General features: G+C 73.1%; 55 protein-coding genes, 6 tRNA genes and 1 pseudogene (2 of these 62 running past the window's edge). 24 read left to right on the top strand and 38 right to left on the bottom strand.

The features are described from left to right. Positions 1-569, top strand: partial view of an SLC13 family permease gene (locus tag ACNHYB_RS02395; protein ID WP_418276775.1) — the final stretch only. It extends 1207 nt beyond the left edge of the window; 569 of the gene's 1776 nt are visible here — the last part of the coding sequence; its start codon lies off the left edge, out of view; the stop codon is at positions 567-569. A 79-nt stretch (positions 570-648) separates the two neighbouring features. Here the strand turns inward: ACNHYB_RS02395 and aspS are convergent, their stop codons facing one another. Beyond that, the gene (gene aspS / locus ACNHYB_RS02390) at positions 649-2457 is read right to left on the bottom strand and encodes an aspartate--tRNA ligase (protein WP_418276774.1); all 1809 of its coding nucleotides are present in this window, start codon (positions 2455-2457) and stop codon (positions 649-651) included. A 130-nt stretch (positions 2458-2587) separates the two neighbouring features. Here aspS and ACNHYB_RS02385 point away from each other — a divergent pair, with 130 nt between their 5' ends. Together ACNHYB_RS02385 and ACNHYB_RS02380 are read left to right on the top strand one after the other, a co-directional pair. Next, entirely contained in the window at positions 2588-3058 is a 471-nt protein-coding gene (locus tag ACNHYB_RS02385; RefSeq protein ID WP_418276772.1) for a PPOX class F420-dependent oxidoreductase, read from the top strand. Between the two features lie 65 nt (positions 3059-3123). Next, positions 3124-3435: a DUF1330 domain-containing protein gene (locus tag ACNHYB_RS02380; RefSeq protein ID WP_418276770.1), complete on the top strand. Its 312-nt coding sequence runs from the start codon at positions 3124-3126 to the stop codon at positions 3433-3435. 47 nt (positions 3436-3482) lie between these two features. Here ACNHYB_RS02380 and ACNHYB_RS02375 read toward each other — a convergent pair whose 3' ends face one another. Then, positions 3483-5132 (bottom strand): Rv2578c family radical SAM protein, encoded by a 1650-nt coding sequence (locus tag ACNHYB_RS02375; protein ID WP_418276768.1) that lies wholly within the window; start codon positions 5130-5132, stop codon positions 3483-3485. 159 nt (positions 5133-5291) lie between these two features. Here ACNHYB_RS02375 and ACNHYB_RS02370 point away from each other — a divergent pair, with 159 nt between their 5' ends. After that, entirely contained in the window at positions 5292-5675 is a 384-nt protein-coding gene (locus tag ACNHYB_RS02370) for a VOC family protein (RefSeq protein ID WP_418276767.1), read from the top strand. Between the two features lie 59 nt (positions 5676-5734). Here the strand turns inward: ACNHYB_RS02370 and hisS are convergent, their stop codons facing one another. Together hisS and ACNHYB_RS02360 are read right to left on the bottom strand one after the other, a co-directional pair. Next, a complete protein-coding gene (gene hisS / locus ACNHYB_RS02365) occupies positions 5735-7114 on the bottom strand; it encodes a histidine--tRNA ligase (RefSeq protein ID WP_418276766.1) in 1380 nt (459 codons plus the stop codon). Between the two features lie 100 nt (positions 7115-7214). Then, complete coding sequence (locus tag ACNHYB_RS02360; protein ID WP_418276765.1) at positions 7215-8045, bottom strand: MBL fold metallo-hydrolase; 831 nt, start codon at positions 8043-8045, stop codon at positions 7215-7217. Positions 8046-8197: 152 nt separating this feature from the next. Here ACNHYB_RS02360 and ACNHYB_RS02355 point away from each other — a divergent pair, with 152 nt between their 5' ends. From ACNHYB_RS02355 to ligD, 4 genes are all read left to right on the top strand, one after another. Then, positions 8198-8989 carry a peptidylprolyl isomerase gene (locus tag ACNHYB_RS02355; RefSeq protein ID WP_418276764.1) on the top strand — a complete coding sequence of 264 codons (792 nt, stop codon included), beginning with the start codon at positions 8198-8200 and terminating at the stop codon, positions 8987-8989. Next, positions 8986-10773, top strand: a complete 1788-nt coding sequence (locus ACNHYB_RS02350; RefSeq protein ID WP_418276763.1) for a DUF349 domain-containing protein — start codon at positions 8986-8988, stop codon at positions 10771-10773. Before ACNHYB_RS02355 ends, ACNHYB_RS02350 begins: the two co-directional genes overlap by 4 nt. A gap of 160 nt (positions 10774-10933) precedes the next feature. Further along, entirely contained in the window at positions 10934-11560 is a 627-nt protein-coding gene (locus ACNHYB_RS02345; protein WP_418276762.1) for a hypothetical protein, read from the top strand. Between the two features lie 21 nt (positions 11561-11581). After that, on the top strand, positions 11582-12655 hold the full coding sequence (gene ligD / locus ACNHYB_RS02340) for a non-homologous end-joining DNA ligase (protein ID WP_418276761.1): 1074 nt from the start codon (positions 11582-11584) through the stop codon (positions 12653-12655). A gap of 59 nt (positions 12656-12714) precedes the next feature. On the opposite strand, the gene ACNHYB_RS02335 is transcribed toward ligD, so the two are convergent. The 11 genes from ACNHYB_RS02335 to pdxT form a co-directional block, all read right to left on the bottom strand. Then, on the bottom strand, positions 12715-13872 hold the full coding sequence (locus ACNHYB_RS02335) for an ATP-dependent DNA ligase (RefSeq protein ID WP_418276760.1): 1158 nt from the start codon (positions 13870-13872) through the stop codon (positions 12715-12717). A 37-nt stretch (positions 13873-13909) separates the two neighbouring features. Continuing rightward, a complete protein-coding gene (locus ACNHYB_RS02330) occupies positions 13910-16261 on the bottom strand; it encodes a RelA/SpoT family protein (RefSeq protein WP_418276759.1) in 2352 nt (783 codons plus the stop codon). A 50-nt stretch (positions 16262-16311) separates the two neighbouring features. Then, positions 16312-16887 (bottom strand): adenine phosphoribosyltransferase, encoded by a 576-nt coding sequence (locus tag ACNHYB_RS02325; protein ID WP_418276757.1) that lies wholly within the window; start codon positions 16885-16887, stop codon positions 16312-16314. Between the two features lie 11 nt (positions 16888-16898). Next, entirely contained in the window at positions 16899-17993 is a 1095-nt protein-coding gene (gene secF, locus ACNHYB_RS02320; RefSeq protein WP_418276756.1) for a protein translocase subunit SecF, read from the bottom strand. Further along, on the bottom strand, positions 17993-19984 hold the full coding sequence (gene secD, locus ACNHYB_RS02315) for a protein translocase subunit SecD (RefSeq protein ID WP_418277973.1): 1992 nt from the start codon (positions 19982-19984) through the stop codon (positions 17993-17995). Before secD ends, secF begins: the two co-directional genes overlap by 1 nt. A 147-nt stretch (positions 19985-20131) precedes the next feature. After that, complete coding sequence (yajC, locus tag ACNHYB_RS02310) at positions 20132-20560, bottom strand: preprotein translocase subunit YajC (RefSeq protein WP_418276754.1); 429 nt, start codon at positions 20558-20560, stop codon at positions 20132-20134. 66 nt (positions 20561-20626) lie between these two features. After that, positions 20627-21730 carry a Holliday junction branch migration DNA helicase RuvB gene (gene ruvB / locus ACNHYB_RS02305; protein WP_418276753.1) on the bottom strand — a complete coding sequence of 368 codons (1104 nt, stop codon included), beginning with the start codon at positions 21728-21730 and terminating at the stop codon, positions 20627-20629. Then, positions 21723-22337 carry a Holliday junction branch migration protein RuvA gene (ruvA, locus tag ACNHYB_RS02300; protein WP_418276752.1) on the bottom strand — a complete coding sequence of 205 codons (615 nt, stop codon included), beginning with the start codon at positions 22335-22337 and terminating at the stop codon, positions 21723-21725. Before ruvA ends, ruvB begins: the two co-directional genes overlap by 8 nt. Continuing rightward, the gene (gene ruvC, locus ACNHYB_RS02295) at positions 22334-22927 is read right to left on the bottom strand and encodes a crossover junction endodeoxyribonuclease RuvC (RefSeq protein ID WP_418276751.1); all 594 of its coding nucleotides are present in this window, start codon (positions 22925-22927) and stop codon (positions 22334-22336) included. The genes ruvA and ruvC overlap by 4 nt, the downstream gene beginning before the upstream one ends. 142 nt (positions 22928-23069) lie before the next feature. Continuing rightward, a complete protein-coding gene (locus tag ACNHYB_RS02290; RefSeq protein ID WP_418276750.1) occupies positions 23070-23831 on the bottom strand; it encodes a YebC/PmpR family DNA-binding transcriptional regulator in 762 nt (253 codons plus the stop codon). Next, positions 23815-24471, bottom strand: a complete 657-nt coding sequence (gene pdxT / locus ACNHYB_RS02285; protein WP_418276749.1) for a pyridoxal 5'-phosphate synthase glutaminase subunit PdxT — start codon at positions 24469-24471, stop codon at positions 23815-23817. The genes ACNHYB_RS02290 and pdxT overlap by 17 nt, the downstream gene beginning before the upstream one ends. 93 nt (positions 24472-24564) lie before the next feature. Between pdxT and ACNHYB_RS02280 the strand changes: the two genes are divergently transcribed. Next, the gene (locus ACNHYB_RS02280) at positions 24565-26361 is read left to right on the top strand and encodes a chloride channel protein (RefSeq protein WP_418276748.1); all 1797 of its coding nucleotides are present in this window, start codon (positions 24565-24567) and stop codon (positions 26359-26361) included. A gap of 5 nt (positions 26362-26366) precedes the next feature. Here the strand turns inward: ACNHYB_RS02280 and ACNHYB_RS02275 are convergent, their stop codons facing one another. From ACNHYB_RS02275 to thrS, 8 genes are all read right to left on the bottom strand, one after another. Beyond that, positions 26367-26924 carry an NUDIX hydrolase gene (locus tag ACNHYB_RS02275; protein ID WP_418276747.1) on the bottom strand — a complete coding sequence of 186 codons (558 nt, stop codon included), beginning with the start codon at positions 26922-26924 and terminating at the stop codon, positions 26367-26369. Next, entirely contained in the window at positions 26921-27835 is a 915-nt protein-coding gene (pdxS, locus tag ACNHYB_RS02270) for a pyridoxal 5'-phosphate synthase lyase subunit PdxS (protein ID WP_418276746.1), read from the bottom strand. Before pdxS ends, ACNHYB_RS02275 begins: the two co-directional genes overlap by 4 nt. A 96-nt stretch (positions 27836-27931) precedes the next feature. Next, a complete protein-coding gene (locus ACNHYB_RS02265; RefSeq protein WP_418276745.1) occupies positions 27932-28525 on the bottom strand; it encodes a hypothetical protein in 594 nt (197 codons plus the stop codon). Continuing rightward, positions 28522-29739, bottom strand: a complete 1218-nt coding sequence (locus ACNHYB_RS02260) for a glycosyltransferase family 4 protein (protein WP_418277972.1) — start codon at positions 29737-29739, stop codon at positions 28522-28524. The genes ACNHYB_RS02265 and ACNHYB_RS02260 overlap by 4 nt, the downstream gene beginning before the upstream one ends. 8 nt (positions 29740-29747) lie before the next feature. Further along, on the bottom strand, positions 29748-30695 hold the full coding sequence (locus ACNHYB_RS02255; RefSeq protein WP_418276744.1) for a phosphatidylinositol mannoside acyltransferase: 948 nt from the start codon (positions 30693-30695) through the stop codon (positions 29748-29750). Continuing rightward, positions 30695-31330: a phosphatidylinositol phosphate synthase gene (gene pgsA, locus ACNHYB_RS02250; protein ID WP_418276743.1), complete on the bottom strand. Its 636-nt coding sequence runs from the start codon at positions 31328-31330 to the stop codon at positions 30695-30697. The genes ACNHYB_RS02255 and pgsA overlap by 1 nt, the downstream gene beginning before the upstream one ends. 67 nt (positions 31331-31397) lie before the next feature. After that, positions 31398-31958, bottom strand: a complete 561-nt coding sequence (locus ACNHYB_RS02245; protein WP_418276742.1) for an HIT family protein — start codon at positions 31956-31958, stop codon at positions 31398-31400. A gap of 4 nt (positions 31959-31962) precedes the next feature. Further along, positions 31963-33921 carry a threonine--tRNA ligase gene (thrS, locus tag ACNHYB_RS02240; protein WP_418276741.1) on the bottom strand — a complete coding sequence of 653 codons (1959 nt, stop codon included), beginning with the start codon at positions 33919-33921 and terminating at the stop codon, positions 31963-31965. A 343-nt stretch (positions 33922-34264) separates the two neighbouring features. Between thrS and ACNHYB_RS02235 the strand changes: the two genes are divergently transcribed. From ACNHYB_RS02235 to ACNHYB_RS02225, 3 genes are all read left to right on the top strand, one after another. Further along, on the top strand, positions 34265-34747 hold the full coding sequence (locus ACNHYB_RS02235; protein ID WP_418276740.1) for an aromatic ring-opening dioxygenase LigA: 483 nt from the start codon (positions 34265-34267) through the stop codon (positions 34745-34747). A gap of 132 nt (positions 34748-34879) precedes the next feature. Next, positions 34880-35635 (top strand): uracil-DNA glycosylase, encoded by a 756-nt coding sequence (locus ACNHYB_RS02230; protein WP_418276739.1) that lies wholly within the window; start codon positions 34880-34882, stop codon positions 35633-35635. A gap of 60 nt (positions 35636-35695) precedes the next feature. Then, the gene (locus tag ACNHYB_RS02225) at positions 35696-36796 is read left to right on the top strand and encodes a DUF664 domain-containing protein (protein WP_418276738.1); all 1101 of its coding nucleotides are present in this window, start codon (positions 35696-35698) and stop codon (positions 36794-36796) included. Between the two features lie 24 nt (positions 36797-36820). On the opposite strand, the gene ACNHYB_RS02220 is transcribed toward ACNHYB_RS02225, so the two are convergent. The 4 genes from ACNHYB_RS02220 to ACNHYB_RS02205 all read right to left on the bottom strand — a co-directional run bounded on the left by ACNHYB_RS02220 (position 36821) and on the right by ACNHYB_RS02205 (position 40457). After that, complete coding sequence (locus ACNHYB_RS02220; RefSeq protein WP_418276737.1) at positions 36821-38188, bottom strand: chloride channel protein; 1368 nt, start codon at positions 38186-38188, stop codon at positions 36821-36823. 16 nt (positions 38189-38204) lie between these two features. Then, entirely contained in the window at positions 38205-39440 is a 1236-nt protein-coding gene (locus tag ACNHYB_RS02215) for a cation:proton antiporter (protein ID WP_418276736.1), read from the bottom strand. A 143-nt stretch (positions 39441-39583) separates the two neighbouring features. Further along, a complete protein-coding gene (locus tag ACNHYB_RS02210) occupies positions 39584-39925 on the bottom strand; it encodes an SHOCT domain-containing protein (protein WP_418276735.1) in 342 nt (113 codons plus the stop codon). 13 nt (positions 39926-39938) lie between these two features. Beyond that, positions 39939-40457 carry a hypothetical protein gene (locus ACNHYB_RS02205; protein WP_418276734.1) on the bottom strand — a complete coding sequence of 173 codons (519 nt, stop codon included), beginning with the start codon at positions 40455-40457 and terminating at the stop codon, positions 39939-39941. A gap of 36 nt (positions 40458-40493) precedes the next feature. On the opposite strand from ACNHYB_RS02205, the gene ACNHYB_RS02200 reads away from it, so the two are divergent. Then, positions 40494-41201, top strand: coding sequence for a hypothetical protein (locus ACNHYB_RS02200; RefSeq protein WP_418276733.1), 708 nt, complete (start codon positions 40494-40496; stop codon positions 41199-41201). Between the two features lie 126 nt (positions 41202-41327). Beyond that, positions 41328-41531, top strand: coding sequence for a hypothetical protein (locus tag ACNHYB_RS02195; protein ID WP_418276732.1), 204 nt, complete (start codon positions 41328-41330; stop codon positions 41529-41531). 16 nt (positions 41532-41547) lie between these two features. Here the strand turns inward: ACNHYB_RS02195 and ACNHYB_RS02190 are convergent, their stop codons facing one another. The 5 genes from ACNHYB_RS02190 to ACNHYB_RS02170 form a co-directional block, all read right to left on the bottom strand. Beyond that, on the bottom strand, positions 41548-43131 hold the full coding sequence (locus ACNHYB_RS02190; RefSeq protein WP_418276731.1) for an FAD-dependent oxidoreductase: 1584 nt from the start codon (positions 43129-43131) through the stop codon (positions 41548-41550). 75 nt (positions 43132-43206) lie between these two features. Then, a complete protein-coding gene (locus ACNHYB_RS02185) occupies positions 43207-43764 on the bottom strand; it encodes a CG0192-related protein (RefSeq protein ID WP_418276730.1) in 558 nt (185 codons plus the stop codon). Between the two features lie 330 nt (positions 43765-44094). Next, positions 44095-44166: transfer RNA gene (locus ACNHYB_RS02180), tRNA-Val, on the bottom strand. A 101-nt stretch (positions 44167-44267) separates the two neighbouring features. Further along, on the bottom strand, positions 44268-45134 hold the full coding sequence (locus tag ACNHYB_RS02175) for an aminotransferase class IV (RefSeq protein ID WP_418276729.1): 867 nt from the start codon (positions 45132-45134) through the stop codon (positions 44268-44270). 45 nt (positions 45135-45179) lie between these two features. After that, positions 45180-46298: a chorismate-binding protein gene (locus tag ACNHYB_RS02170; RefSeq protein WP_418276728.1), complete on the bottom strand. Its 1119-nt coding sequence runs from the start codon at positions 46296-46298 to the stop codon at positions 45180-45182. A gap of 115 nt (positions 46299-46413) precedes the next feature. Between ACNHYB_RS02170 and ACNHYB_RS02165 the strand changes: the two genes are divergently transcribed. The 7 genes from ACNHYB_RS02165 to ACNHYB_RS02135 all read left to right on the top strand — a co-directional run bounded on the left by ACNHYB_RS02165 (position 46414) and on the right by ACNHYB_RS02135 (position 47780). Next, positions 46414-46486 (top strand) — tRNA-Gly (locus ACNHYB_RS02165). Positions 46487-46545: 59 nt separating this feature from the next. After that, a tRNA-Cys gene (locus ACNHYB_RS02160) sits at positions 46546-46616 on the top strand. A 1-nt stretch (position 46617) separates the two neighbouring features. Continuing rightward, positions 46618-46692: transfer RNA gene (locus ACNHYB_RS02155), tRNA-Val, on the top strand. A gap of 69 nt (positions 46693-46761) precedes the next feature. Then, positions 46762-47088 carry a DUF2277 domain-containing protein gene (locus ACNHYB_RS02150; protein WP_418276727.1) on the top strand — a complete coding sequence of 109 codons (327 nt, stop codon included), beginning with the start codon at positions 46762-46764 and terminating at the stop codon, positions 47086-47088. A 123-nt stretch (positions 47089-47211) separates the two neighbouring features. Beyond that, positions 47212-47287 (top strand) — tRNA-Gly (locus ACNHYB_RS02145). 1 nt (position 47288) lies between these two features. Next, positions 47289-47363 (top strand) — tRNA-Val (locus ACNHYB_RS02140). Between the two features lie 129 nt (positions 47364-47492). Further along, the gene (locus tag ACNHYB_RS02135) at positions 47493-47780 is read left to right on the top strand and encodes a hypothetical protein (protein ID WP_418276726.1); all 288 of its coding nucleotides are present in this window, start codon (positions 47493-47495) and stop codon (positions 47778-47780) included. 15 nt (positions 47781-47795) lie between these two features. Here the strand turns inward: ACNHYB_RS02135 and ACNHYB_RS02130 are convergent, their stop codons facing one another. Further along, the gene (locus ACNHYB_RS02130; RefSeq protein WP_418276725.1) at positions 47796-48029 is read right to left on the bottom strand and encodes a hypothetical protein; all 234 of its coding nucleotides are present in this window, start codon (positions 48027-48029) and stop codon (positions 47796-47798) included. A gap of 351 nt (positions 48030-48380) precedes the next feature. Between ACNHYB_RS02130 and ACNHYB_RS02125 the strand changes: the two genes are divergently transcribed. Then, the gene (locus ACNHYB_RS02125) at positions 48381-49952 is read left to right on the top strand and encodes a hypothetical protein (RefSeq protein ID WP_418276724.1); all 1572 of its coding nucleotides are present in this window, start codon (positions 48381-48383) and stop codon (positions 49950-49952) included. 32 nt (positions 49953-49984) lie between these two features. Here ACNHYB_RS02125 and zapE read toward each other — a convergent pair whose 3' ends face one another. Next, complete coding sequence (zapE, locus tag ACNHYB_RS02120) at positions 49985-51061, bottom strand: cell division protein ZapE (RefSeq protein WP_418277971.1); 1077 nt, start codon at positions 51059-51061, stop codon at positions 49985-49987. 158 nt (positions 51062-51219) lie between these two features. Here zapE and ACNHYB_RS02115 point away from each other — a divergent pair. Both ACNHYB_RS02115 and ACNHYB_RS02110 read left to right on the top strand, forming a co-directional pair. Further along, positions 51220-51860: pseudogene (locus ACNHYB_RS02115) on the top strand (dihydrofolate reductase family protein). A 63-nt stretch (positions 51861-51923) separates the two neighbouring features. Beyond that, positions 51924-52415, top strand: coding sequence for a hypothetical protein (locus ACNHYB_RS02110; RefSeq protein WP_418276723.1), 492 nt, complete (start codon positions 51924-51926; stop codon positions 52413-52415). Between the two features lie 16 nt (positions 52416-52431). Here the strand turns inward: ACNHYB_RS02110 and ACNHYB_RS02105 are convergent, their stop codons facing one another. The 4 genes in view from ACNHYB_RS02105 to gndA are tightly spaced (at most 7 nt apart) and all read right to left on the bottom strand, a layout consistent with a single transcriptional unit that may run on beyond the window. Continuing rightward, positions 52432-53166: an aspartate/glutamate racemase family protein gene (locus tag ACNHYB_RS02105; protein WP_418276722.1), complete on the bottom strand. Its 735-nt coding sequence runs from the start codon at positions 53164-53166 to the stop codon at positions 52432-52434. Further along, entirely contained in the window at positions 53163-54446 is a 1284-nt protein-coding gene (locus ACNHYB_RS02100) for a carboxylate--amine ligase (RefSeq protein WP_418276721.1), read from the bottom strand. The genes ACNHYB_RS02105 and ACNHYB_RS02100 overlap by 4 nt, the downstream gene beginning before the upstream one ends. Then, entirely contained in the window at positions 54443-55783 is a 1341-nt protein-coding gene (locus ACNHYB_RS02095) for a hypothetical protein (protein ID WP_418276720.1), read from the bottom strand. The genes ACNHYB_RS02100 and ACNHYB_RS02095 overlap by 4 nt, the downstream gene beginning before the upstream one ends. 7 nt (positions 55784-55790) lie before the next feature. Further along, positions 55791-56022 carry the final stretch of an NADP-dependent phosphogluconate dehydrogenase gene (gndA, locus tag ACNHYB_RS02090; RefSeq protein WP_418276719.1) on the bottom strand. It continues 1205 nt past the right edge of the window, so 232 of the gene's 1437 nt are visible here — the last part of the coding sequence; its start codon lies beyond the right edge, outside the window — the gene reads right to left on this strand; it ends in the stop codon at positions 55791-55793.

The raw sequence follows: 56022 nt of genomic DNA, 5'->3' as shown, positions 1-56022 counted from the left end.
TGCTGCTCGCCGTGGTGGTGCTCGCGGCCACCGGTCTCGTACCGATCCTCAGCGGGTCCCTCGTCGCCGCCATCGTCCTGGTGGCCGCCAAGGTCCTCACCCCCCTGGAGGCGCGCCGCGCCATCGACGTCGAGGTGATCATCGTGATCGCCTCGGCGTTCGGGCTGGCGGCGGCGATGCAGGCGTCCGGGCTCGCGGAGCTGGTCGCGGGCGGACTCGTGGACGCCTTCGGGAGCTTCGGCCACTACGGCGTCCTGCTGGGGCTCGTGCTGGCCACCGTGCTGCTCACCGAGCTCATCACGAACAACGCCGCCGCCCTGCTCATGCTGCCGGTCGCGGTGACGACGGCCGGAGCAGCAGGGCTGGACCCGCGCGGTGCGGCCATCGCCGTGGCCGTGGCAGCGTCCGCGTCGTTCCTGTCCCCCATCGGCTACCAGACCAACATGATGGTCTACGGCCCGGGCGGCTACCGGTTCACCGACTACGCCCGCTTCGGCTGGGTGTTCACCCTCATCGCCGTCGTCGCCGTCGTCACCCTCGTGCCCGTGCTCTGGCCCGCGACCACCTGACCGGCGCGCGTTCCCTCCCCGTACGACAGCTCCCCGGTGACCGAGGTCACCGGGGCGAGCTGTCGGACGTCGAAGACCGTCAGGCCTGCGCGGACGCGTCGGCGGCGCCGGCAGCGTCCTTCTCCGGCGCGGTGTCCACGCCGGCCTCCTTGCGCTGCTCCGGGGTGATCGGTGCGGGCGCGTCGGTGAGCGGGTCGTAGCCGCCGCCCGACTTCGGGAACGCGATGACGTCGCGGATCGACGCGGACCGCGTCAGCAGGGCGACGATGCGGTCCCAGCCGAACGCGATGCCGCCGTGCGGCGGCGCACCGAACTTGAACGCGTCGAGGAGGAAGCCGAACTTCTCCTGCGCCTCGTCCGGACCGATGCCCATCACGTCGAAGACCCGCTCCTGCACGTCGCGGCGGTGGATACGGATCGAGCCGCCACCGATCTCGTTGCCGTTGCACACGATGTCGTAGGCGTAGGCGAGCGCGCTGCCCGGGTCCGACTCGAACGAGTCCAGCCACTCGGGCTTCGGGGAGGTGAAGGCGTGGTGCACGGCAGTCCACGCGGAGCTGCCGAGCGCCACGTCACCCTCGTCGACGGCCTCGCCGGTCGGCTTGAACAACGGCGCGTCCACGACCCACACGAACGCCCAGGCGTCGTCGTCGACCTGCCCGGTGCGGTGCGCGATCTCGACGCGGGCCGCACCCAGCAGGGCACGGGAGTCCGCCGTCTTCCCTGCCGCGAAGAACACGGCGTCACCGGGCTGCGCGCCGGTCGCGGCGGCCAGACCGTCGCGCTCGGCGTCGGACAGGTTCTTGGCGACCGGGCCGCCGAGCGTGCCGTCCGCGGCGAACGTCACGTAGGCGAGACCCTTGGCGCCGCGCTGCTTGGCCCACTCCTGCCAGGCGTCGAACTGACGGCGCGGCTGGTCGGCGCCCCCGGCCATGACCACGGCGCCCACGTACTCCGCCTGGAACACGCGGAACGGCGTGGCGGCGAAGTAGTCGGTGAGCTCCACCAGCGGGTTGCCGAAGCGCAGGTCCGGCTTGTCCGACCCGTACAGGCGCATCGCGTCCGCGAACGTCATGCGGGCGATCGGCGTCGGGATCTCCACGTCGACGAGCTTCCACAGCGCCACGAGGATCTGCTCGGCCAGCGCGATGACGTCGTCCTGGTCGACGAAGCTCATCTCGACGTCGAGCTGGGTGAACTCCGGCTGCCGGTCCGCGCGGAAGTCCTCGTCGCGGTAGCAGCGGGCGATCTGGTAGTAGCGCTCCAGACCGCCGACCATGAGGAGCTGCTTGAACAGCTGCGGGCTCTGCGGCAGGGCGTACCAGGACCCTGGCGCGAGACGGGCCGGGACCAGGAAGTCGCGGGCGCCCTCCGGGGTGGAACGGGTCAGCGTCGGGGTCTCGACCTCCACGAAGTCGTGCTCGGCGAGGACGCCGCGCGCCGCCGCGTTGACCCTCGACCGCAGGCGCAGCGCGTTCGACGTCACCGGGCGACGGATGTCGAGGTAGCGGTGCGCCAGGCGCGCCTCCTCCCCCACGGTCTCGGTGTCCGCGAGCGCCGTGGACACCTGGAACGGCAGGGGTGCGGACTCGTTGAGCACGACGACGTCGGTGGCGATGAGCTCGACGTCACCGGTGGCGAGGTTGGCGTTCGCGTTGCCCTCGGGGCGTGCGGACACCTCGCCGATGACCTGCAGGACGAACTCCGAGCGCAGCGGGTGCGCCACGGCCTCGTCGCGGATGACGACCTGGGCGATGCCCGAGGCGTCCCGCAGGTCGATGAAGGCCACTCCTCCGTGGTCCCGGCGGCGATCGACCCACCCGGTGAGGGTGACGGTCTGGCCGATGTGCTCGGCCCGCAGTGAGCCGGCCGTGTGGGTGCGGAGCACGGAGGGGTCCTTTCGTGGCGGGAGGTGGGTCGCGCGGGGCGCGATGCCGGCGCGACCGTGAGGACGCGCCCGCACGATTCTAGGGGGTGACGCCGGACCGGTGGACCCGGGCGGCGGTTAGCCTGGCGGTATGCCACGACAGATCGCGACGAACACCACGGTCGAGCGGGACGAGCTGCTCGAGTTCCTGAGGTCCCGGCGCCAGGGGGTGCTGGTCACCACGCGCGGTGACGGCTCGCCGCAGCTCAGCCCGGTCACCTACGGGGTCGACGGGCAGGGTCGTGTCGTGGTCTCGACGTATCCGGACCGTGCCAAGGCGGTGAACCTGCGCAGGCGTCCGACGGCGTCGTTCCTCGCGCTGGGTGACGACTTCGGCGACGCGTGGGTGCAGGTCGACGGGACCGCGGAGGTCCTCGACGTGCCCGACTCCGTGGAGCCGCTGGTGGAGTACTTCCGGGTGGCGGCCGGCAAGGAGCACCCGGACTGGGACGAGTACCGCCGGGCCATGGTCGACCAGGGCAAGTCGTTGGTGCGGATCACGGTGGAGCGGTGGGGTCCCGTCGCGACCGGGGGCTTCCCGGCGCGGCTCGCCGGGGACTGACCGCCCGGGGTCCAGGATCGTGGTGGGTTCCGCACGGTGCGGCGCCCACGACGTGGAGGTGGACGATGGCGATCACTCTGTGCGTGCTCCTGTGGGCGGCGGACGGCGATGGCGGCACGCTGGCGGACTACGAGTCGCAGGTTCTCGCGCTGGTGCCACGGCACGGCGGACGGGTGCTGCACCGGGTGACGAACGTCGCGCACACGGACGACTCGGCGCACGGCGGTGTGCAGCCGACGGAGGTCCAGCTGATCGAGATGCCCGACGAGGAGTCGCTGGCGGCCTTCATGGCGGACCCGGACCGGGCGGCCCGCCACGACGTGCGCGAGCGGGCGGTGGTCCGCACCGAGATCCTGCGGGTCCGGCCGGTGGGGTGACGCGTCGGTCCGCCGCCGCTGTCCGTGGCGGCGTCCTGCTGGGAGTCTCAGAACAGCGTCCCGGTCGTGCCGCCCCCGCCGGCGCCCCCGTCTGCGTGCGCGGTGGGGCCACCGGGGCCCGGGACGGCCGCGACGATCGATCCTGACGGGTAGTCGCCCTCGTCGTGCGCGCGGAGGCCGTCGGCGGGCCGTCCCGTCGCCCCCGATCCTGCCCGGTGGCCCGAGCGGCCGAAGCCCCGCTCGTCCAGCAGCGGCTGCACCCGTTCCCACAGCCAGTCGCGGTAGCCGGCCAGCGGGTAGGTCCCGCGGGCGAACACCCGCCCGTAGCCGTCCGCCAGGTGCGGGTGGTCGCGCCGGAGCCACTGCAGGTACCACTCACGTGTGCCGGGCTTGAGGTGGAGGGGCAGGACGGTGACCCCGGTGGCCCCGGCGTCGGCGATCTCGTCCAGCAGTCGACGCAGGTGGTCGCGGGAGTCGGTGAGCCACGGCAGGACGGGGGCGACCATGACGCCGCACGGTAGTCCGGCGTCGCGCACGGCCCGCACGAGCGCGAGCCGGGCCCGCGGTGTGGGGGTGCCCGGTTCGACCGCCTGCTGCAGGTCCTCGTCGGCGAACGCCAGGGAGACCCCGAGGCCGACCTCCACGCGCCCTGCCGCCTCCACCAGGAGCGGCAGGTCCCGTCGCAGCAGGGTGCCCTTGGTGAGGATCGAGAAGGGGGTGCCCGAGCCCGCGAGCGCCGCGATGATGCCCGGCATGAGGCGGTAGCGGCCCTCGGCCCGCTGGTAGGGGTCGGTGTTGGTGCCGAGCGCGACGGGTTCACGCCGCCAGCCGGGCCGGGCCAGCTCGGCGCGCAGCACCTGGTCGACGTTCGTCTTCACCACGACCTGGGAGTCGAAGTCCGCCCCCGCGTCCAGGTCGAGGTACTGGTGGGTGGGGCGGGCGAAGCAGTTGTGCGCGATCACCCCGTTGGCGACGAAGTCGCCGGTTCCGGTGGTGATGTCCACCATCTCCTCCGTCCGGTGCAGGTCCTCGACTGACGCCACACCGAGACCCGTCGAGGATTCCACCGGCGTTCCCACGATGGCGAGCTGCCGCGGGTCGGCGGGCCGTGCCGGAGGGAACGGACCCTGCCGGAGGCCGCTCGACCCGAGGCCCGTCAACGAGTCGCTCCCCGTCAGGTACGGACGTCGGGCTGCGCCGGCGGGCGCGGGCCGCAGGTGCTTCCAGCCGTGGCCGCGGGCGAGGAACCGATGGTCGTCGCTCGCGACGATCACGGTGCCGTCGCGGAGCGTCAGTCGGTGCGCCGGCTTGCGGGATCTCCAGGTCGCCTCCACGGTCGTCGTGACGTAGCGACGGTCTCGGCCTTCGAGGCGGGTGCCGATGATCTCCTCGCCGACGACGATCTCGCCGATGGGCTTCTGGCGACCGTCGGCCATCAGCACCGGCGTGGAGGTCGACACGCAGTAGGAGCACGCGTGACTGCATCCGCGATATGGGTTGACCGTCCACCGGAACGGCATGCGGGACGCCGCGGGCACCTGGGTCAGGGCGCTCTTGGCGTGCACCTCGTGGAAGGTGACCCCGGCGAACTCGGGCGTGGTGACGCTGCGCACGAGCCCGAGGCGGGCGAGGCCGGCCCGCCCGAGGCCGGGCAGGGCGCCGTCGTCGGCGCCGAGCGCCTGACCGTCCCATCTCATGGCACGAGTCGAACACCTGTTCGAACCGGTTGTCAATGCCGCGGATCGACGTCCGCTCCCTCGGGGCGTTCGCGCGTCCCGCACCGATGAGTCCCGAGGGGCGCACCGGTCCACCCTGGTGCTCCGGCGGCGCACGCCGGGCGGACAAGGAGGACGATCGTGATCAGCGTGCAGCAGGCCTTCAGCAGCTTCAGCGTCGACGACCTGGACGCGGCGGAGGCGTTCTACCGGCAGGTGCTCGGCCTCGAGGTGCGCCGCACGTCGATGGGCCTGGAGCTCGACGTCACGGGCGGCACGCCCGTGTTCGTCTATCCCAAGGGGCCGTCGCACGCGCCGGCGAGCCACACCGTCCTCAACCTCGTCGTCGCCGACGTCGGCGCGGCGGCGCGCGACCTCGCCGGGCGCGGCGTCGCGCTGGAGCGCTACGACGGGACCCCCCACGACGCCGACGGCGTGGTGCGCAGCGACGACCCGTCGCAGGGACCCACCATCGGGTGGCTGCTCGACCCGGCCGGCAACACGGTCGCGCTCATCGAGGGCTGAGGACGGCGCCCTGCCGGGTAGTCGGAGGTCCGGGCAGGGCGCCGGCGTCGGCTGCGGGCTCAGTCCGCGGCGGGCACGACCCGCGGCCACAGGTCGCCCGGGGACGGCTCCCACGCGGCGGCGTCGGCGTCGACCTGCTCGCCCGAACGGATGTCCTTGACCTGGTCGGGCCCGACGACCCCGTCCTCGTCCTCCGAGCCGAGGAACCACACGAACGGGATGCCGCGACGGTCCGCGTAGCGGATCTGCTTGCCGAACCGCGCCGCCGTCGGGGCGACGTCGGTGGGCACGCCGCGTGCGCGCAGCGCGGCGGCGACCGCGTCGGACCGGTCGCGGGAGGCTTCGTCGTCGACCGCGACCAGCACCGCCGCGGGGACCCCGCGGGTCGCACCGACGAGCCCGGCGGAGAGCACCCGGGACACCAGGCGCGAGACCCCGATGGACAGACCCACCCCGGGGTAGGTGACCTTGCCGTCGGAAGCGAGGGTGTCGTACCGGCCGCCCGAGCAGATCGAGCCGAGCTGTTCGTGACCGACCAGGACCGTCTCGTAGACGGACCCCGTGTAGTAGTCGAGCCCGCGGGCGATCTTCAGGTCCGCGACGACGACGCCGGGCGCCCGTCGCGCTGCGGCCTCGACCAGCGCACCGAGCTCGGTCAGGCCGGTCTCCAGCAGCTCGGTGACGGCCCCGTGGCGCCCGGCGAGCTCGCGCACCCGGTCGATCACGCTGAGGTCCTCACCGTGGATGGAGGCGAGCTCCAGGCAGGCCGCGGCCTGCTCCACGTCGGCGCCCTGCTCGGCCACCAGCAGCTCGGCGACCTTCGCCGCGCCGATCTTGTCGAGCTTGTCGATCTGGCGCAGCACGCCCTCGACGTCGTTCAGGCCGAGGCCGCGGTAGAACCCCTCGGCGACCTTGCGGTTGTTCACCAGGATGCGGACCTCGGGCACGCCGATCTCGCGCAGAGCGCCGAGCGCCTCGGCCATCACCAGCGGCAGCTCGACCTCGAAGTGGTACGGCAGCTCGCCGGCGCCGACGACGTCGATGTCCGCCTGGGCGAACTCGCGGAACCGGCCGTCCTGCGGGCGCTCGCCGCGCCAGACCTTCTGGATCTGGTAGCGCTTGAACGGGAACGTCAGGCGTCCGGCGTTCTCGAGGACGTAGCGCGCGAACGGCACCGTGAGGTCGAAGTGCAGGCCGAGCTGCTTGTCGCGGCGGTCGTCCTCGCCCGGCTCCTCCTGGAGGCGGCGCAGCACGTAGACCTCCTTGGAGGTCTCCCCCTTGCGCAGGAGCTGGTCGAGGGGTTCCACGGCGCGGGTCTCGATGCCGGCGAACCCGTGCAGCTCGAAGGTGCGGCGCAGCACGTCCAGGACGTGCTGCTCGACGATCCGTCCGTCGGGGAGCCATTCAGGGAAACCGGAGAGCGGGGTCACACGAGCCATGGGCACGATCCTCCCAGATGCCGGGGGCGCACGACGCCACCGCGGGCGCGACCACGCCGCAGCGGTGCCGCGTCGGCCCGGACCCCCCGGGGCGTGGTGGTCACCCCAGGAACGGGTTCGTGTCCAGCTCGCGGCGCACCGTGGTGGTCGGTCCGTGCCCGGGCACGACGACGAGCCCCGGGTCGAGCCGGCCGACGACGTCGCGCAGCGTGCCGAGCATCGCGTCCACGTCGGCTCCGGGCAGGTCGGTACGTCCCACGCCTCCGGCGAAGAGCACGTCACCGCTGAGCACGACCCCGGCCGTGTCGTCGGTCCGGTCCACCGGCTCCAGGACGTACAGGGTCGAGCCCTCGGTGTGTCCGGGCGCGTGCAACGCCCGCAGGGTGACGTCGCCGGCCTCGATCGCCGCGACGGCACCGTCGAACGGCACGACGTCCGGTGGCGGCCGGAAGTCGCGGGGCGTCGCCCCGTAGTCGGCGAGCGACTGCACGAGGGCCGCGGACACGCTGGCCGCCGGCCCGGCGTCGTCCCTCTGCCCGTCCGTACCACCAGCGCCGTCCGTACCACCAGCGCCGTCCGTACCGGCAGCGCCGTCCGTACCGGCAGCGCCGTCCGTACCGCCGGTGCCCAGCCCGATCGTGCCGAAGGGGTCCCCGACACGGTAGGCGTCGAGCCGGTGGATCCGCAGGGGCACCCCGTACCGGGCACAGAGCTCGGCGGCGTCCCACGTGTGGTCGACGTGCCCGTGGGTGGCCAGCACGGCGCGGGGCACCAGGTCCTGGTCGCTGACCACACGGTCCACCTGGGCGGCGGTCCCGGCACCGGCGTCCACCACGACGCAGTCGCGACGCCCGTCGGCCCCGACGGTGTCCGCCACGACCACGCAGCAGTTGGTGCCGAAGACGGGCGCGACGACCACGTGTACGTCCATGGACCTCACCGTAGCGGCTCGCGCGCCGGGCCCCTGAACCCGCCCGCCGGGTGATGCTGCACGCCTCGTGCGGTTGACCTGGGCCGCGAGCCCTAGACTGTCGCACGCGCACGATGTGTGCGCGTGCCCACGATCGAGGAGGACGACGGACGGTGGCGCCCAGCAAGCGCGAACGCGAGCTCGCCCGCAAGCAGCAGGCCCGGTGGGAGGAGCGTCAGCGCCACAGGCAGGAACGTCGACGCCGCATCGGCGTGATCGTGGCGATCTGCGCGATCTTCGCCCTGGTCGCCGGTGGTGCCGTCGTGCTCGGACTGTCCTCCGACGACGACCCGGGACCGTCCGGGTCGGCCACGACCGACGCCGCGGGCGCGTGCCCTGCCGGCTCCACCGAGGCGCGCACCGGCGGCGAGCTCCCCGACCCGTCCACGGCCGAGGACCGCACCTGGACGGTGGGACTCGATCTCTGCGTGGACGGCGTGACCGAGACGATCGAGCTGGACCTCGACGGCGCCGCTGCGCCGCAGGCCGTCGCGAGCTTCGTCTCCCTCGCCGCGCAGGGCTACTTCGACGACACCCAGTGCCACCGGCTCACCACCCAGGGCATCTACGTCCTGCAGTGCGGCGACCCGACCGCGACGGGCACCGGCGACCCCGGGTACTCCTTCGGACCCGTGGAGAACGCGCCGGCCGACGACGTCTACCCGGCGGGGACCCTCGCGATGGCCCGGCAGGGTGGCGACGCCGAGTCCATGGGATCCCAGTTCTTCCTCGTCTACGAGGATTCGACCATCCCGTCCGACGCGGCGGGTGGTTACACGGTGTTCGGCACCGTGACGTCCGGTCTGGACACGATCCAGGCAGTCGCTGACGCGGGCACCACGGACGGAGCCGGCGACGGCTCCCCCGCCAGCCCCGTCATCATCGAAGGAGTGGAGACCCAGTGAGCGAGAGCACCCCCGGCGCGACCGGCCCCGAGGACGACGTCGCCGCCGACCAGAGGCAGGCCGAAGCTCCTGGCCAGGACGCCGTCGCAGAGCCTCAGCCCGAGCAGGCCCCGGCGGCCCCTGCCGCACCGGACGACGCGGACGACGCTCCGGACGACGCGGCCCCCGAGGCTCCCGAGGCTCCCGGCGACGAGACCGCCGCCCCGGTCAAGGCGGCCACCGGTTCCTCCTCCGCGACCGGCCCGGACGCCCAGGACGCCGACGCCCCGGTCGAGGCCGCGAGCGAGGCCCCCGCGGCCCCCGCGGCCCCCGAGGCCCCCGCGGCCCCCGAGGCCCCCGAGGCCCCCGAGGCCCCCGAGGACGCTGCAACCCCTGCGGCACAGGCTGCACCCCGGCCGCCCGCCCCACGGCCCGGTCCGCGTCCCGGCGCACCCAAGCCGTCGGCGATCCGCCGGCCGAAGCCCGCTGCGGCTGACGCCGCGCCGGTCACGACGCCGGTCGCGCCGGTGGTCCACGACGCCGCCGAGACGGCCGCCGCCTCGGCGTTCGGGCGCGTCGACGAGGAGGGCAACGTCCACGTCCGCGAGGCCGCCGGCGAGCGGGTCGTCGGGCAGTACCCCGGCGTGCCTGCCGAGGAGGCGCTCAGCCTGTACGTGCGCCGCTACCTCGACCTGATCGCCAAGGTCGCCCTGTTCGAGGCGCGTCTGGACAGCGCCGACCTCTCGGTGCGCGAGATCGACCAGACCCTCGCCAAGCTGGCCGACGAGTCGGCCGAGCCGGCCGCCGTCGGCGACCTCGACGGCCTGCGGGAGCGGGTCGGAGCCCTGGGAGGGCGCGCGGCCGAGCGTCGCGCCGCCCTGGAGTCTGAGCGGGCAGCCGCCAAGGGGCAGGCCGTCGCCGCGCGGACGGAGATCGTGGAGGCGGCGGAGAAGATCGCCGGGACGGACCCCGCCAAGATGCAGTGGCGGCCCGCCGGCGAGGAGCTGCGCGGCCTCCTGGACCGCTGGAAGGAGGCTCAGCGCAGCGGACCGCGCATCGACCGCCCCACCGAGGAGTCGCTCTGGAAGCGGTTCAGCCACGCGCGCACCGCGTTCGACCGTGAGCGCCGGCACTTCTTCGCCGACCTGGAGCAGCGCAACACGGCCGCCAAGGGCGTCAAGGAGCGCATCGTCGCCGAGGCCGAGGCGATCCAGGGTTCGACGGACTGGGGCGCCACCTCCGGGCAGTACCGAGACCTCATGGCGCAGTGGAAGGCCGCAGGGCGCGCCAACCGCCGCGACGACGACGCGCTGTGGGCCCGGTTCCGTGCCGCCCAGGACGCGTTCTTCAGCGCCCGCGACGAGGCCAACGCCGCGATCGACGCCGAGTACGGCGAGAACCTCCAGGTCAAGGAGGCTCTGCTCGTCGAGGCCGAGGCGCTGCTGCCCGTGCAGGACCTCGCGGCCGCCAAGGAGGCGCTCCGCGGGATCCAGGACCGCTGGGAGGAGGCCGGCAAGGTGCCGCGCGGCGACCTGCAGCGGGTCGAGGGCCGCCTCCGTGCCGTCGAGAGCGCCGTGCGCGACGCCGACGACGCGCGCTGGAAGCGCACCAACCCGGAGACCCGGGCCCGCGCCGAGGGTGCCGCCGCTCAGCTCGAGGACGCGATCACCGCGCTGGAGCAGGACCTGGAGGCGGCGCGCGCCAAGGGCGACGACCGTGCGGTGTCCGAGCTCGAGTCGGCCATCGCGGCCCGACGTGCTTGGCTCGAGCAGGTCGTCAAGGCTGCCGAGGACTCGCGCGGCTGATCGCCCGGGTCTGTGGACGGACGCGCCCGTCCACAGACCCGACCCCTGGCGCCCGCACGGTGGCACCGTGCCCGCTAGGTTCTCCGCAGAGGTCCGACGCCGTCCGGGCGAAGGCCTCTGCGTCGGCGTGGCGTCGACGTCCCGTCGACCGGAGGTCCCCGTGGCCCGTCACCCCGCAGCCCCGACCCCGCCGGACCGCGCGCTGCCCGGCGTCGACGCCTGCGACCGCAGGCTGTCCGACGTCGTCTCCGACACCTCGCCCGCCCGGAGCGTCGTGCGCCCGCACCACGTCGGGGGCGGCGCGGCCTGGCAGGTCCTCGTCCGTGACGGAGCCCTGCGCGAGGTCGTCCCCGGTGCGGCCTGCCCGCCGGGCGTCCTGGTCGACGCGGGGCTGCGGGCGTTGCTGATCGCACCCCGGATCCCACCCCGCACCGTCGTCACCGGACGCACGGCCGCCTGGGTCCACACGGGAGCCGGATCGGCCGACGCCCTGGACCTCGCGTGCGTGGCAGGGCGCCACCGCCCCGAGCGACCCGCCGGTGCACGGCTCTGGCAGGCTCCCCTGCTTCACCCCGACACCGTACGGATCGGTCCGGTGCTCGTCACCGACCCGACACGCACCGTGGTGGAGCTCGTCCTGCACACCGGCGAACCGGACCTCGTGGTCGCCCTGGCTCGGCACGGCGCCGACCTGGTCCGCGCGCGTCGCGCCGTGGAGGTCCGCCCGCGGGCATCCGGCCGGGCCGCGGCCCTGATCACCCTGGACGTCGCCGTCGCGCGCCTGTGACCTGCGGCGTAGCGTAGGCCCATGGCGTCCTCTCAGGCGGTCGAGGTCCAGGTCGGCGACCGTGCCGTGCGCGTCTCCAGCCCGGACCGCGTGATCTTCCCCCAGCTCGGCGTCACCAAGCTGCAGGTCGTCGAGTTCTTCCTCGCCGTCGGCGACGGCGTCCTCGGCGCGCTGCTGGACCGGCCGACCACGCTGGAACGCTGGCCGAAGGGCTACTTCGACGGCGCGGTGATGTCGACCCGGGCCGACTCCCACGGCGACGCGTTCTACCAGAAGCGCGTCCCCCGCGGCGCTCCCGACTACCTGCGCACCGCGCAGATCGCCTTCCCGTCAGGACGCACCGCCGACGAGGTCGCCCCCTCGGAGCTCGCCGTCGTCGCCTGGGCGGCCCAGATGGGCACCCTGACGTTCCACCCGTGGCCGGTGCGCCGCGACGACGTGGAGTCCGTCGACCAGCTCCGCATCGACCTCGACCCCCAGCCCGGGACCGACTTCGACGACGCCACCGCTGCCGCGATGCACCTGCGAGACCTCCTGGACGAGCTGGACCTGACGGGCTACCCGAAGACCTCCGGCGGACGCGGCCTGCACGTCTTCGTGCCGCTGGCGCCGCGCTGGAGCTTCGCCCAGGCGCGGCGCTCCACGATCGCGATCGGTCGTGAGCTCGAGCGTCGGCTGCCCGACGCCGTCACCACCCGGTGGTGGAAGGAGGAACGCGGTGAGCGCATCTTCGTGGACTACAACCAGATGGCCCGCGACCGCACCATCGCCTCCGCCTACTCCCTGCGGCCGAACCATCGGGCGACGGTGTCGACACCGCTCGACTGGGACGAGGTCACCTCCGTGCACCCCGACGACTTCACGATCCGGACCGTGCCCGAGCGGTTCGCGGAGCGTGGCGACATCTTCGCCCCGCTGCGGGCCGACCGTGACCCCGCGCTCGACTGCTCGCTGGACGCAGCCCTCGAGCTCGCCCGGCGCGACGAGGAGGAGCACGGCCTCGGCGACCTGCCCTACCCGCCGGAGTACCCCAAGATGCCGGGCGAGCCCAAGCGCGTGCAGCCCAGCCGCGCCAAGGACCGCGACCGGCCCTGACCGGCCCTGACCGGCCCTGGGCCGAGCCGACCCGGCGCGGCGCGGCGCGGCCGGTTCGGTCAGGTGGTACCAGGTGCTCCCGGCAGCAGGTCTGCCAGGTCGTAGCTCACCGGTTCCTCGAGCTGGTCGTGGGTGCACGACGACGGGTCGCGGTCCGGGCGCCACCTCACGAACTGGCTGGTGTGGCGGAACCGGTCGCCCTCCATGTGGTCGTAGCCGACCTCCAGGACGCGCTCGATCCGCAGCGGCGTGAACGACAGGTCCTTGCCGGCGCTCCAGCGGGACTGCGCGCCGGGCCGCCGCTCCCCCGAGGTGGCTGCGGCGGCCGGGTCGAACGCGTCCGCCCACGGGTGGTCCTCGGCCTCGGGCGTCCCCGGCACGACGACGAGCTCGGCGAGCTCGGCGTGGAGCTCGCCACGACGGGCCTGGGTGAACGACGACGCGACCCCCACGAACTGCAGCCGGTCGGGCGTCCCGGGAAAGTCCGACTGGCGGTACAGCCCGAGCAGGAGCGAGCCCACGAGCGGCGCCTGCGGGGTCGAGGTCTTGTGCTCCCGGTAACCGGCCAGGACGACGTCAGCGGTGCGGGCGTGCTTGATCTTCAGCATCGCGCGCTTGTTCGGCTCGTAGGCGCCGTCGGTCCGCTTGGCGACGACACCGTCGAGACCGGCTCCCTCGAACGACGCGAACCACGTGCGTGCCAGCGCCGCCTCGGTGGTGCGCGGTGTGGCGAACACCTGCGGACCGGTCAGGCGCAGACCGTCCAGCGCGGCCAGACGGTCCGCGAGGGGCTTGCCTGTGAGGTCCTCGTCGTCGAGCGCCAGCAGGTCGAAGACGACCAGGCTGGCGGGGACGTCGGCCGCGAGCATCCGCACGCGGGACGCGGCGGGGTGGATGCGCTGGCTCAGCGTGTCGAAGTCGAGGTGCGCCGCCCTGCCGTGGCCGGGCGGTCGGCAGACCACGATCTCGGCGTCGACCACGCAGCGCTGCGGGAGCGCGGAACGCACCGCGTCGACCAGCTCGGGGAAGTAGCGCTGCATGGGCCGGGTGTTGCGCGAGTCGATGCGGACGTCGTCGCCGTCGCGGAACACCAGCGCACGGAACCCGTCCCACTTGGGCTCGTACACCCAACCGGGCCCTTCGTCGGGCTGGTCCGGCACGTGCGGGACCGACTTGGCGAGCATGGGCCGCACGGGCGGGACCACGGGCAGGTTCATGGCAGCGAACCTACGCGGCCGTCAGTCGGTGCGCGCGTCAGGCGTCGCGCAACGCCGCCGGGGCGGCCGCACCGATCTCCGCCGCCTTCGTCCCCGTGATCCGGTAGACGTCGAAGACGCCGTCGATCTTGCGCACCGCGGCCAGCACCTGCTGCAGGTGCGCCGGCTCGGCCATCTCGAACACGAACCGGGACAGCGCGATCCGGTCGGTCGACGTCGACACCGTCGCCGACAGGATGTTGACGTGGGAGTCGGACAGGACCCGCGTCACGTCGGACAGCAACCGGGAACGGTCGAGCGCCTCCACCTGGATCTGGACGAGGAACATCGTGTTGGCGCCCGTCGTCCACGACACGTCGACCATGCGCTCCGGCTGGGAGCGGAGCTGGACGACGTTGGCACAGTCCGCCCGGTGCACGCTCACGCCCGCACCGCGGGTCACGAACCCGACGATCTCGTCACCGGGCACCGGGGTGCAGCACTTGGCGAGCTTGACCCAGATGTCCTCGACACCCTTGACCACCACGCCCGGGTCCCCCATGGTCCGGGACCGACGTGACGTGCTGCCCGGTCGGGCGACCTCCGCGGCGTCCTCCGCCGTGCCGTCCTCGCCACCGAGAGACTTCACCACGGTCTCGACCACGTGCTGGGCCGAGACGTTGTTCTCCCCGACCGCCGCGTACAGCGAGGAGACGTCGTCGTACCGCAGCTCGTTCGCGATCCCCACGAGCGCCTCGTGGCTCAGCAGACGCTGGATCGGCAGGTTCTGCTTGCGCATCGCCCGCGTGATCGCTTCCTTGCCGCGGTCGATCGCCTCGTCGCGGCGCTCCTTGGTGAACCACTGGCGGATCTTGTTGCGGGCGCGGCCCGACTTCACGAAGGCCAGCCAGTCCTGCGACGGGCCGGCGGACTCCGCCTTGGAGGTCAGCACCTCGACGACGTCGCCGTTCTGCAGCGGGGAGTCGAGCGGCACCAGACGGCCGTTGACGCGCGCGCCCATCGTGCGGTGCCCGACCTCGGTGTGCACCGAGTAGGCGAAGTCGACCGGCGTCGCGCCGGAGGGCAGCGCCATCACCTCACCCTTGGGGGTGAAGACGTACACCTCCGCGGCGCCGATCTCGTAGCGCAGGGAGTCGAGGAACTCCCCCGGGTCGGCGGTCTCGCGCTGCCAGTCGACGAGCTGGCGCAACCAGGCCATGTCGTTGGCGCGCGGGTCCTGCGACTCCGGCTTCGCGGTGCGGGCCGTCTCCTTGTACTTCCAGTGCGCCGCGACGCCGTACTCGGCCCGACGGTGCATGTCGTGGGTGCGGATCTGGATCTCGACCGGCTTGCCGCCCGGCCCCACGACCGTGGTGTGCAGCGACTGGTACATGTTGAACTTCGGCATCGCGATGTAGTCCTTGAACCGGCCGGGGACCGGGTTCCATCGCGCGTGCAGCGCACCGAGCGCCGCGTAGCAGTCCCGCACCGAGTCCACCAGGACCCGGGTGCCGACGAGGTCGTAGATCTCCGCGAAGTCGTGACCGCGCACGATCATCTTCTGGTAGATCGAGTAGTAGTGCTTGGGCCGGCCGGTGACGGTCGCCTTGATCTTCGCCCCGCGCAGGTCCGCCGCGATCTGCTCGCGCACGACGCCGAGGTACTCCTCGCGCGCCGGCGCCCGCTCCGCGACCAGGTGGACGATCTCGTCGTAGACCTTCGGGTACAGGGTCTGGAAGGACAGGTCCTCCAGCTCCCACTTGATCGTGTTCATCCCGAGCCGGTGCGCCAGGGGCGAGTAGATCTCCAGGGTCTCGCGAGCCTTGCGCGACGCCGAGGACCCGGAGACGTACTTCCAGGTGCGGGCGTTGTGGAGCCGGTCGGCGAGCTTGATGACCAGGACCCTGATGTCGCGCGCCATCGCCACGACCATCTTGCGGACCGTCTCGGCCTGGGCGGCGTCCCCGTACGTCACCTTGTCGAGCTTGGTGACACCGTCGACGAGCATCGCGATCTCGCTGCCGAAGTCCTTGGTGAGGTCGTCCAGGGAGTAGGACGTGTCCTCGACGGTGTCGTGCAGGAGTGCCGCGGCGAGCGTGTCCCCCTCGAACCCGAGCTCCGCCAGGATGGTCGCCACCGCGACCGGGTGCGTGATGTACGGGTCGCCGGACTTGCGCTGCTGGCCACGGTGCGCCTTCTCCGCCGTGGCGTAGGCACGCTCGAGCACGGTCAGGTCGCTCTTGGGGTGGTTGGTACGGACGGCCTGCAGCAGCGGCTCGAGGGCCGGCGTGCTCGCGGGCGCCCCCCGCACACCGAGCCGGACGAGCCGGTTGCGCATGCCGCGCCCCGCACCGCCGGAGGAGGCCCGGGCCGCCTCGGCTGCACGCCTGACCTGCGTCTCGTCGCTCACGGGCACCTCCTTCGACCACCGTCGCACGGGCGACGTCCGGGAGGGCAAGTCTACGACTCCACGCGCAGCAGGGTCTCCACCGTGTGCCCGGCGAGCCGCCGGCGCCCTCCCAGCGCGCCCAGCTCCAGCAGGAACGCCAGGGCGACGACCTGCCCGCCGCACCGCTCGACCAGCCGTGCGGCGGCCTGCGCCGTGCCTCCGGTGGCCAGCACGTCGTCGACCACCAGGACCCGCGCGCCGGGCGCCAACGTGCCGGTGCGCACCTCGATCGACGCCGAGCCGTACTCCAGCTCGTAGTCCTCGCGCTCGACCGGAGGGGGGAGCTTGCCGGCCTTGCGCAGCGGCAGGAACCCGACCCCGAGCCGGGTGGCGAGCGGGGCACCGAGGAGGAACCCTCGCGCCTCCATCCCGGCGACGACGTCCACACCGCCGTCCGCCTCGGCGAGCCGGGCGAACGCGTCGACCACGTCCGCGAACGCGGCGCCGTCGGCCAGCAACGGCATGATGTCGCGGAACACGACCGGCGGGTGCGGGTAGTCCGGGACGTCCCGGATGAGCGCCCGCACCTCCGCCGCGCGGGCCGGGCCGAGCCCGGCCAGCGCGACCACGGAGATGTCGTCCGTCATGGTGGTACCCGTCAGCGCCGGCGGCGCGGTTGGGCGGCGTTGCCCTGGTGCGAGCCCGGGATGAGCTGGGCCCGTCCGGCCGCCGCCGCGGCGACCTCCGCCTCGTGGCCACCGCCCTCCGCCAGACGCTTGCGCTCCGCCAGGACGGCGGCGGTGTGCGCGGCGTACTTGCCCTCGCGCTCGCGCAGCGCCACGTCCAGCGGCGTCGCGAGGAAGATGGACGACGCCGCACCCACCGCGATACCGACGAACAGTGACAGCGACAGGTCCCGCAGGGTGCCGGCGCCGAGCCACAGCGCGCCGACGAACAGGATGCCCGCCACGGGCAGGAGCGCCACGACCGAGGTGTTGATGGATCGCACCAGCGTCTGGTTGACCGCCAGGTTGGCGCGCTCGGCGTAGGTGCTGCGCGACTGGTCGAGCACACCGGTGGTGTTCTCCCGGACCTTGTCGAACACGACCATCTTGTCGTAGAGGGAGAAGCCCAGGATCGTCAGGAAGCCGATGATCGTCGACGGGGTGACCTCCCAGCCGATGAGCGCGTACACCCCGGCGGAGATCAGCAGGTCGCAGAGCATCGCGATGATCCCTGCGAGCGACATCCGCCAGGCGCGGAAGTAGATCGCCATGAACGCCGCGGCGAGCACGACGAAGACGACCACGCCCCACAGCGCCCGCTCGGACACCGCTGCGCCCCAGACCGGGCCGACGAAGGACACGTCCACCTCGGCCACGTCGACGCCGTAGGCGTCGGCCAGCGACTCGGCGACGGCCGACTGCTCGTCCGCCTCGAGCTCGACCGTCTGGACGCGCACCGACGAACCACCCAGGACGGCCACGCGCGGCTCCTCCTCCGGGAGCACGCTCTGCACGGCGTCGACGCCCACCGACTGCTCGGTCGACGAGGTGTTGTTGACGGTGAACTGCGTACCACCCCGGAAGTCGATGCCGAGGGTGAGGCCCTTGACCACGAGGATCAGCACGGACACCAGCGCCAGCGCCCCGACGATCGAGAACCAGACCGCGCGCTTCTGCACGATCGGGTAGGACCGGCGACCCGTGTAGAGGTCGTTGCCCCACTGGGCGAACTTCATCTTGCCGGCCATCAGCGGGTCTCCTCGTTCTCGTCCGTGTCACCCTCGACCGTGCCGGCGTCCGGCCCCGGGTCGGGCGGTCCGTCGTCGGGCGCCTCGGCGCGACGCTCGGCCGCGCGACGCTCGGCGATGGTCATCCGTCGACCGGACGCGTCGGTCGCCGGCGCGGGGCGCGGCGAACGGGCGCCGGCGAGCACGGGCTCGGGCTCGCTCGGCGCGGATCCGGGCTCGACGTCCGCCGTGCCGGTGCCGGGCACGACACGCCCTGCTCCCGCGTAGCGGGGACCGCTGGTGACCCGCAGGCGTTCCGGCGACAGCCCGGACCAGGCGTGCCCGTCCCGGAAGAACGGCACCTTCGTCAGCAGCTGCAGCATCGGGTGGGTGAACCAGAACACGACGGCGATGTCGATGACCGTCGTCAGGCCGAGCGTGAAGGCGAAGCCCTGCACGCCACCGACCGCGAGGAAGTACAGCACGAGAGCCGAGATGAGGGTGACGGACTTCGCCGCGAGCACCGTGCGCTTGGCGCGGCGCCAGCCGCGCTCGACCGCCGCAGCCATCGAGCGCCCGTCACGCATCTCGTCACGGATGCGCTCGAAGTACACGATGAACGAGTCCGCCGTGAAACCGATCGCCACGATCAGACCTGCGACACCGGCCAGCGAGAGCCGGTACCCGATGCCCCAGGAGAGCAGCACGATCGACAGGTACGTGATGATCCCGGCGATGACCAGCGACCCGACGGTGACCAGGCCCAGCGTGCGGTACTGCAGGAGCGAGTACACGACGACCAGGGCCATGCCGATGAGGCCGGCGATGAGGCCGTTGCGGAGCTGCTCGGAACCGAGCGTGGCCGAGATCGTCTCCTGGCTCTGGACCTCGTAGGCGATCGGCAGGGAGCCGAAGCTCAGCTGGTTGGCCAGCGTGGCCGACGAGTCGCGCGTGAAGCTGCCCGAGATCGTGGCGTTGCCGTCGGTGATGACGGTGCCCGGGGAGAGCGACGGGGCCGAGATGACCAGACCGTCGAGCACCATGGCGAACTGGTTGCGCGGGGACTCGAGGCCCTGCAGCCGCTGGGTGACCTCGCGGAACTGCTCGGTACCCTCGGAGTCGAAGCCGATGAACACGCCCCACTCGTTGGTCACCGAGCCGTTCGGGCCCGGCACCAGGCCGGAGCTGGCGCTGTCGAGGCGGATGCCGTCGACCTCCATCGGGCCGAGGACGTACTTGAGCAGCGAGCCGTCGTTGGAGCAGGCCACCAGAACCAGGTCGGGGTTGTCGCCCCCGCCACCGGTGAGGTTCTCCGGGTCGGTGCAGTCCAGGGCGTCGAACTTCTCCTGGACGGCCGGGGTGATCTGCGCGAGGTCGGACGGGTCGGTCGGGTCGACGTCGGCGGCCTCCTCGGCGATGCGTGCGTCGATCTCCGAGGTGTCCGCCTCGGTGGCGTCACCCTCGGCAGCGTCACCCTCGGCAGCGTCACCCTCGGCAGCATCGCCCTCGGTGGCGTCACCCTCGGCAGCGTCACCCTCGGCGGCAGCCGATGCCTCGTCGCTCGGCTCCTCGCTCGGCTCGGCGGAGGCGTCCTCGGTGGGTTCGGCGGAGGTCTCCGCGCTCGGGTCCGCGGACGGCTCCTCGGAGGGGAGCCCCGTGTCGTAGGTCAGGACCGGACGGAAACGCATCTGCGCCGGCTGGGAGATCAGGTCGATCGTGGCCTGGTCGACCTCACCGGGGATCGAGACGACGATGTTCTCGCCACCCTGGTTGACGATCTCGGCCTCGGCGACGCCGGAGGAGTCGATGCGCTGGCGGATGACGTTGATCGACTCGTCGATCGCCGCCTCCGTGATCTCCGACCCGTCGGTCGACTGCGGCGTCAGGATCACCTGGGTGCCGCCCTGGAGGTCGAGCGCGAGCCCGGGCGCGAAGCTCGCGCCGTCAGGGTTGTCGTCGCTCTTCGGGTCCAGGTAGACCCCGAGGGCGATTGCCACGAAGGGCAGCACCATCGTCAGGATCGTGAAGACCACGAGGGTGCGGACCGGACGCGCTCGCCGCGTGCTGGAGTTGGCCACTTGGTTCTCTTCCCGTGTGCGCGCCGCCGCCGTGGCGGACGCGTGATGGCGTCGGCCGGGCGGACCCGGCCGACGCGGAGGTCACTTGTCCTCGGTCTCGCCGTCGTCCCGACGCTTGGTCTCCCGGTACTCCCGCTGCGCGGTGTCCAGCCCGGAGAGGTCGTCAGGGACCTCGACGCTACCGTCTGCCGGGGCGATGCTACCGGTATCGGCGTCGTCGCCGGTCGCCGCTTCCTCGTCGGCCTCCACGGGGGCCTCCATCTGCTTGACGACGGCGGCGCGCAGCCAGCGGGTCTGGGTGCCCGGGGTGGACTCGATCGTCACGATGTCCCGGGCGTCGTCGATGTCGACGACGATGCCGACCATGCCGGATCCCGTCATGACCTCCTGCCCGGGAGCGAGGGAGGCGCGGAAGTCCGCCTGCTTCTTCTGCTGCTTGCGCGTGCGAGAGCTCATGAAGAACATGAGGGCAATCAGCACGACGAAGAGGATGATGATCGAGGGATCCACGGAGGTTCAGTCCTTCAGCCGATGGGTCGGTGCACGTCTGTCCAGTCTAGGTGTCGCACCATGACCCTAGACCTCGTCGAACAACGTCCGTGACGTGCTGCCGGTTCCCTCGCTGCCCGGCAGGCCGGGAAGCGCCCACGCTCCGGCCGGGGGCTCGATGCCGAGATGCTCCCAGGCGGCGGCCGTCGCCACGCGTCCTCGCGGGGTGCGGGCCAGCAGCCCTTCACGCACCAGGTAGGGCTCCGCGACGGTCTCGACGGTGTCGGGCTCCTCCCCGACCGTCATCGCCAACGTGGTCAGACCCACCGGACCGCCGGCGAACCGGCGGCACACGGCACCGAGGACGGCACGGTCGAGCCGGTCCAGACCGATGGGGTCGACCTCGTACACCTCGAGCGCGGCCCGGGCGGCACGCAGGTCGAGGATGCCGTCGCCGCGCACCTGGGCCCAGTCCCGGACCCGTCGCAGCAGTCGGTTCGCGATGCGCGGGGTGCCGCGGGAACGCCCCGCGATCTCGTGGGCGGCCTCGTGCTGGAGCTCGACGCCCAGCAGTCCGGCGGACCGCAGGATGACCCGTTCGAGCTCCGGGGGCGAGTAGAAGTCGAGGTGCCCGGTGAAGCCGAAGCGGTCCCGCAGCGGCGCGGGCAGCAGCCCGGACCGGGTCGTGGCCCCCACCACGGTGAACGGCGGCAGCGCGAGAGGGATCGCACTGGCGCCCGCGCCCTTGCCGACCACCACGTCGACGCGGAAGTCCTCCATGGCCACGTAGAGCAGCTCCTCGGCGGGGCGGGCGAGGCGGTGGATCTCGTCGATGAAGAGCACCTCGCCCTCCTCCAACGAGGACAGCACGGCGGCGAGGTCTCCGGCGTGCTGGATCGCGGGGCCGCTCGTCACCCGCAGCGACGTGCCGAGCTCGGCGGCGATGATCATCGCCAGCGTCGTCTTGCCGAGGCCCGGGGGGCCGGACAGCAGGACGTGGTCCGGGGCGGCGTCACGGGCGATGGACGCCTGCAGCACCAGCGAGAGCTGGTCGCGCACCACGCGCTGGCCCACGAACTCGTCGAGCCGCTTGGGCCGCAGCGCGGCCTCCGCCGCCCGCTCGACGTCGTCGGCCCCCGTGCCCACGAGCCGCTCGCCCAGCGACCCGGGCTCCAGCGCGCCCTCAGCCACGCTTGGGTCCCAGCACACGCAGGGCGGCCCGCAGCGTGGCGGGCACGTCGGCCGCGCCGACGGTGTCGTGCCCGGCCTCGGCGAGCACCTTGGCCACGGCGTCGTCGGCGACCTTCGTGCTCCAGCCGAGCCCCACGAGCGCCTCGACGACCTGGCCGCGCTCGTCCGAGGTGGCCGGGCCGACCACGGCGACGCCTTCGCCCGTGGGTGCACCGAGCTTGCCGGACAGCTCCAGGACGATCCGTTGGGCGCTCTTGGCGCCGATGCCCGGCACCCGTTGCAGCGTCGCGGTGTCCTCGCCGTCGACGGCTCGGCGCAGCGCGTCCGGGGTGAGGACGGCGAGCATGGCGAGCGCGATGCGCGGGCCGACGCCGGAGACCGACTGCGCCGTCTCGAACACCTCGCGCTCGGCCGGTTCGGCGAAGGCGTACAGGGTCATCGAGTCCTCGCGCACCACGAGGGTGGTGTGCAGGCGGGCGGGCTCCCCCACCCGCAGCCCGGCCAGGGTGGCGGGCGCGGCGTGGACCAGGTAGCCCACGCCCTGGACGTCGAGCACGGCACGGTCCAGCGTCACGTGCGCCACCGTGCCGGCCAGGTAGGCGATCACCGCGTGGTCTCCTTTCGTCGGGCACCCGGTCGCGGTCGCGTCCGGGCCTGCTGCTCCGCGGCCGCCCACGCGCGCTGCGCCGGGGTGAGCTCGTGGCGCTCACCGCCCTGCAGCGCGCCCCCGGGCCGCCACAGGTGCGTGACCGCGAGCGCGAGCGCGTCGGCCGCGTCGGCGGGCTCGGGGACGACGTCGAGGCGCAGGATGGCCGCGATCATCCGCTGCACCTGGGCCTTGTCCGCGCGACCCGAACCGGTCACCGCCGCCTTGACCTCGCTCGGCGTGTGCAGGGCGACCGGGATCCCGCGGCGGGCGGCCGCCACCATGGCGAGCCCGGCGACCTGGGCCGTCCCCATCACGGTGCCGCGGTTGTTCTGGGCGAACACGCGCTCGACGGCGACGACGTCGGGCACGTGCTCGTCGAGCCAGGTGTCCAGACCGCGGGAGATCTCCAGCAGGCGCAGGTCCGTGCTCGTCGCCGGCTCGGTCCGCAGGACGCCGACGGCCACGAGGGCGGCCCGGTGCCCGCGCAGGGAGTCGACGACCCCCACACCGCACCGGGTCAGGCCCGGGTCCACTCCCAGCACTCGCACGGCGTCACTGTCTCACGCAGCACCGACACGGCCGCCCAGGCACGCCTGGGCGGCCGTGGATGTCCAGCCGTGGATGTCCAGCCGTGGATGTCCAGCCGTGGACGGCCGGCCGTGGACCCGCAGGTGCGGCGCTCGCGCGGTGTCAGTCCTCGGCGTCGAGCGCGGCCATGACCTCGTCGGGGGCGTCGAAGTTCGCGTAGACGTTCTGCACGTCGTCGCTGTCCTCCAGCGCGTCGATGAGGCGCAGGATCTTGCGGGCGCCGTCGACGTCGACCTCGACCTGCATCGACGGGTGCCAGATCGAGTCGGCCGAGTCGTACTCGATGCCGGCGTCCACGATCGCGGACCGCACGGCCACGAGGTCGGTGGCCTCGGACAGGACCTCGATGACCTCGCCCTCGTCGGACACCTCCTCGGCGCCGGCGTCCAGGGCGGCGAGCATGACGTCGTCCTCGGTGACGCCGTCGGCCTTCGGCACGACGACCAGGCCCTTGCGCGAGAACAGGTAGGAGACGCTGCCCGGGTCGGCGAGGTTGCCGCCGTTGCGCGAGAAGGCCAGGCGCACCTCGGAGGCGGCACGGTTCTTGTTGTCGGTGAGGCACTCGACCAGGACGGCGATGCCGTTGGTGCCGTAGCCCTCGTACATGATCGTCTGGTAGTCGACGGCGTCGGCGCCCTCGCCGGAGCCGCGCTTGACCGCACGGTCGATGTTGTCGTTCGGGACCGAGGACTTCTTCGCCTTCTGGATCGCGTCGAACAGCGTCGGGTTGCCGGCCACGTCGCCGCCGCCCGTGCGGGCCGCGACCTCGATGTTCTTGATCAGCTTCGCGAAGAGCTTGCCGCGCTTGGCGTCGATCGCGGCCTTCTTGTGCTTGGTCGTGGCCCACTTAGAGTGACCGGACATGACCTGACTGACTCCTTCGCGCTTCGGTGACAAGACGGACGAACAGTGCGTGCACGCGCCAGTCCCCCGTGACCTCCGGGTGGAACGCGGTGGCGAGCAGACGTCCGGAACGTACTGCCACGATCTTACCGGCGGCCCCGCCCACCGCCGATCCGGCGGTCGTGCGGTCCGGGATGCGCGCCAGGACCTCGACGTCCGGACCGGCGTCGTCGACCCAGGGAGCGCGGATGAAGACCGAGCGCACCGGACCGTCGTCGATCCCGTAGACGTCCAGGTCGGCCTCGAAGGAGTCGACCTGGCGCCCGAAGGCGTTGCGCCGCACGGTGACGTCCAGCCCGCCGAGCGTCCGCTGGCCGTCGATGCCGCCGACGATCCGGTCCGCGAGCAGGATCATCCCGGCGCACGAGCCGTACACCGGCAGGCCCGCACCGATCGCGTCGCGCAGCGGGTCGCGCAGCTCGAAGATCCGCAGGAGCTTGTCGATCGTGGTGGACTCCCCGCCGGGCAGCACCAGCCCGTCGACCGCCTCCAGCTCGCCGAGGCGTCGCACCGGGACGGCGCGCGCACCGGCCGCCTCGAGCGCCGCGACGTGCTCGCGCACGTCTCCCTGCAGGGCGAGGACTCCGATGGTCGTGGTCACCGGCGCAGTCTAGGCGGGCCGAGCGGGACGGCGGAGCGTCTCACGGAGCGACCCGAACTCTGTCGCCCGGAGCAACTCCGCTATCCTCGCCCGATGCCCTTTCCCGCCCTGGCCCACCGACCGGTCGAGGCAGCCTGGCGCAGCATCCGCACCGGCACCCTGGGGATCGTGCCGGTCGCGCTCGCCGTCGGGGCGCTGACCGGGCTCGGCGCCGTGGGGTTCCGCTGGCTCGTCACCCACGCCACGCTCCTCTTCAGCGGCAGCACCGACGTCGCCGCCGCGCCGCAGGGCACCCACCCGACCCACCCGGGCCTCGAGTGGCTCGGCCCCTGGTTCATCGTGCTCGCCCCCGCCGTCGGCGGACTGGTCTACGGCCCCCTCCTGCACCGGTACGCCCCCGAGGCCCGCGGCCACGGCGTGCCCGAGGTGATGCTCGCCGTCGCCCACCACGGCGGACGCATCCGCCCCCGGGTGGCCGGGGTGAAGGCCCTCGCCTCGGCCGTCTGCATCGGCTCCGGGGGCAGCGTGGGACGCGAGGGCCCCATCGTCCAGATCGGCTCGGCGCTGGGCAGCACGATCGCCCAGGTCCTGCACATGCCGTTGGAACGGGTGCGCGTCCTCGTCGGCGCCGGCGCGGCAGCCGGCATCGCGGCCACCTTCAACGCACCGATCGCCGGCGTGCTGTTCGCGCTGGAGCTCATCCTGCGCGAGTTCTCCGCCCGTACCTTCGGGCTCGTCGTGCTGTCCTCGGTCACCGCGTCCGTCGTCGCCCGCGCCGTGTCCGGCGACGAGGTGCTCGTCGACCTGCCCTCCCTCGCGATCACCGACGCACGGACCTACCTGCTCTTCGCCCTCCTCGGGGTGCTGGCCGGCGCCGCCGGTGTCCTGTTCGTCAGGGTGCTCTACGCGGTGGAGGACCTCTGCGAGAAGGTCTGGCGCGGACCGCAGTGGGCACGACCCGCCGTCGGCGGGCTGCTCGTCGGTCTCGTCCTGCTCGCCCTGCCCCAGATGTACGGCGTGGGCTACCCCGCCCTGTCCGCCGGCGTGCACGGCGAGTTCCTCATCGGGTTCCTGCTCCTGCTCGCGGTCGCCAAGGTGGTCGCCGCCAGCCTCACCCTCGGCGTCGGCGGCTCCGGCGGGGTGTTCGCGCCGTCGCTCTTCGTCGGCGGGATGCTCGGCGCCGCGTTCGGGCAGGCCGCACAGGCGATCGTCCCCGCCCTGGTGCCGTCCACCGCGGCCTTCGCCGTCGTCGGCATGGGCGCGGTGTTCGCCGGGACCGCCCGCGCACCGCTGACCGCCGTCATCATGCTCTTCGAGCTGACCGGCGAGTACGGCGTCGTCCTGCCGCTGATGCTCGCCGTGGCGCTCGCCGCAGGGATCAGCCACCTGCTGATGCGACGCGACACCGTCTACACGCTCAAGCTCCGCCGGCGCGGCATCGAGCTCGACGTCCACCCCGCCGACCGCAGCCTCCAGGGCGCGACCGTCGCCCAGGCGATGGAACCCGCGCCCCCTGCCGTCTCCTCGACGACGCCCCTGGTCGAGGCCGCACGCCGGATCCTGTCGTCGGGGCGCGCCACGCTGCCGGTCGTCGACGACGGCGTCCTGCGGGGCCGCCTGCGCGCCGACCTGGCCGCGGGCGCGCTGGAGAGCGACGACGACGCCGACCGCGCGACCGTCGAGCTCGTCCTGGACGACGTCGTGCGGGTACCCGTGGAGGCCGACCTGCGCCGCGCCCTCGAGCTCCTGCGCTCCGAGCACGGCGAGTCGGGGGGCGCCGTCGTGGACGACGACGGCCAGGTCGTGGGGTGGCTCACCCACCGCTGCGTGCTGGCCGCCCTGACCTCGGCGCCGCACGAGGCGGCCGCGCCGGTGCACCCCACGACCTGAGCGGGTCAGACCTCGATGTCGTCGTCGTGCTCGACACCCAGGTGGACCACGGTGCCGTCCCACCCGGCCGCGAGGCGTTCGACGACGTCGGGCAGCGACGCCGGGAAGACCTCCAGGGGCTGGGAACGCAGCTCGGCCGCGCTCAGCCAGCGCATCTCGTCGAGCAGGTCCCGCTCGCCGTCCGTCCACCCGTCGCGCGTGGGCTCGTAACCTGCGGCGAGGCGCGCGACGAAGAACACCTCGTCCTGCCGGCACGTCTCGGCCCAGAACCGGAAGATGCCCGCGCGGGTCATGACCGGGCCCTGCAGGTCCGACGGCGACAGGAGCAGACCGGCCTCCTCACGCACCTCGCGCAGCGCGGCCTCGACGTCGGACTCCCCCGCGTCGATCCCGCCACCGACGGTGAACCACCAGGAACGCTCGGGCTGGTCCGCGTCGTGACCGCGCACCAGCAGCACCCGCCCCGCACCGTCCAGCACGATGACCCGCGCCGCGCGCCGGCGGCGCAGGCCGTCGTCCCCCCGCACCCAGTCGGGGCCGAGGGACGACGACCCCGGGCTCACCAGCCGCGCTCCGCCAGACGTACCGGCTCCGGCTGCTCGTCGACGTTGATGCCGACCATGGCCTCGCCGAGCCCGCGCGAGACCTTCGCGATCACGTCGGGGTCGTCGAAGAAGGTCGTGGCCTGCACGATCGCCTTGGCCCGCGCGACGGGGTCGCCCGACTTGAAGATGCCCGACCCGACGAACACGCCCTCGGCACCGAGCTGCATCATCATGGCCGCGTCCGCCGGCGTGGCGATGCCGCCCGCCGTGAAGAGCACGACGGGCAGCTTGCCCGTGCGCGCGACCTCGGCCACGAGCTCGTAGGGGGCCTGGAGCTCCTTGGCCGCCACGAACAGCTCGTCGGTGGGCAGCGTCGTCAGGCGGCGGATCTGCTGACGGATCTGGCGCATGTGGGTGGTCGCGTTGGAGACGTCGCCGGTGCCGGCCTCGCCCTTGGAGCGGATCATGGCCGCGCCCTCGGTGATGCGGCGCAACGCCTCACCCAGGTTGGTGGCCCCGCACACGAACGGCACCGTGAACTGCCACTTGTCGATGTGGTTCGCGTAGTCCGCGGGGGTGAGCACCTCCGACTCGTCGACGTAGTCCACGCCGAGCGACTGCAGGAGCTGGGCCTCGACGAAGTGGCCGATCCGGGCCTTGGCCATGACCGGGATCGAGACCGCCTCGACGATGCCGTCGATCATGTCGGGGTCGCTCATCCTCGCCACGCCGCCCTGGGCGCGGATGTCGGCGGGCACGCGCTCGAGCGCCATGACGGCGACCGCGCCCGCGTCCTCGGCGATCCGCGCCTGCTCCGGGGTGACGACGTCCATGATGACGCCGCCCTTGAGCATCTCCGCCATCCCGCGCTTGACGCGGGCCGTCCCGACCTCGCCGACGCCCGTGGCAGGAGTTCCGGTCTCGCTCAACGCAACCTCACAGAGTTCGTCCTCGACACGTCCCGGCGACGTGCCGGGGACGTGGCGGCGCGGTCCCCGCGCCGCCACCCAGCATCCTACGGGCGCTCAGTGCCCGTCGAGGTCGTCCGGCAGCTGGTCGTCCAGCTCGACGGTGCGCGGCAGCGGCGCCCGCCCGGCCAGGCGCAGCAGCCGCACGACCCGGGGGCGGCGGGCACGCTGCGCCTGCGCCACCGCCTCGTTGTGGAACCGTCGGGCGAGCTGGGCCCGGTACCAGGCGGACGCCAGGTCGTCGACGAGCACCTGCCCCGGTGCGGAACCGCGCAGGCCCCGGACGTCGTCGGGGTCGGCCAGCACCGAGCGCAGCGTCACCGACAGCGCCGACTCGGCACGCTCCCGATCGGCGGTCAGACCGGTCAGGGAGAACGCCTCGGTCGTGGACGGTTCCGCCGGGCGCACGTTCTGGTCGGCGACGGCGAACGCCGCGTCGGCGACCAGCACCGCGCTGGCCGGGTCCAGCAGGCCGGACGAGGCGAGGTCGACGGCCGTGGTCGCCCGCCGGTCGAGCTGGGCCTGCAGCGCGAGCCGGGAGGCGACCACCTTGCGGTGCAGACGGTCCAGGCGCGAGGCCGAGAGCCACACCAGCCACAGCGCGAGCCCCGCCACGACCACCGCCAGGAGCGCGATCTCCGACCAGCTCACCGTTCCGCACCGCCCACCCGCGCCCGGGGACGACGACCCAGCAACCAGGGCGTGCGCTGCGCCAGCAGGTCCTGGCGCACCGTGCCCTCGCCGAGCGCGTCGGACGCCGCGACGGCCATCTCGTAGACGGCCGCCACCTGGTCGGTCACCGTGGACCAGTCGAAGTGGCGCACGAACCGCAGCGCCCGCCGGCGACGCTCCTCGGTCCCGGACCGGTCCGCGAGCGCCGCGAGCACCGCCGCGGCCAGGTCGTCCGGCTCGCCGGTGCGGAAGAGTCGGCCCGCGGCGCCGTCGTCGAGCACCCGTCGGAACGCGCCCAGGTCGCTCGCCACGACCCCGGTGCCGGCGCTCATGGCCTCGACGAGCACGATGCCGAAGCTCTCCCCGCCGGTCTGCGGGGCGACGTACAGGTCGGCCGAGCGCAGCAGCGAGGCCTTGTCCGCGTCGCTGATCCCCCCGAGCCACTCGAAGGCGGCGGCGTGGGGGCCGAGAGCGGCCTCGGCGTCCGCGCGTCCGGCGTCGCCGCGGCCCGCCACGAGGAAGCGCGCCCCGGGCGTCTCGGCGAGGATGCGTGGTGCCGCGGCCGTGAGCACCTGCAGGCCCTTGCGCGGTTCGTCGAGGCGGCCGAGGAACGCGACGGTGGGCGCCTGTGCGGTGCCCTGCCAGTCGGCGCGGGGCGCCGCCGAGGCGAAGGTGTCGACGTAGACCCCGTTGGGCACGACGACGGCGTCGCCGCCGAGGTGCTCGACCAGGGTGCGTCGGGCGTCCTCGGAGACGGCGATGCGCGCGGAGATCTTCTCCATGGACTGGCGCAGCAGGGGGTGGGCGACCTGCAGGGCGCGCGAGCGCACCTGCGAGGTGTGGAAGGTCGCCACGACGGGCCCCTCGGCCACCCACAGCGCGAGCATGGACAGCGACGGCGTCATCGGCTCGTGCAGGTGCAGGACGTCGAACCGGCCGGCGTCGATCCACCGGCGTACCCGCGACGCCGCGCGGGGGCCGAAGGCGAGCCGTGCGACGGAGCCGTTGTAGCGCACGGGCAGGGCGCGTCCGGCGCCCGTGACGACGTCGGGCAGCTCGGTGTCCTCGTCGGCGGGCGCGAGCACCGAGACCTCGTGGCCGCGGTCGCGCAGCGCCTCGGCGAGGTCGCGCACGTGGAACTGGACGCCGCCGGGGGCGTCGAACGAGTACGGGCACACGATCCCGATCCGCAGCGGTCGCGTCATGCCTGCCCCGCCTTCGCCCTGGTCGCGGAGTCCCGGTCCGGGTCGAGGTCGTCGACGAACACCTTCTGCAGCATGTGCCAGTCCGCCGTCCTCTCCTGCAGGAACCCGCCGAGCGTGTCGACCCAGCCCTGGGTCATGAGGTCGATCTGCTCGCGCCGTCTGCCCGGGGGGCGCGGCACGGGCTCGTGGAAGCGGATGACGATGCCCCAGGCGCTGCCGGCGCGTCGGCGGCGTTCGCCGGTGAGGCGCTCGTGGAAGATCCCGACCGGCACGAGCGGGACGTCCGCGGCGATCGCGAGGGCCGCGGGCCCCGGGGCGACGCGGGCACGGTGCCCGCACAGGTCGACCTCCACGCCGTTCGAGGTGAGGTCGCGGTCGGCCAGCAGCGGCAGGAGCCGGCGGCCGCGCTGGGCGCCGCGGACCAGGTCGCGGAACACGCCGTCGTCGCCCAGCCCGAGGACGTCGATGCCGATCGACCGGCGGAAGGCGACGAACTCCTCGTAGAGCTCCTCCGGGCGCAGTCGTTCGGCGACCGTGAGGACGGGGGCCAGGTGGGGCGTCGCCCACGCGCCCGCGAGGTCCCAGTTCCCGCAGTGCCCGAGCGCGAGGACCACCGATCCACCGGCGCGCGTCACCGGGAGCACGTGCTCCTCGCCCTGGGTGCGCACCCGGGCGGCGACCTGCTCGGCGCTCAGCCCCTGGAGGGTGAACGCCTCGCGGAAGTAGCGCAGGTAGCGGCGCATGCCCTCGCGGCTCAGCCGACGCACGGCCCGGTCGTCGAGGTCGGGGCGCACGCGCGCGTAGTTCGCCTCGAGGCGTCGCACCCCGGCGCCGCGACGCAGCCACGTGACGTCGGCGGCGACGTCGGCCACGGCGCGCAGCAGCGGTTCGGGGATCTTCGGCGCGTGACGCCAGGCGAACGTGTACAGCGCGGCGACGTCCATCAGGCCTCCTGCGTTCCCGGGTCGGCGAGCACGAGCTGGCGTCGCACCGTGCCGATGCGCTGGGCGACGGTGACGAGGCTGGCCAGCGCCAGCAGCGCCAGGACGACGACGAGCACCACGGCCGGCACCCCCACGCCCACGGCGGCGACGGGCACCAGCGCGAGCACGAGCCGGTCGGTCCGCTCCGCGATGCCGACCGCGGCCGTCGCGCCCACGGACTCGGCCCGTGCCCGTGCGTACGGGACCACCGAGCCCAGCACGACGCAGGCCAGCGCGGCACCCGCGCCCCACGTCGCGTACGGCACCTGCGGGTTCAGCACGAACCACAGCGTGATGCCCGCGAACACCGCGCCGTCGGAGACGCGGTCCAGGGTGGAGTCGAGGAACGCCCCCCACGGGCCCGTGCGGCCGCTCAGGCGCGCCATGACGCCGTCGAGGGAGTCGGTCAGCGCGAAGAGCCCGATGAGCACCGCGCCAAGCAGCAGGTGACCGGTCGGCAGCAGGGTCAGGGCCAGCACCGTCACGACGACGGTGCCCGTGATCGTCACGGCGTCGGGCGAGACGCCCCAGCGGGTGAGCAGCGTCGCCAGCGGGGTGAACAGGCGTTGCATCGAGGCCCGCAGGCGGCCGAACATGAGTGCTCCTCGGTCGTGATCAGCGTGCCGGCGGGGCCGGCGAGGCCAGGCTAGCGCCCGCAGCGCCTCAGACGGCGGGCCACGCCGCAGCGAGGCGCTCGCGGGTGTCGGCGAGGAGCTCGGGCAGCGCCTTGGTCCGCCCGACGACGGGCAGGAAGTTGGCGTCGCCGAGCCAGCGGGGCACGACGTGCTGGTGCAGGTGGGCGGCGATGCCGGCGCCGGCGACCTCGCCCTGGTTCATGCCGAGGTTGAACCCGGCGGGCGAGTAGACCTGGCGCAGCACGCGCATCGCCGTCTGCGTCATGGCCGCGAGCTCGTGGATCTCGGCGTCGGTGAGGTCGGTGTAGTCGGACACGTGCCGGTAGGGCAGCACCATCAGGTGCCCCCCGTTGTACGGGTACAGGTTCAGCAGCGCGAAGCAGACCTCGCCGCGGGCGACGACGAGGCCGTCCTCGTCGTCGCCGCGCGGGATGCGGCAGAACGGGCACGCCTTCGCGGTGGCGTCGGCAGGCTTGTCCTCACCGCCGATGTACACCATGCGGTGCGGCGTCCACAGGCGCTGCAGGTCGTCCTCGGGCGGGCCGAAGTCGGTCGCGGGCACGTCCTGCGGGTCGTCGGGCGGCGTCATCGGCTCAGACCTGCACGCGGTCGTGCACGGCGGTCACGATGCGCTCGATCGCGTCGGCCACGGGCACGCCGTTCTCCTGGCTGCCGTCACGGAAGCGGAACGACACGGCGCCCGCCTCGGCGTCCTCGCCTCCCGCGATGAGCACGAACGGCACCTTCTCCTTGGAGGCGTTGCGGATCTTCTTGGCGAAGCGGTCGTCGGACAGGTCCAGCTCGGCGCGGATCCCGCGGGCCTTGAGCTGCGCGACGACGTCCTTGAGGTAGTCGTCGAAGGCCTCGGCCACGGGCACGGCGAGCACCTGGACGGGTGCCAGCCAGGCCGGGAAGAGCCCGGCGTAGTGCTCGATGAGCACACCCATGAACCGCTCGATGGACCCGAACTTGGCCGAGTGGATCATCACCGGCTGCTGCTTGGTGCCGTCCGCCGCCGTGTACTCCAGGCCGAACCCCTTCGGCTGGTTGAAGTCGTACTGCACGGTGCCCATCTGCCAGGTGCGGCCGATCGCGTCCTTGGCCTGGACGGAGATCTTGGGCCCGTAGAAGGCGGCACCGCCCGGGTCGGCGACGAGCTCCAGGCCGGACTCCACGGCGACCTGCTCCAGGACGGCGGTGGCCTTGGCCCAGTCCTCGTCGGTGCCGACGAACTTGTCGGGCTTGGAGTCGTCCCGCGTGGACAGCTCGAGGTAGAAGTCGTCGAGGCCGAAGTCGGTGAGCACCGACAGCATGAAGTTCAGCAGGTGCTTGACCTCGTCGGGCGCCTGCTCGGGCGTGACGTAGGAGTGCGAGTCGTCCTGGGTGAGGCCGCGCACCCGGGTCAGGCCCTGGACGACGCCCGACTTCTCGTACCGGTACACCGTGCCGAACTCGAAGAGCCGGATCGGCAGCTCGCGGTAGGAGCGCCCGCGGCTGGAGAAGATCAGGTTGTGCATCGGGCAGTTCATCGCCTTGAGGCGGTAGCGCCCGTGGTCGCCGACGTCCTCCAGGTCGAGCGCCGGGAACATGGTGTCGGCGTAGTACGGCAGGTGACCCGAGGTGTAGAAGAGGTCTTCCTTGGTGATGTGCGGGGTGCCGACGTAGGAGAAGCCCTCCTCGATGTGGCGCCGGCGGACGTAGTCCTCCATGACCCGCTTGATCACGCCGCCCTTGGGGTGGAAGAGGGGCAGGGCCGAGCCGACCTCGTCGCGGAAGGAGAACAGGTCCATCTCGGCGCCGATGCGGCGGTGGTCGCGACGCTCGGCCTCGGCGAGGCGCTCCAGGTAGGCCTTCAGCTCGTCCTTGCTGGGCCAGGCGGTGCCGTAGACGCGCTGCAGCTGGGGGTTCTTCTCCGAGCCGCGCCAGTAGGCGGCCGCCGAGCGCATGAGCTGCACGCCGTTGCCGATGAGCCTGGTGGAGGGCAGGTGCGGGCCCCGGCACAGGTCCTTCCAGGCCACCGTCTCGCTCTCGCGCCCGGCGCCGCGGACGTTGTCGTAGATCGTCAGCTCTCCCCCGCCGACCTCCACCGAGCTGCCGTCCTCCTCCGACGCGCCGCCCTTCAGCCCGATGAGCTCGAGCTTGTAGGGCTCGGCGGCGAGCTCGGCGCGCGCCTCGTCCTCGGTCACGACCCGGCGGCGGAACGTCTGGTCCTCGCGGACGATGCGCTGCATGGCCTTGTCGAGCGCCTTGAGGTCCTCGGGGGTGAACGGCGTGTCGACGTCGAAGTCGTAGTAGAAGCCGTCCTTGACGGGCGGCCCGATGCCGAGCTTCGCGGCGGGGTTGACCTGCTGCACGGCCTGGGCCAGGACGTGCGCGGCGCTGTGGCGCAGGACGGCGAGCCCATCGGGCGAGTCGATCGTCACGGGTTCGACGACGGTCCCGGCGGCCAGCTCCCGGGACAGGTCGAGCAGCTCGCCCGCGACGCGCATCACGACGACGTCGCGGCGGTCCGCGAAGAGCTCGGTCCCCGTCGTCGTGGTCTCCACCGTCACCGCGGTCGTGGTTGCGGGGGAAGGCGACGAAACGGCGTCGGACACGGTGGTGCTCCTCGTTCGGCGGTACGGGTGGTGCGACGACGTCGGGCGTCGCCGCGGGGCGTCGCCCGGCAGGCGACGCGCCTCGATCGTACCGATCCGCCGGGCGTGGCGACGACGTGGTCGTCGGCGCCGAGCGCCCTGTCGGGCGCGAGTTGCCCGGGGAAATCTTGTGAAGGGTTTCACTAGCACGCCCCCTCGCAGGTCAGGCCATGTGGTCTTACCATAGAGACAGGCGCCGGACCGGGCGCCGCACACCCCGGCCACCTACCGGAGACCGGACCATCGGAGGGGAAAGACCATGACCAGCACAGCCCGCACCGGCAGTCGAACCGCCCGCATCGTCGGACTCGTCGGGATCGTCGCCGGCGTCGTGATGATCCTGGCCGGGGCCACCACCTGGGTCACGGTCAGCTCGCAGCTCGAGGCGCAGCACATCACGGTCTCGGAGGACGCCGAGTTCCTCGCGGGCGACACCGTCGACGGCCCGTTCTCGGCCTACGCCCAGGCGCAGATCATCGACCACCACGCCCTCGAGGCGACCGGCGGCAAGACCTACGCCGAGCTCGACCAGGACGACCCGCTGCGCGCCACCGCGATGAACGCCTCGTTCCTGCGGGCCTCGCTGTTCACCTCGGTCGTCGCCTACGGCGTCAGCGCGCTCGTGATGGGCCTCGGAGTCCTGTTCGGCCTCTTCGGCTGGGCCCTGCGTCGCCTCGGCGCCGACCCGGCGCCCGTCGACCTGGTCGACGACAGGCGACCGGCGGACCTCACCACCGTCTGACCGCCCACCACAACTCCTCGGCCCCGCTCCCCCGCCCGGGAGCGGGGCCGAGGTCTGCCCCGGGCTCGCCGTGGCCCGGCGTCCGAGCGCCCCGCACCGGCGGGGACGACGAAGATCGACGAGCATGGGACCGTGCGCGACCTCCCCGACCCGGACGACGACACCTACCCCGCACTGGTGCGCGGCACGACGTCCCTGCCCGGGCTCGACCGGCACCTCGTGGCGTGCCGGGCGTGCCCCCGCCTCGTCGCCTGGCGCGAGGAGGTGGCCACGACCAAGCGCGCCGCGTACCGCGACGAGACCTACTGGGCCCGTCCCGTGCCGGGGTTCGGCGACCCGCAGGCCCGGGTCGTCGTCGTCGGGCTCGCCCCGGCCGCGCACGGAGCCAACCGCACCGGTCGCATGTTCACCGGCGACCGCAGCGGCGACGTCCTCTTCGCCGCGCTGCACCGCGCCGGGCTCGCCGACCAGGCCACCTCGTCCCACGTCGACGACGGCCTCACCCTGACCGGCGTCCGCGTCACCTCGCCCGTGCACTGCGCCCCGCCGGACAACCGCCCCACCCCCGCGGAACGTCGGCGCTGCGCGCCCTACCTCGACCACGAGCTCGCCCTCGTGTCACCCACCGCCCGCGTGCTGGTGGTGCTCGGGGCGTTCGGCTGGCAGGCGACGCTGGAAGCGCTGCGCGGCCAGGGATGGGCCGTCCCGGTGCCCCGGCCGCGGTTCGCCCACGGCACCGAGGTCGCCGTGACCCACCCCGGCGGACGACGCGACCTCACGCTGCTCGGCTGCTACCACGTGTCGCAGCAGAACACGTTCACCGGTCGGCTCACCCCGGCGATGCTCGACGACGTCCTCGCCCGCGCGGTCGAGCTCGCCGCGACCTGAGGTCCCGTCGCGCCCCACGGAGCACCGGACACGGCCCAGGGCCGCGGCTACGCTCGGACCATGCCCTCCCCCCGCCCCCGCGTCGTCGTGCTCTCCGGCCCCTCCGGCGCCGGGAAGTCCACGGTGGCCACCCTGCTCGCCACCGGCGCCCGGCGACGCACGGTGAACCTCACGACCGACACCTTCTACTCCGCGGTCGCCACCGGCTTCGTCCCGCCCTACCTCGAGGGCTCAGCCCACCAGAACGCGGTGGTGGTGGACGCCGTGGTCGCGGCCGTCACCGCCTGGGCCCGGGGCGGCTACGACGTGGTGGTCGACGGCGTCGTCGGGGCCGCCCTCCTGCGCCCCTTCCGCCGCGCCGCCCTCCACGAGGGCTGGGACCTGCGCTACGTGGTGCTGCGCCCCGCCCTGGACGTCGTCCTGGCCCGCGCAGCCGCGCGCAACGGGGCGGGCGACCTGCGCGACGAGGCGGCACTGCGGTCCGTGCACGCCCTGTTCGACGACCTCGGCGAGCTGTCCGGACACCTCGTGGACACCGGCGCGCACGTCGCGGACGCCACCGCGGCGAGCCTGCGGGCCGCCCTCGACTCAGACGGCTTCCGGGTCGAGGAACCGCCCGGGCCCGCCCCGTGGCCGCACCGCGTCGAGCCACCGCTGCGCGGCGACGAGATCACCACCCTGCGAGCATTCCTCGACTACCACCGCGACACCCTGCGTCGCAAGACCTCCGGGCTCGACAGCACCCAGCTCTCGACCCGCCTGGCGCCGTCGTCCATGACGCTCGGCGGGCTGCTCAAGCACCTGGCGTACGTCGAGTCGAACTGGTTCACCGAGGTCCTCGACGGCGCCGACCCGCTGCCGCCGTTCGACGACGCCGACTGGTCCGCCGACCGCGACTGGGAGTGGAGCTCGGCCTCCGCCGACACCGCCGACGAGCTGCGCCACCTGTTCGACGCCGCCGTCGCGGCGTCCGACGCGCGCGTGGACGCGGCGCTCGCCGCCGGGGACGGCCTCGACCGGCTCGGCGTGCGCGAGAGCCGGCACGGCGACGGCCTGTTCTCGCTGCGCTGGATCCTCGTGCACATGATCGAGGAGTACGCCCGGCACAACGGGCACGCCGACCTGCTGCGCGAGGCGGTGGACGGAGCCGTCGGGGAGTAGCGGGCGGCACCCGCCCGCGCGGCGTCAGGCCCCCGACGCGGCCGACGACGCCGACGTCGCGGACCCGGCCGAGCGCGCCTCGCGCCGCGGACGCAGGATGTACTGCTCCGCGAAGAACGACACCACGACGGCGATGAGCACGACGGGCGCCATCTGCGGCGCGCTGGGGCCGAGCAGGACCACGACCAGCACGGCCGAGGACACGGGGAACGGCAGGACGGCCGCGGTCGCGGCCGCCATCCCCACCGCGAGCGCCGGCACCGCCCCGAACCCCGGAAGCCCGGAGAACAGCGCGCCCGTCGCCGCTCCCAGCAGCACCGCGGGGAAGATCGCGCCACCGCGCAGCGTGCCGAGGGAGACCCCGTAGGCGACGGCCTTGAGCAGGATCAGGGCGATCAGCACGGGCACGGACCAGGCGGCAGGATCCGCGGCCAGCGGCGCCAGCAGCTCCTGACCCGACAGGGCGACCTCCTGCGGCGAGCGGCCGGTGGTCAACGCGTACGCGCTGGCGCACACCCCGACCACGAGCGCCCCGAGGACCGCGTACTCGAAAGGCCGCCGCGACGCCCGGACCTTCGCCTGCTCCCCGAGGCGGAAGGTCTGACGCACGCCGACGGCGATCACCAGCGAGACGGGCACCGACCACAGCACGTCACCGAGGTCCAGGCGCACCGGGGCGTCGAGGTCGGGCAGCGCCAACGACGCGATGCCCAGACCGGTCCACGCACCCATGCCCGTGAACACCAGGGCACCCACCCCCGAGGACAGCAGGCACGGCAGGATGACCCGGGCGAGCCGAGGTCCGGCGATCCCCGCGGCCTCGACGACGAAGATCGCGGCGACCACGGGGCTGCCGAAGATCGCCGAGAGGGCGGCGGCGGCACCGGCGGTGGTGATGAGGGCGATCGCGGTGGGGTCGTCCGTCCGGGCGAGCGGGCGCAGCACCATCAGCGCCACGGCGGAGCCGAGAGCGAGCAGCGGCGCCTCCGGGCCGAGCACCGCACCCAGGGGGAGCCCGCCGAGCGCCGCGAGCAGGATGCCCGGCACGGCGCTCGCGGCCACGGGCCCGATGGCGAGCCCGTCGAGGGGGACGTGTCCGCCGTGCCCGGGGAGCCAGCGGATCGCGGTGCCGACGAGCAGGCCGCCGAGCGCGAGCCACGGCAGCGCCCACCACCAGGGGGCGACCTCCATGCCGAGAGCCTCGGGCAGGTGGTTCCAGACGGCGTGCTCCATCGCGTGCATGAGGGCGAGGAACCCGAACGCCACGAGGGAGACGGGGATGCCGGCCGCCGCGGCGAGCAGGAGCAGGCGTGCGTACCCGCGCTCGCGGACGACGCGCTGCTCGTCGGACAGCGGCGGCGGACCGTCGGGGGGTGCGCTCTGATCGGTCACGGTTGCTCCAGGCTGTTCAGAGCGCGTCGGGGCGCTCGGACGGACGGGACTGGTGCTCACGGTGCGCTCGTCCCCCATTGCTCGCCATGCGCCGCAGCTTGCCGGCGCTGACCGGGAACACCAGCACGGAGAGCATCCCGGCGGCGACGAGCGCCGCGGCGTTGGCTGCGGGGAGCACGCCGGCGTCGACACCGACGGCGGTGACGACCACGACGAGCGGCAGGCCGGTCGCGGACATCGTGGCCAGCGCCGCGGCGTCGCGCTTGCCGAGGTCGCGGCGGTGCGCCAGGAAGGTGGGGACGCCGCGCACGAGCAGGAACAGCACCGTGTACAGCGGCACCGTGAGCAGCACCTCGGGGTCCTCGACCAACGACTGCACGTCGAGGGTGACCCCGCTCATGACGAAGAAGATCGGGATGAGGAAGCCGAACCCGATGCCCTCCAGGCGGGACTCGACGACGTGCGACTCCAGGGGGTCGGACGAGGACAGGAAGAGGTGGACGAGGATGCCGGCGGTGAACGCTCCCAGGACCGGGTCGAGGCCGAGCACGGACGCGAGGGCGAACATGCCGATCACGACCAGGACGCACAACCGCACGGCGACCTGCGAGCTCGTGCCGAGCGTGGCCGTGACGAGTCGGCCGAGGCGCGGGTGGCGGGGCTGGCGGGCGAGCCAGGCGCCGGTCAGCGCGAGGGCCGCGAAGACGACCAGGACGACGAGGGTCTGGGCGGGCCGGTCGCCGGAGAGGATGAAGGCGATCGCGAGGATGGGCCCGAACTCCCCCACCGTGCCGACGGCGAGCACCCGGTCGCCGAAGGGGGTGCCGCTCTGGCCGCCGTCCCGCACGATCGGCAGGATCACGCCCAACGCCGTCGTGGTCAGGGCGAGCCCGATGACGAGTCCTGCGTGCGGCCCGCCGATCCACAGGCCCACGGCGAGCCCGAGCACCAGGGAGACGAGCCAGCTCCAGGTGGCGCTGCGCAGGGGACCGCCGCGGATCCGTGAGAACTCGATCTCGTAGCCGGCCAGGAACATCAGGAAGGCCAGACCGAGGTCGCTGAGGGCGTCGATCACCTCGTTGGGGTGGACGAGCGCGAGCAGGGCCGGCCCGACGAGGATCCCGAGCAGGATCTCCACGACCACCGACGGGATGCGGATCCACGGTTCGAGCCGGTCCACGACGAACGGTGCCAGCACCGCCGCTCCTGCGACGACCGCCAGCATCGTCACGGTGTCCACCGACACGGGCATCCCCTTCTTCTCACCGAGTTCGTCACCGGGCTCGTCATCGGACACCGTGGCCGGGGCCACGGGCCGGGCATCCGCCGGCCACCGCCGACAGGACCGGGGGCCCCCGCGCACGCGGCGCGAGGGCCCCGGTGGGCTGTCGTGCTTCAGCCGAGGATCTTAGCCTTGGCCGCCGCGAACTCGGCGTCCGTGAGCAGGCCCGCCGAACGCATCTCCCCGAGCTGCTGCAGCTGGGCCATCGTGTCCCCGCCGGCGGACGCGACCGGGGCGGACTGCTGCTGGGCGAGCTGGGCCTGCTGCTGCGCCATGAGCTGCTGCATCTGCTGCTGCTGGGCGATCTGCGCCTGCTGGGCGTCGTACGCGTCGGCGGCGGCCTGCTGGTCGGCGCGCCCGGCCGCCCGGTTGTTCATGCCACGGGTGACGGCGTTCGCCGTCCCGGCGACGACGGCGGTGCGCGCCATGGTCCCGATCAGTCCGGGTCGTCCCATCCTTCTGGGCATCTCAGGCCTCCTCCTCGATGAGTGCCGCCAGCTCGGCGACCGCGGCGGGCGGCACGGTGGTCATCTCGACGATACGTCCGCCCTTGCCCTGGATCGCCGTGGTGAGGCCCTCCGCCCAGGTGTGCTCGAAGACGAGCATCCCGACCGCGGTGCCGGGCTCGAGGTCGTCGGCGATCGCCGCGACGTCGTCCTCGGCGAGCAGGCCGCTCGGATCGCCGACGAGGTCAGCGAGCTCGTCACCGGCGTCCACCGCCTCGAACCACTCGATGTCGCCGGCGGCGTCCTTGCGGACCGCGAGGGCGTCGATGACGTTGATGGTGCCTGCCTCCTGCAGGCGGCTCAGCTCGGCGACGATCTCGCCGGTGAACTCACTGTCGCCGAACTCCACGATGAGGAGCTCGACGGGTGCGCCGATGTTCATGTCCTGCCTCTCCGTCGGACGTGACCGGGTGATGTCCGGGACGCTGCACGACGACGGCGCGTCGCGCGAGCGAATCTCCTGGTCACCCGGCACGATCATCAGGTCGTCGTGGGACGGTCGCAACAGGAGGAAGCCATGGCCCGAGAAGGATCCGCCGAGGACGGTGCGAGCACGATGAGCCGTCGGGTCGAGCTGCTGGCCACGGTGCTGCTCGCGCTGGCGACGCTCGTCACCGCGTGGTCCGCCTTCCAGTCGGCCAAGTGGTCGGGCGTGCAGGCCATCAGCTTCAGCGCGGCGAACGCCGCGCGCACCGAGTCCAGCCGTGCGTCCACCGAGGCAGGGCTCCAGCAGACGATGGACGTGACGGCGTTCACCTCCTGGGTGGACGCCGTGGCGTCGGCGGAGCGGACCGGCAACGACTCCGGCCTGACCGACGACGGCGGCTGGGAGCCCGTCGCGGGATCCCAGCCCGCCTTCCTCGCGGACCGTTTCCGACCGGAGTTCGTCCCGGCGTTCGAGGCCTGGCTGGACACCGCACCCTTCGCGGCCGGGTCCGGGGTCGGGACGACCCCCTTCGCCATGGCGGACTACCAGCTCGCCGCCACCCAGACCGCCGACACGCTCCTCGTCGAGGCGGGGCAGCAGTCGAACAAGGCGATCGAGTCGAACGCGAACTCCGACCGCTACGTGCTGATGTCCATCGTGTTCGCCATCGTGCTCCTGTTCGCCGGCACGTCCACCAAGCTCGGCCACCAGGTGGCACGCCGTGGCCTGCTGGGCGCGGCGGTTGTCGTCTTCGTCGTGGCCACGGTGGTCGTCCTGACGTTCCCCAAGCAGTTCTGAGTCGCCCTGAGCCGCACCGAGCCGCTGTGAGCCGCACCGAGGAGGTGCGCGGACGTCCTGTGAGACGAGTGTGAAGGTCGACGTGTCGTGTCGGACACGCCGGGGACGACCTCGCAAGATGGTGCGGTGCGTACGTCCGACACCCCCATCTTCGAAGCTGTCGCCCGCGAGTTCGAGGCGCAGCGCCCGCTCTTTCACGTCGTCCAGGCTCTCGGGGGCGACGCGTTCGCCGATCCGTTGAACCGGACCCGGACGTTCGACGTCGCCGTCCCCCCGTCGGGCGCGAGCTCGCTGCCCCGCCGGGGTCGCCAGGACGGCCCGACGGCCTGAGCGCCCAGGCGGGCCGTCAGCCCGCGGACCTGGTCGCGCGGAGCACGACGTCGTGGACGTGGTGGGCGCTGACGGCGCCCGCCGGCCTCGGTCGCGTCTCGTGCACGTCGACCTGCCAGTCCTCGTCGCCGGCGAGCGCGACGACGATCTCGTCCACCCCCACGTAGGCGCCGGGGTCGAAGGGTCGGCTCTGCGTCGCGACGTCGACGGGCTCGTCCAGGGGGGTCTGGTCGTGCGCGACGACGAGAAGCGTCCCGCCGGGGGCCACGGCGTCGAGCAGGTTGCGCACCCCTCGCGAGTCGGGGGTGCGGTGGAACGAGCCGTACTGCAGCGAAACGAGGTCGTACGTCTCGCCGCCGAACGCGGCCGGGTCGCTGGCGTCGGTGCGTGCGCACCGGACGGGCAGGCCGCGGCGCTCCGCCTCGGCCGTCACCCGTGCCAGGGCGTTGCCGGAGATGTCGGTGGCGGTCACCGTCCAGCCCTGCTCGGCCAGCCAGAGCGCGTCGGCTCCCTCCCCCGCACCGACGTCCAGCGCACGCCCGGGCGCCAGGTCGCCGACCTGCGCCATCAGCGTCCCGTTCGGGTTCGCGCTCCACACCGGGTCGGCGTCGTACCGCTGCTCCCAGTCGGTCCGCGCCCCGGAACGTCGCGCTCCCCGCAGGTCCTCGTCGGCCAGCGCGAACGCGATCACGGCGCCGACGCGGCTGCCGTGCGCGGCGGCGGGCAGCACCTGCTGTCCCGGGTCGGTGATGTTCCCCGCTGCGAACAGCATCGGCACCGCGGTGCGGCCCGTCGGGTCGACCTCGACGACGTCGCCGAGACCCGAGGCGTGCGCGGTCGGGCTCAGCCCGGCGCCGGCGAACACCTCGGCGCGGGCACGGAACCGGGGCCCGGCGACCACCGCGTCGGCGGCCAGCACCTCACCGGTGTCGAGCTGCACCCCGACGGCGCTGCCCCCCGCACCGTCCACGACACGCACGACCCGGCTCCGCAGGACCGGCACGCCCGCGGCGACCAGCGGCGCCACGGCGGACTCCTCGACGCCCCGGGCGTCGTGCAGCACGACGGTGAGGCGGTCGGTGAGATGGCGCAGGAGCGCGGTCGGGTGCAGACCTGCCGGGTGGGTCACGATCTGCACGACCGCCTGGTCGCGCACCTCGTAGCCGTGGCAGAACGGGCAGTGGATCACCTGACCGCCCCAACGCTCGGCCAGTCCGGGGACGGGCGGCAGCTCGTCGGCGATTCCGGTGGCGGCGAGGACCGCACGGGCGACGATCCGGTGGCCGCCGGTGAGGTGCACGACGAACGTCCCGTCGTCGCGCCGTTCGACGGCGTCAACGCGGCCGTCGAGCACCTCGCCGCCGTAACCGCGCACCTCCTCGCGGCCGACGGCGACCAGTTCCGAGGGCGGGGCGGCCTCGTGGCCGAGATAGCCGTGCATGTGGGCGGCGGGCGCGTTGCGCGGGGTGCCGTCGTCCACGACGACGACCGTGCGGCGCTGGCGGCCGAGCTGCAGCGCCGCGGCAAGGCCGGCCGCGGAGCCACCGATCACCGCCACGTCGCAGTGGCGTTCCACGGTTCGGTCAGTGCGCTCATCCATGGCGTGCACGCTACGGATCGAAGCGCCGTTGCGGGAATCGTCTTGCCGGACCGGCAAACCGGTATGGGCGCCGAGTCAGGCGAGGTGAACGAGGACCGTCTCGACGGTGCGCCCCGGCCAGGTGCCGGTCAGAGCGGGGCCACCGGCGGACGCCGGCGTCGACGGCTTCCGCACGACGACGACACGTGCATGGTCAGGCACTGTGCCACCGCTTCCCCGCACACCCATCGTCTGCTCCCGCCGCTCGGGGCCGGCCGGGGTCTCGACGACGAGGTCGACCTGGGTGTCCGCCTCGCGGATCACACGAGCCACCTCGGCGAGATAAACGGGGTCCACGACGGCGTCATACACCCACCGGGTTCCGAGCACCGAGTGCTCGAGAGTACCCACGAGGCCGGTCTGGACACCGTCCAGCGGCGCGCCGCGGTAGGTGACCGGGACGTGGAACGTACGGCCACCCACCTCGACCAGGTGCGACTCGATCCCCACCTGACCAGCCGGGTCGTCGAAACGGTAGGCAGCGACCGGGGTGGGGGCCTCGGCCGACCCGTCGGACCAGTCCTGGTCGGGCAACCAGGCCGCCAGCAGCTCCATCTTGGTCGGGACGAGCGTCGCGCGGTGCAGGATCGCCATCTCCGCATCCCACCACACCTGGACCGGGCACAGCCAGCCATGCGCATTCGCGCCAGGGCGTCCCCCGGCTCGGTGCCGCGGTCGCACACGACGGCCGGCGGCTATCGGCCGCGCGGCGTTCACCCAGGTCAGAACCGGTTCAGGACGACCGAGACAACGGTGACGGGCTCACTACCCCGCACCACGCACCCGCATCGCGCCCGGCGGCCCGCTCCCTCACCCGCCCAGATGGCGGGAGATAGACCAGCAGTTAAGCCAGCAGCACTTCAGTCGGCAAGGCGAAAGGCCTCCTGATCCAGCATTTCTGCTGGTCAGGAGGCCTTTCAGAGGTGGGCGATACTGGGATCGAACCAGTGACCTCTTCGGTGTGAACGAAGCGCGCTACCCCTGCGCCAATCGCCCGAGTGCGAGGTCGATAGTAGCCACAGATCCGGTGCAGGTCCAAACCGGACTCGCCCGGGCGAACCCGCCCGGGTCAGGTGCGGGGTGCTCGACACCGCAGGTCAGGGGTCGAGACGCTCGCGGCAGAGCCTCTCGAAGACCTCGCGCACCGCCAGGGTGACCTCTCCGGCAACGACAGGGACACCGTCGAGAACCGTGACGGGCTGGACGTTGCGACCCGACGAGGTCAGGGTGAGCTGCGCGGTGCCGGCGCTGACCTCGTTCAGCACGGAGAAGGGCAGCTCGTCGATCGATGCCTCACGCACCGGCAGACCTGCCTCGGCCCCCCACTCCACCGCGAGCGCCCTGGTGATGCCCGCCAGGCACCCGGACTCCAGGGGCGGCGTCAGCAGCTCGCCACCACGCTCGACGAACACGTTGGAGCCCGTGCCCTCGCACAGCGCGCCGACGGTGTTGGGCAGGATGGACTCGTCGGCACCCTTGGCCTTCGCGTCGGCGAGCGCCACGACGTTCTCGGCGTACGACGTCGTCTTGAGCCCGACGATCGGCGAGCGCTCGTTGCGCGGCCACGGGGAGCGTGCCGAGCTCGACTCGGGCGCCATGGTTCCGTCCTGCGCTGCGACGACGACCGTCTGCGCGCCCGGGACCCTCCCGGAGCCGAGCGGACCGACACCGGCGGTCACGGTGATGCGCAGGCGCCCGTCGAAGCGGCCTGCGCCCGACTCGGCGGCTGCCAGCACGGCGGAGACGCCGTCGCGCACCTTCTGCTCGTCCGGGGCCTCGAGCCCGAGGCCGTGGGCGGACCGCGCGAGCCGCGCCAGGTGCCGGGTGAGGGCGAATGCCTGCCCGTCGAGCACGGTGCACGTCTCGAACACGCCGTCGCCCACCGTGATGCCGTGGTCCACCGCGCTCAGCGCGGCCTCGTGGGAGCCGACCAGACGGCCTTCGGCCCAGATCACCAGTGTCATGCCCTCAGTCTGCCCGACGGCGCGGGCCCGGGCGTGACGCGCGACTTACCGGCGGGGCGCCGGATCGGAGGGGCCGGGTCCCCCGGACGCGAGCCCGACGAGTCGCTCGGCCTTCAGCTCCGTCTCACGCCACTCGGCGGCGGCGTCGGAGCCCCAGGTGATCCCGGCGCCCGTCCCGAACCGCAGGACGCCGTCGTCGTGGTCCCCGCGCTCCCACCAGAAGGTTCGGATGCCCACGGCGAGCTCCGCACGGCCGCCGTCCACCCAGCCGACCGCGCCGCAGTAGGGGCCGCGTGGTGCGGTCTCGAGGTCGGCGATGATGCGCAGCGCCGACGACTTGGGCGCTCCGGAGACGGATCCGGGTGGAAAGGTCGCCCTCAACAGGTCGCCCCAGCGGCCGGGAGCGCCGGCGATCTCGGGGGCGAGGTCGCCCTGGACGCGGGAGACGAGGTGGGCGAGGCCGGGGTGCTCCTCGACGGCCAGCAGGTCCGTGACCTCTACCGTGCCGGGGCGGCAGACCTGCTGCAGGTCGTTGCGCACGAGGTCGGTGATCATGACGTTCTCGGCGCGGTCCTTGACCGTGAGTCCTGCCGGCGTGCGGGCGGTCCCCTTGATCGGTCCCGAGGAGAGCCGGCCGTCGTCGAGGGCGAGGTACAGCTCGGGCGAGGCGGAGACCACCCACACGGGGTCGACGCCGCATCCGGCCGGTACGTGGACGGCGGCGGCGTAGGGGGCCGGGTTGCCGACGGCGAGTCGGTCGGCGAGTGCGGCAGCGTCCGGTTCGCGCCCATGGGCGTCGACGGGCAGCGGTGCCGACAGCACGCGGCACACGTTGACCTGGTAGACGGTTCCCGCGCGCACGTGGTCGCGCACCTGGTCGACCGCGTCCTCGTAGGCCGGGCGGTCCATGGAGCTGGTCCAGGAGGCGGCGGACGGGCCGGTCCATGACCGCTCCTGGGCCTCGGGCCCGGACGGCGCCGGTCCGACCTGGGCGAACCGCCAGGCCCGCGCGCGGCCCTGGCGGCCCGGGGACTCGAATTCCACGACGACGAACCACGGCCCGGGGGCGTCCAGACGCTCGGGGGCGTGGGTCAGGTCCACGCACTCGACGACGTCGGACGCGTACCGGCCGGCGAATCGGGCCCAGGAGGTCAGGTGCTGCACGGGCAGAACGCTAAGCCCCGCGCCACGCCGTGGGGCGATTGGACGGAATCGACATGGGTCCACTAGTGTTTTGCTCGCGCGCCGGACGAGGCAAGGCTTGCCCCTGTCCGGCAGTGCGGATGTAGCTCAGTTGGTAGAGCACCACCTTGCCAAGGTGGATGTCGCGAGTTCGAGTCTCGTCATCCGCTCGGAGGCCCGTTCCCCGGCCGTCTCGACAACGAGGCTCCGGGCGAGCACGTCTCAAGGTGGTGGGTTGGCCGAGAGGCGAGGCAGCGGCCTGCAAAGCCGTATACACGGGTTCGAATCCCGTACCCACCTCGGGCGATTGGCGCAGCGGTAGCGCGCTTCCCTGACACGGAAGAGGTCACTGGTTCGATCCCAGTATCGCCCACCATGCAGCAGGCCCGGACCGCAACGGTCCGGGCCTGCTGCGTTCGCGCAGGAGCGGGCGTAGCGTCGAAGCATGTGCCGCAACATCACCACGCTAAGAGGCCTCGAGCCCGCGGCGACGCCGGAAGAGATCGACGCCGCTGCCGCCCAGTTCGTCAAGAAGGTCACCGGTGTCGCCTACGACGCCGCCCCCGCCACGAGGGAGCCGTGCGAACGTGCCGCCGCGGAGATCGCGGCGATCGTGACCGCGCTGCTCGACGAGCTCCCCGAGCGCAGGAACCCGCCGGCGACCGTCCCGCCGCTGCGTCGACCGGAGGTGCGGGCCAGGATCGCCGCCCGCGAGGCAGCGAACCACGACCACGACCACGACCACGACGAGGATCTCGCAGGTCACCGGTAGAGGCGCAGGTCACCGGTAGAGGCGCAGGTCACACCTGTCGCGATTGGACCGTCGCCGGGTGCGTCCAGTAATGTTCCACAGGCGCCGGAGAACGGGGAGCGATCCTCGATCAGTTCCGGACGTGCGGATGTAGCTCAGTTGGTAGAGCACCACCTTGCCAAGGTGGATGTCGCGAGTTCGAGTCTCGTCATCCGCTCCACGGGCGATTGGCGCAGCGGTAGCGCGCTTCCCTGACACGGAAGAGGTCACTGGTTCGATCCCAGTATCGCCCACCACAAGAAGGCCCTCGGGAGTCCCGGGGGCCTTCGTCGTTCCTGGTCCTCGCATGGCCACCGAGCACTGTGCACCGAGCCGCTCCGGCCTGCAGGCCCGGCCGCACCGTCGCCCCGGTAGGCTCTCGGACGATGACCTCGACCCACGACAGCCCGCCGGCCGTGTCCGCGGCCATGCACGAGGCCAAGATCCGCGCTCGCGCTTCCCACGTGACCGTCGGCCTCGTCCGCCACCTCGACGGCGGGCTGGTCGAGATCGACTGCTCCTGCGGGATGGTCCTCACCAACGGACCGCAGTGGTCGCTCGACGAGCACATCAGGCTCCACCGCGCCGAGGCCCGCTACCTCGCGGTCAGTGCGGTCGCCCCGGCGGGGATGCCTCGCCTGATCCCCGTCGCCGAGGACCGGTTGCCGAGGTAGCGATCGCCCGCCGGCTCAGAGCTCGTCGGGGTCGTCCCAGGAGTGCCCGCTCGATGCTCCCTCGATGGGCCTCAGCACCGTCTGGGAGAGCGAGGTGGGCGCCTTGGTGGCGTCTCCCCCGGTTCGCGGATCGCCGTGCTTGTCCGTGGCCGAGCGACGTCGGGGCGCGATCCGAGCCTGCGACGCGATCGACTCGTCGAGGAGCATCCGGGCCCCGGTGGGGGCAGGCTCCTCCTTGTCCGTGATCATGCCTCCAGGTGTACCAGCCACTGGTGCTGCGTGCTCATGCTTGGCACATTATTTTCTGCGCCGGAACCAGGTCGTCACAACTCCGTCACCCGCCGGACATCCGTGGCCTGGCGCGAGGCCGCCCCGGACCGAGCGCCCGGCCACGCGTCGACGGGCTCGGTCGGCACGCCGAGGAGCGCCTCGGCGCCGGCGCGACGCCCGCAGGCTAGGGTGTCGGTCGTGACCGCCGCCGATCCAGCCGCCGAGGCAGGGTTCGCCTCGGGGAACCGGGCGCCGGCACCCCGGCAGCGCGAATGCTGGCCAGGGCGCCAGCCCCTCGTCTGGGCACCCCGTGCGCACACCGTCGAGGTAGTGCTCCCCCAGCCCTACGGACCCGCCGTCCGCCACCAGCTGCGCCTGGTCGGCGCGCACGAGCCCGGCTACTGGCGCGCCGACGACGCCCTGCCCTACGGCACCGACTACGCCTACTCGATCGACGGCGGCCCTCCCCTGCCCGACCCGTGCAGCACCCTGCTCCCGCACGGCCTGCACGGTCCCAGCCGAGTGCTCGACGACCGGTTCACCTGGAACGACGACGCCTGGCCCGGCGCCAACCTCACCCAGGCCGCGCTGCTGCACCTCGACGTCCCCGGCGCCACCCCGGAAGGAACCTTGGAGGCGGCCGCCCGGCTCCTGCCCGCCGTCGCCGCCCTGGGGGTCGACGGTGTCGAGCTCTCCCCCGTCGCCGCGTTCGACCCGCGCAGCGGCCCCGAGTCCGGGGTGAGGCTCTTCGCCGTCCACGACGCCTACGGCGGCCCCGGAGCACTGCACCGCTTCGTCGACGCCGCACACCGCCACGGCCTGGCGGTGGTGCTCGACCTGCCCCACCGCTGGGCGGTGGCGGACCCGTTGGGCCTGCACGCGTTCGGTCCCTACGCGACCGGGTCGAGGATCGGAGCGCCGTCGGGCTCCGGCACGAGCTCGGACGCACCACGCATCAATCTCGACGGTTCGGGGAGCAGAGGCCCACGGGACTTCCTCGTGGCCGACGCCGTGCGCTGGATGTCCAGCTTCCACGTCGACGGTCTGCTGCTCGACATCGACGCCCTGGTCGACCGCTCCGCGGCACCGTTCCTCGGTGAGCTCGCGGACGCCGTGCAGTCCGTCGGCCTCGACACGGGCCGCCCGCGCACCATGCTGACCGACGGTGTCGGGATGAGCGATCGCCTGACCACCCTGGTGGCGACCATGCTCGGGGACCGTACCTTTGACGCGACCGGACCGATCCGCCGCCTCGCAGAAGAGGTGGGCCCGGTGGGTTCCCCTCCGCGCAGCGCACCGGCGAACCTGCGGCGCGCCTACCGCGCCACACAGCGCACGGCACCCGTCCTGGTCGGGGACCTCACCCGCCTGCCCGCCGCGGCCCGCGCCGTCCCCTGGTCCGACACCGCCACGCTGGACGGCGCCTCCCCGGACAGCGCCACTTTCGACAGCGCCTCCCCCGACGGAGTCCGGCTTGCGGGCGCCGACGACCGCGCCGTGATGCTGGCCTGCGCGCTCCTGGCCGGCACCCCGGTCGTGCTGGACACCGAGCACGTCCCGGTAGCGGGCACCGACCCCGACGCGCTGCGCCTGGTCAGCTGGGCACGCGCCCTGCTCGCACTTCGCCCGGCAGCACTCGCCGACCTCAGCAAGCCCGTCGAGGTCACCACCACCGACGGTGCGCTCGGCATCCGGCGCGGCCGCTCCGTCCTGATCGTGCGCCTCGACCCGACCCCCGGCGAGATCGACCTGTCCCAGCACATCGGTGCGCTGGTGGCCGAGTGGCGTGTGATGGCGGCGTGGCACCAGGACCGCACCGTCCTGACGGAGGGCGTGCTGCAGGTCCCGGGACGCACCGCCGTCGTCCTGCGAGCCGGCAACGACGGTCTGCTCGACCTCTGACGTGCCCGGTGCGAGACGGTCGCGTGAGCCGGTCAGCGCTCCAGGAGGTCGCGACCGGTCTGAGCGAGCGCACCGAGCCGGGAGAGCGCCCGGTAGTACTTCTTGCGGTAGCCGCCGCGCAGCATCTCCTCGCTGAAGAGCTCGCGCGGCCCCTGCGCCCCACCGGCGAGCAGGACGGGGACGTCACGGTCGTACAGCCGGTCGACGAGGACGACGAGGCGCAGCGCCACCTCCTGACGCGTCACGGGGCGCACGCCCGTGAGCCCGACCAGCTCGACGCCGTCGAGCAGCGCCCCGTAGCGGCTCGGGTGCACCGTGGCGAGGTGGGCGAGGAGGTCCTCGAAGTCGTCCAGGACCGCACCCGGCCGGGACGCCACCGCCTCGCGCACCACCTCGACGGGCAGCGGCGCGGCGTCGGTGACCACGGACCGGTGCCGGTAGTCCTCGCCGTCCACCCGCAGGACCTCGAAGCGGGCGGCGAGCGCCTGGATCTCCCGCAGGAAGTCCTCGGCGGCGAACCGCCCCTCCCCCAGGGCGTCGGGCAGGGTGTTGGACGTCGCCGCGAGGGCCACGCCGCGGTCGGCGAGCTCGCGCAGCAGGCGCGACATCAGGACCGTGTCGCCCGGGTCGTCGAGCTCGAACTCGTCGATGCACACCAGGCGGCGGGTCGCGAGGGCCTCGACCGTGGGCAGGAACCCCAGGGCTCCCACGAGGTTCGTGTACTCCACGAAGGTCCCGTACGCGGCAGCCCCGGGACCGACCGCCTCGGTGACGGCGTGGGCGAGGGAGGTCAGCAGGTGGGTCTTGCCCACGCCGAAGCCGCCGTCCATGTAGACCGAGGGCACCTGACGTCGTCGTCCCAGGAGCGCCCTGATCCCCGTCGGCGCCGGCGCCGCGATCTCGGCGGCGACCTCCTCCAGCCGGGCGAGCGTCGCGGCCTGGCTCGGATGGTCCGGGTTGGCGCGGTAGGTGGCGAACCTCGCCGACGCGAAGTGGCGCGGGGGGACCAGGTCGGCCAGGAGGCGGTCTGTCGACACGCTGGGACGCACCGCCGCCAGCGAGGTGGTGGCGGTCGACGAGCCGGAGGACTGCAGTGCGGTCACGAAGATCCAGCCTACGTGCGCGGGGTACGTTGACCGTTGTGAGTTCTGACACCCCGACGCTGCACCTGGCCCACCCCGCCACGGACGTCCTGGCGCCCGACCCGGCCGAGGACCGGCTCGCCTCGCTCTACCGGACCCGGTCCCCGCGGCACCTGCGCGTGAACATGGTCTCCAGCGTCGACGGGGCCGCGTGGGGGGTCGACGGCCTGTCGGGATCGATCAACGACGCCGCGGACTGGCGGGTGTTCCGCGTCCTGCGTGCGCTGGCCGACGTCGTCCTCGTCGGTGCCGGCACGGCGCGTGCCGAGGGGTACACGGCGCTGGCGCGACCGCGCGGCCTCGAGCACCTGTCGCAGCGTCCGCTGGAGCTCGCCGTGGTGACCCGGTCGGGGCGCGTCCCCCGGCCCTGCTCGTGGCCGACAGGGCACCCTGGATCGTGACCGGCCACGAGGGGACGCCGAGGGCGGTCGCCGACGTCGGTGCCGAGCGGGTGCTGACCTGCCCGCTCGGCGACGACCCCGTCGCGGTGGACCTGTCGGCAGGGCTCGACGCGCTCGCAGCACGCGGGCTGTCGCACGTCCTGGGCGAGGGCGGCCCCAGCCTGCTGGGCGACCTCGTCGAGGCCGACGTGGTCGACGAGCTGTGCGTGACCACCACCCCCGGCCTCGTCGGCGCCGGGCCGGGCCGGATCGTGGACCGTCCGATCACCGGACAGCGACCCGTGCGGCTCGGCCACCTGCTCGTGGCGCCGTCCGGCACGCTCGTGGCCCGCTGGGAGCTGGACCGGCAGGGCGCCGCCGCCTGAAGCGTCCCGGGCCACCGGCCCGTCGGGTCGGCGTCGACCCGGGGTGTGCCGTAGGTTGCTGCCATGTCTGACGCTCCCCTCACCCTGGTCGTCCTGACCGAGGACGCCCTCACCGCCGCCGACGTCGCCCACATCACCTCGCTGCACGGCGACGACCCGGTCGTCTACCGCGTCCTGGTCCCGGCCGACACCGAGCACAACGTGGTGGCCTCCGTGCTGGACCACCTCGGGATGCTGGAGCTGCGCGCGGCGTGGGACGACCTCGTGGGGAAGGAGCCGACCCCGGAGAAGGCGACGGCGACGGCCCGCGACCAGGTGGTCGAGTCCCTCGAGCTGCTGCACGCCACGGGCGCGACGGCGACGGGCGAGGTCACCCAGGACGACCCGCTGCCGGCGCTGGAGGCTGCCGTGGCCTCCGGGGCGGACGAGGTCGTCGTGGTCACCTACCCCCACGCCGTGGAGGACACCTTCCACACCGACTGGGCGTCCCAGGCACGCGAGCTCCTGCAGGTCCCCGTCCTGCACCTGTACGCGGGGACCAGCGAGCTGGGCTGAAGCCCGCGGGACGGTCTCAGCGCACCTGGTGGCCCGAGCGCAGGATCGTGGCTCGCACGAGCTCGTCCATGGAGTCGCAGAACGGGTCCTCGTCGAGCATCCCGTGGTCGACGGCGGCAACTGACAGCTCCGTGCACCCCAGCACGACGACGTCGGCGCCGCGCTCGACCAGCCGCGCGGCCACACCCCGCAGCGCGTCGGCGTCGGCCCGGTGCCCGGCCTTGACCTGGTCGTAGATGACCCGGTTGACCTCCGCCTGGTCGGCGTCGTCCGGGGTGAGGACCTCGATGCCGTGCGCGGCGAACGCGTCGTCGTAGACGCGGGAGGCGACGGTACCGGCCGTGGCCAGCAGTCCCACCCGGGTGCTGCCGGGGGCCCGCCGCCGCACCGCCGCGACGGTCACCTCCACGATCGAGACGAACGGCACGCTGATCGCGTCCAGCACCTGCTGGGTGAAGTAGTGCGCCGTGTTGCACGGCATGACGACGAAGCTGACGCCGAACCGCTCGAGGCGTCGGGCGTCGTCGGCCAGCACGGGCCCGGGGTCCGCCGTCGAGCGTCCCAGCACGAAGTCGGTGCGGTCCGGGATCGTCGCGTGGTTGAGGACCAGGAGGTCGACGTGGTCCTGGTCCCGCTCGGCCGCCGTGAGCTGCACGACCCGTTGCAGGAAGTACGCCGTGGCGAGCGGGCCGACGCCGCCGATCACCCCGACCGGCGGCATCGGTCCGTCGAGCGGACCGGGCTGGCTCACGCCGAACCCTTCCAGGCGAGGCGTCGCGCCTCGGCCACCGGGTAGTGCCGCGCGAACTTGCGCCACTGGTTCGCCTGGGCGACCAGCAGGTACGCGATCCGGCGCGGGTCCGTCTCGGCCCGGTACCACAGGGGGTTGGTCGAGCGCCGACGGCGGGCCAGCCGCCGTGCCCGCCCGCGCACCTGCGGGTCGAGCACGTACCGACGCAGGAGCGGGCCGGGAAGCACCGTGTACAGGTGCTCGGCCTGGAGCTCTCCCGTGGCGCTGAGCGGCACCTGCGGCCCGAGGACGGCCCGCGGGTCGGGGTCGAGCCCGTGCAGGTGCTCGTGGACGTAGAACCGCACCGCGTTCGCCCCGGCGGCCGTGATGTAGAAGTTCGACCGGCCGAGACGGGGGTTGAGCTCGAAGAACACGTAGCGCCCGTCGCGCGGGTCGAACTTCAGGTCGAAGTTCGCGAACCCCGTCCAGCCGACGTGCTCCAGCAGGCGCGTGGCCTGCTCGACGACGTCCGACTGCACCTGGGTGACGATGCCGGCAGGGTTGCCGAGCGCCCCGGGGGTGTGCTCCTCCAGGAGCACGTGACCGAACGCGGAGAAGCGCACCCGGCCGTCGGCGTCCGAGTAGCACGTGAGGATCCGCATGCCGGAGTCGTCGCCCGGGATGTAGTCCTGGACGACGAAGGAGCCGGTGTAGCCCGCGTCGCGGACGCGGCCGAGCAGGTCGAGCAGCTCGGCGCGGGTCTCCACGAGGAAGACCTTCTTCTTCCCGGCGAACTCGACGTCGTGGTAGGCCGCGGTGGAGGCCGCCTTGGCGATGACGGGGAACGTCAGCCCGGACGTGTCCGGCTCACCGCCCGCGGCGACGTCGTGCACGACCGTGGTGGGGTGGGCGATGCCGAGCTCGGCGCACAGGTCGCCGAACCCCTCCTTGTCCGTGAGCTGTGCCAGCAGGTCGATCCCCACGTAGGGGATCGTGTATCGGTCGGAGATCCGGTCGCGCTGCTCGACGAGGGTGCGCACGAGCCAGTCGGCCGAGCCGACGACGATCAGGTCGGCGTCGGTGTGCTGGTCGGCGATCGTCCGCAGGCGCGCCACGATGGCGTCCGGGTCGTCGATCGCCGGCTCCACGACGTGCTGCAGGATCCTCGAGTGACGTACCAGCCCGGTGGACATCCCCGAGACGACCACGGGCTTGACGCCGTAGGCCTCGTGGAACGTCCGGGCCAGCGAGTACGCCCCGATGTCGCCGCCGAGGACCACCGGCTGCAGGCGGCGGCTCATCGGCCCCTCCGTCCGGCGTCCGAGCGGCGGGCGGTGGCGCGCTGCGCGGCCTCGTGGTTCGCCCGCAGCGCGCTCGTCGGGTAGTACTTGCGGTACTTGCGCACGTGGTTGACCAGAGCGGTGAGCACGTACCGGCGACGGCGCGGCGAGGCGTCGGCGGAGTAGCGCAGGGGGTGCACCGTGCGTCCCGTCCGCGTGAGCCCCACGACCCGGGCCCGCAGGCCGTCGTCCAGCACGTAGCGGCGCAGCAGCCAGTGGGGCACGACGGCGTACAGGACCTCGCGCGTGGCGGTGACGGGTTCGCGCCGCACCCCGAGGATCACGTCGTCGACGAGGACCTCGGTGGGGTTCTGGCCCCCGGCGGTGAGGTAGTAGTTGTTGCGCCCGATGCGCGGGTTCTGCTCGAAGAACTTGTAGACGCCGTCGCGCGGGTCGAGCTTGACGTCGAAGTTGGCGAACCCGCGCCAGCCCACGTGCTCGCACAGCCGCTGGGCGGCGTCGAGGATCTCGTCGACCGGTTCCACGATCATCGCCGACGGGTTGCCGCGGGCGGCCGGGGTGCGCTCCTCCAGCAGCACGCGAGCCGAGCAGCGCAGCGTGACCCGACCGGAGGTGTCCGAGTAGGTCGTCACCGACCGCATCTGGGTGTCGTCCCCGGGGATCATGTCCTGCACCAGGAAGCGGCCCCGGAACCCCGCGCGGCGCAGGCTCCCCCAGAGCGCGTCCAGCTCCTGCGGGGAGGCGATCTCGTAGATCTTCTTCTTCCCGGCGAACTGCACGTCGTGGTAGTCCGCGCTGGAGGCAGGCTTGGCGATGACGGGGAAGTCGAACCCGACCGCGGCCGGCTTCCATCCCTCGTCCGCGGCGTCCGCGAAGTCCTGGATCACCGTGTCCGGCGTCGGGATGCCGAGCTCGGCGCAGGCGGCGGAGAACTCCGCCTTGTCGCAGATCCGGTCGATCAGGTCGGCGTCGGCGTAGGGCAGCACGTAGCCGGCCGTCTTCAGGACGGCCTGGTGGTGCACGAGGATCCGCACCACCCAGTCCATGTTGGACTGCAGCAGCAACGGGCTGCGGTCACCGCTCGCCCGTCGCTCGGCGGCCACCTGCTCCAGCGTGGCGACGATCTGGTCGGCCGACGTGCCGGAGAGCACGGTGTCGATGAGGGCGGAGTGCGCGATCGGGCCGGGCTCGGCGAAGGCCACGACCGTGGTGCGCACTGCGTACTGCTCGTGGAAGGACCGGGTCAGCGCGTACACGCCGATGTCGGAACCCACGATCACGGGGTGGAACCCGGGGCCGCTGGTGGTGGCCCCGGGCTCCTGCTCGGGCGTGCTCACGGCTGCGTCAGGCCTCCTGCTCGGTGCGGTCGCCCGACCACTGCGTGTGGAACGTGCCGTCCTTGTCCGTGCGCCGGTAGGTGTGCGCACCGAAGAAGTCGCGCTGCGCCTGGATGAGCGCGGCGGGCAGGCGCTCGGCACGGACGCCGTCGTAGTAGGACAGCGAGGACGAGAAGGCCGGCGCGGGGATGCCGGCCGTGGCCGCCTGGGCGACGACACGGCGCCACGCCGCCAGACCG

The sequence above is a fragment of the Isoptericola jiangsuensis genome (assembly GCF_048320105.1).
GTDB lineage: Bacteria > Actinomycetota > Actinomycetes > Actinomycetales > Cellulomonadaceae > Isoptericola > Isoptericola jiangsuensis_A.
This window is presented reverse-complemented; position numbering and strand designations above follow the sequence as displayed.

Bases quoted from the DNA above. Each gene is read 5' to 3' on its own strand.
- ACNHYB_RS02385 (WP_418276772.1), top strand. From the start codon at position 2,588: ATGCCACGACAGATCGCGACGAACACCACGGTCGAGCGGGACGAGCTG.
- ACNHYB_RS02380 (WP_418276770.1), top strand. From the start codon at position 3,124: ATGGCGATCACTCTGTGCGTGCTCCTGTGGGCGGCGGACGGCGATGGC.
- ACNHYB_RS02375 (WP_418276768.1), bottom strand. From the start codon at position 5,132: ATGAGATGGGACGGTCAGGCGCTCGGCGCCGACGACGGCGCCCTGCCC.
- hisS (WP_418276766.1), bottom strand. From the start codon at position 7,114: ATGGCTCGTGTGACCCCGCTCTCCGGTTTCCCTGAATGGCTCCCCGAC.
- ACNHYB_RS02360 (WP_418276765.1), bottom strand. From the start codon at position 8,045: ATGGACGTACACGTGGTCGTCGCGCCCGTCTTCGGCACCAACTGCTGC.
- ligD (WP_418276761.1), top strand. From the start codon at position 11,582: ATGGCGTCCTCTCAGGCGGTCGAGGTCCAGGTCGGCGACCGTGCCGTG.
- ACNHYB_RS02335 (WP_418276760.1), bottom strand. From the start codon at position 13,872: ATGAACCTGCCCGTGGTCCCGCCCGTGCGGCCCATGCTCGCCAAGTCG.
- ACNHYB_RS02325 (WP_418276757.1), bottom strand. From the start codon at position 16,887: ATGACGGACGACATCTCCGTGGTCGCGCTGGCCGGGCTCGGCCCGGCC.
- secF (WP_418276756.1), bottom strand. From the start codon at position 17,993: ATGGCCGGCAAGATGAAGTTCGCCCAGTGGGGCAACGACCTCTACACG.
- secD (WP_418277973.1), bottom strand. From the start codon at position 19,984: ATGGTGCTGCCCTTCGTGGCAATCGCCCTCGGGGTCTACCTGGACCCG.
- ACNHYB_RS02290 (WP_418276750.1), bottom strand. From the start codon at position 23,831: ATGTCCGGTCACTCTAAGTGGGCCACGACCAAGCACAAGAAGGCCGCG.
- ACNHYB_RS02280 (WP_418276748.1), top strand. From the start codon at position 24,565: ATGCCCTTTCCCGCCCTGGCCCACCGACCGGTCGAGGCAGCCTGGCGC.
- ACNHYB_RS02255 (WP_418276744.1), bottom strand. From the start codon at position 30,695: ATGGACGTCGCCGCGCTGTACACGTTCGCCTGGCGTCACGCGCCGAAG.
- pgsA (WP_418276743.1), bottom strand. From the start codon at position 31,330: ATGTTCGGCCGCCTGCGGGCCTCGATGCAACGCCTGTTCACCCCGCTG.
- ACNHYB_RS02245 (WP_418276742.1), bottom strand. From the start codon at position 31,958: ATGACGCCGCCCGACGACCCGCAGGACGTGCCCGCGACCGACTTCGGC.
- ACNHYB_RS02235 (WP_418276740.1), top strand. From the start codon at position 34,265: ATGACCAGCACAGCCCGCACCGGCAGTCGAACCGCCCGCATCGTCGGA.
- ACNHYB_RS02225 (WP_418276738.1), top strand. From the start codon at position 35,696: ATGCCCTCCCCCCGCCCCCGCGTCGTCGTGCTCTCCGGCCCCTCCGGC.
- ACNHYB_RS02215 (WP_418276736.1), bottom strand. From the start codon at position 39,440: ATGCCCGTGTCGGTGGACACCGTGACGATGCTGGCGGTCGTCGCAGGA.
- ACNHYB_RS02210 (WP_418276735.1), bottom strand. From the start codon at position 39,925: ATGGGACGACCCGGACTGATCGGGACCATGGCGCGCACCGCCGTCGTC.
- ACNHYB_RS02205 (WP_418276734.1), bottom strand. From the start codon at position 40,457: ATGATCGTGCCGGGTGACCAGGAGATTCGCTCGCGCGACGCGCCGTCG.
- ACNHYB_RS02200 (WP_418276733.1), top strand. From the start codon at position 40,494: ATGGCCCGAGAAGGATCCGCCGAGGACGGTGCGAGCACGATGAGCCGT.
- ACNHYB_RS02190 (WP_418276731.1), bottom strand. From the start codon at position 43,131: ATGGATGAGCGCACTGACCGAACCGTGGAACGCCACTGCGACGTGGCG.
- ACNHYB_RS02185 (WP_418276730.1), bottom strand. From the start codon at position 43,764: ATGGCGATCCTGCACCGCGCGACGCTCGTCCCGACCAAGATGGAGCTG.
- ACNHYB_RS02175 (WP_418276729.1), bottom strand. From the start codon at position 45,134: ATGACACTGGTGATCTGGGCCGAAGGCCGTCTGGTCGGCTCCCACGAG.
- ACNHYB_RS02150 (WP_418276727.1), top strand. From the start codon at position 46,762: ATGTGCCGCAACATCACCACGCTAAGAGGCCTCGAGCCCGCGGCGACG.
- ACNHYB_RS02135 (WP_418276726.1), top strand. From the start codon at position 47,493: ATGACCTCGACCCACGACAGCCCGCCGGCCGTGTCCGCGGCCATGCAC.
- ACNHYB_RS02130 (WP_418276725.1), bottom strand. From the start codon at position 48,029: ATGATCACGGACAAGGAGGAGCCTGCCCCCACCGGGGCCCGGATGCTC.
- ACNHYB_RS02110 (WP_418276723.1), top strand. From the start codon at position 51,924: ATGTCTGACGCTCCCCTCACCCTGGTCGTCCTGACCGAGGACGCCCTC.
- ACNHYB_RS02100 (WP_418276721.1), bottom strand. From the start codon at position 54,446: ATGAGCCGCCGCCTGCAGCCGGTGGTCCTCGGCGGCGACATCGGGGCG.